Genomic DNA, 57,671 nt, shown 5'->3' with positions numbered 1-57,671 from the left:
TTCGGGTGCGGATAATACGTATATTTGATTACTACGCTGAGCAAGCCGCTGATATCGATGAGCTTCTTGACGGTAAAATCGCTCTCTTTGGAAGCTCGCAATGACAAGAGGCTGCTCCAAAGTAGCAGCCAACACCTGGTCTTCCATCGCGTGGGAAAGCGCCGTTAGTGAAGCTTTGAAATATATTTGAGGTCTCAGGTGGGGTAGAGCCTGTAGCAGTTCACTCAGCACAGAAGTCGAAATGCTCATCAATTTTATAAAGGAGCCACAATCTGGACAAAATCCAAGTCACAGCTGCATTGTACAAATTACAACGGACTCTCAGCTAAATTAGATAGTTGCGATATGTAAAGAATGGTGAAAGACACGTTCAAAGTTTTGGCAGACGCAGCAATTTGTTTGAGATACCGCAATACTCGGCTTGCGGTTTCCCACCAACCAACTAAAGGCTGTTTTCGGAGTATCATAAGCATTTGTTCATCTTCTGGATCACCATACAACAAGGTTGGTGAGGGATTTCCAAAATCACTTTTTTTAAATTTCTGCCTTTACAACTCTTAACTAGACTAAGGAGTCCTCGCCAGTTAAGCGTGCAGGCATTTTTATTTTACGACCACCAGGTGCCCTATGTACCATGCTCAATACACATTTGTTCCCAGGAATTTGTCCAAAACTCTGCCCCTGCTCTTTGCTCTGGTCTTTTTAAGTTTTGTGTACCTCGCCAGATCGCAAGAACTATTAGAGGTCAGTCGTTTGCTTCATTCAATATTTACGCCCCAGTTTTCAGTTCCAGTTGATGAATTTCAACAAAAAATTTCTTCAAATTTGAAAAATCAACTATTATTCTCTGAATATAAATAATTTTTAGCTCAAAAAGTTGCGTTTTGTAAAAAATTAATTTATTTTTTAATTTTATTTATAATAATTTTCTCGTAGCAGTTTAAATAAGAAATGTTAAGATTTTGTCTTTGTGCGGAAAAAGCGGCGATTTCGTTGTCCCTCTAAAGAGGTTTCTACATCTTGCCATTTTGAAGAAAAACGGCTAACAAGACAAATAGCAATCAGAATTTTCAACGCTTTTTCATAAAATTTCTATAAAGTAAAGATTTATAAAGATTTTATGTTCAAGGTTTGACACAATGTGATTACGATTTTTCCTCAATGGCTCAAATCTACATCTAAGTCTTTCTTTCCTGTTGACGCTGTTGCTTTGATGAAAAACTAGACCTGTACACGGAATTTTGGCTGATGACACCGGATACATTGATGACACCGGAAAAACTTTCTCTAGACGGAAAAACTTTTGTTCCTGCTGAGCAAATCCCGATCCCAGAGTGGCCTCGCACTATAAGCGAAAGACCACAACCGACGCTAACGGTTAAAGATGATGATTTATTTTTGGTAACAGACACTTTAGGCAATATCTCTGGCTGTTCACTTAACGATGGCAATCCCAGTATGGGATTGTTCTGCTGTGACACACGCTTTCTCAGCCGCCTTGAGTTGCAAATCGACGAACATTCGCCAGTGCTACTCAGCAGCACTGCTGATAAAGGATTTTCTCTATCGGTTTTATGTACCAATCCCAAAATTGGAGACCGTTTGAGAAACGACACAGTAGGCATTCGTCGCGAACTGGTACTGAATGGCGCATTATTTGAAGAATTAGAAGTATCAAATTATAGCACAAGTTCCGTTAGCTTTGAACTTAGCATTAGCTTTGATGCGGATTTTGTAGATTTATTTGAAGTTCGGGGCTATCACCGTGGTAAACGGGGTAGACTTTTACGCCTTGTGGAACCCACACCTGAAGAAGGAACATTAAATAGTGATGGTGTTTCTTTTGTGTCTGGGCAAGATGCAGAAAAAGAGCAATCTTTGAGTCTTGCCTATCAAGGTCTGGATGGGTTGGTGATGGAATCTCGCATTCAATTCCAGCATCGACAACCAGATTATTTTAAGGGTTACACAGCCGTTTGGCGGTTGGAGTTAGCTTCTCATGAAACCCAAAAGTTGGGCTACCGGGTGAATTTGTTGAGAAACAATAAACCTAGTTCCATTGTTAGCGCCGCTTTTACCCTGACACAGGCGAAAGCCGGTGAAATCATGGAAGAGCAACAGTGGGTGCAACAAATTACACAAATTCGTTCAGATAAAGGAACATTCAATCGAATTATTGAAAGGGCTGAGCAAGATATGTACTTATTGCGTCAGTCCTTTGGCAAGCATAAGACAGTTTCGGCAGGAGTACCGTGGTTTTCTTCGCTGTTTGGGCGGGATTCGCTCATTGCAGCGGCTCAAAGCCTCATGCTAAACCCTCAAATTGCCAAAGAAACTCTACAAATTCTCGCGTTTTATCAAGGCAAAACAGATGATGACTGGCGCGAGGAAGAACCAGGTAAGATGTTGCACGAGTTACGGTTTGGTGAGTTGGCTCGTTGTCAGGAAATTCCTCACACTCCTTACTACGGTACAGTCGATGCGACTCCCTTATGGCTGATGCTGTATGCAGATCATTATGCTTGGACTCATGATCTAGAAACCTTAGAGCAACTTTGGCCCAATGCTCTGTTGGCAATGGATTGGATTGACCGTAACATGAGAGAAACTGGCTACCTCAGCTACTACCGCAAATGCAAACAGGGTCTTGACAATCAGGGGTGGAAAGACTCTGGCGATTCTATTGTCAATCGTAAGGGAGAGTTAGCCACTGGAGCGATCGCCCTTTGTGAAGTCCAAGCTTATGTCTATGCTGTCAAATTACGCTTAGCAGAAATTGCCAGACTCAAAAAGCGGATTGACTTATCAGATCGCTGGACAGAAGAAGCAAGAAACCTCAAGCTTCGTTTCAATAGAGACTTTTGGATGGAAGACCAGGATTTTTGTGCCTTGGCTTTGGATGGAGAAGGTAAGCACGTAGATAGTATTACATCCAATCCCGGTCAGTGCTTGAGTTTGGGCATTTTCACACCAGAAAAAGCTTACAGTGTTGCTGAACGTCTGCGGGCACCAGATATGTTTAATGGGTGGGGTATTCGCACCCTAAATAGCTTGTCACCAGCTTACAATCCAATGGGTTATCACATTGGTTCTGTTTGGCCTCACGACAACGCACTCATTGCAATGGGGTTACGTTCCCTCGGTTTAATCGATCAAGCCTTGGAACTTTTTCAAGGTTTATTCGACATGACTGAACAGCAGCCTTATCAACGTCCTCCAGAGTTGTTGTGTGGCTACGAGCGCAATGGTGATAACGCGCCTGTACAGTATCCTGTTGCTTGTACACCTCAAGCATGGGCTACTGGCAGTATCTTCCAGTTACTGCAAATGCTGGTAAACTTGGTACCCGACGCTCCTAACAACTGCTTACGAATTATCGACCCCACTTTGCCAGAGACGATAAATAGTTTGTCACTGCATAATCTCAAAGTTGGTTCTACCATACTTGATTTGGAGTTTGAGCGTTCTGGTACCACAACTGCTTGTCGTGTTGCAAAAAAACGCGGTAACCTGAGAGTGGTTATTGAAGCGTAAACCAGAGTGTTAAGTTATAAGTTTTGTAGACGCCCTTAGGGCGTCTACAAAACTGTGAACTGGTGAACTTTTTAGCCTTCTTCTTGTTGATTATCATTTCTGTGTCCTGGAGAAGCTTCATAAAGCTCATCCAATTTTTGTCGCGCATCGTCAACGTTGATTGATCGCATGACTAAAAGTGGTTCTTTAATTAAATTGCCAGTCGCATCTAATAACTCTGGATGGGGTCTAAACTGCTTAGTTGATGGATCGTAAGGATATCTGCCTTGGTTTGCTGAAGCTCCAGATCTTGCTGGATAAATCCGCTCTGTATCAAAACTGAACATAATCAGGTTACGAATTAAGTTAGCGACAGCTATAAAAGCTAGAATGGTAAAAGCAAAAATGTAAAGCAGATGTAACATTGTTCTTTCCTCCAGAGTTCACAAATACTAAAGCTATATGTTGTAAAAAATTTTCCTTAGTTGATACCTGCTGATGCCGTTTATGATGGTGATGCTAAATGGTTAACGCAATTTTTGTGCGCTCAGTCTCTTTGATTAAGAGGGATATTTTTAACTTCAGGGGGAGTATCTTAGCATAAACCACATCATTGTTCTATCTCAGATGATGTTAAAAATTTTTTACTATCTCACCTATATATCGTCTTTGTGTTGCCAACTGTTCTGTTGCGAACGGAATCGCATTGCCACATTCCAACACTTTGTGACTAATTGATGCCAAGGCATCAATGTTGCCATATCAATACCAACTTGTCCACCGGTTGCTGTAAACAGCATTTTCGCTGTGTTCACTTCCTCTTGTGCTTTCTTGACTTGCGTTAGTAAGTCAGATTGTTCATGTTGACTCATGAATGATAGCTCTTCCGTTTCCAGAAAACTGCGCGATCGCGCAAACCAGTACTGAAAATCTTCTAACAGTGGTTGCAAAACTGTTTTCAGCAGTTCAGGTTCTGGTAAATTCGAGTCTCGCATAAATGAAAAGCATATTTCTAACTTTCTTACTAATATTAACTCTATTTAATATTCTTAACATTTTTTTCGTCTCTGCCATAAGTCTGAAAATCAAACTTGATTGTGCTATTGATTACACTTTCGTCTGGGATAGATTCGCTGTATTTCTTACATATACAAGCAGGGGATCTCAAAAAAAGGGTCTGTACTGGAGATAAAGACATTTTACTTGTACGTGTTTTATATACTTTAAGTAGTATATTTTACTGAAGCCAGATAGCTATGACTGAATATGTACAGATCCTCTGTCAAAAAACCTGCATAGTTTTCTCATAAAAGGTGTCCGAAAAGCGGATTAACAAATCTATATGATGTACTGTCTTGGCGCTGACGTATTGCAATTTTTCTTGCTCTAAAAACATATTCACTTTTCGGTTGAAACATACAACCTCCTCTAACACGATAGGAATCGCACCGACTGTCGGGAAAGCCCTGGGAGGCACGCAGTACTACCTCGACTCCCCAAGGATTAGAGATGTGTCGTAGACGGTGGAGTACATTTATATCACACCTTTTGTGAGATGATGTTTTTTCGCAACTAAGAAATTAGGGCACTTAAAACCCCGAGCCAGAACTTTCAAAGCTTAAATTCAGTGAACCTGAATTCCGATTTGAGTTTTGGGTTATTTCTTTGTTGGTTAGATTGAGTTAACATAATACTATCTTACAATTAAAGTTAAAATTCACTTCTCAAGCGTCACATTTAGATTGAAAGAGGGAACTCACATGGTCGGGTTTGAACCACAAACAAAATGTCCTAAGTATATAGAAATTGCTCTTAGCTAGAAATCAGAAGTTGGTTTTATTTTTTTAGTAGAAATTGGAGACCTGACAATGGCAACATATCAGCCAGACCAAAAGGAATTCAAGGTGTTCTAGTTAAAGGAAAGGCATATGCATAGAAATATATCGCACCCAAATAGTTGGAGGTTGATGTAAATGCTCACAAATAGAGTTTAGAGTTGACTGTCAGGTCTGCTACTAAGCGCTCATTGTCTTGTGACCAATAGCAACTAGCTATGAGTATTTTTTATATAAAGGTTATTTTTGACTTATAAGTAGATACTAAATGACATGATGGATTATCAACAATAGATTTTCTGAGGGTAAATCATTAGGAGATAATTATATCCTTAAATGAATCGGGATCATCTTGCTAAAGACAGAAATTCTCATAAAATCACAAGTCCGACAAAACTGTAAAATAGCCCAGGTTTATATTTGGGTATGATTTGTCATAACCTCAACTCAAGAAATCATCATTATTACAATCACTTCGCTAATGGTACAGCAGCAAATATCGCCAAAATCATCTAGTCAGCAAGAACAAGTGGAAAAAATATATTTACCACGGACTTCAGAATCAGAGATCTTAAAGAAAATTCGCCATACCGCTTCTCATGTGATGGCGATGGCAGTACAGAAGCTGTTTCCCAAGGCGCAAGTCACAATTGGTCCTTGGATTGAAAATGGTTTTTACTATGACTTTGATAATCCGGAACCGTTTACCGATAAGGATTTAAAAGCCATTTACAAAGAAATGGTGAAAATTATCAATCAGAAATTGCCAGTCGTAAGAGAAGAAGTTAGTCGCGAAGAAGCTGAACGCCGTATTCAAGAAATTAACGAAGCTTATAAGCTAGAAATCTTATCAGATATCAAAGAGGAACCAATCACAATTTACCACTTAGGAGATAAATGGTGGGATTTGTGCGCTGGACCTCATGTGGAAAATACGAGCGAACTCAACCCGAAAGCGATTGATTTAGAAAGCGTTGCTGGCGCTTATTGGCGTGGCGATGAAACCAAAGCGCAGTTGCAACGCATCTACGCTACTGCTTGGGAAACGCCAGAACAATTAGCTGAGTATAAGCGACGTAAAGAAGAAGCACTGCGACGGGACCACCGAAAACTAGGTAAGGAATTAGGATTATTTATATTTTCTGACTTAGTGGGACCAGGGTTGCCCTTGTGGACACCCAAAGGAACTTTATTGAGGAGTCTTTTAGAAGACTTTCTCAAACAAGAACAACTCAAACGGGGATATTTACCAGTTGTCACTCCCCACATTGCCAGAGTGGATTTATTTAAAGTTTCCGGACATTGGCAGAAATATAAAGAAGACATGTTCCCGATAATGGCAGAGAATGAGGAAGCCGCAGAACATGAACAAGGCTTCGTCCTCAAACCCATGAACTGTCCTTTCCACATCCAGATATATAAAAGTGAGCTGCGTTCTTATCGGGAATTACCAATGCGGCTAGCGGAATTTGGTACCGTTTACCGCTACGAACAATCTGGGGAACTAGGTGGATTAACGCGAGTGCGTGGTTTTACGGTTGATGATTCTCACTTGTTTGTCACCCCAGAGCAACTAGACAGCGAATTCCTCAACGTGGTAGATCTGATTTTGTCTGTGTTCGGTAAACTGCAACTAAAAAACTTTAAAGCTAGACTGAGTTTTCGTGATCCAGCTAGTGATAAGTACATAGGTTCTGATGAAGCCTGGGAAAAAGCCCAAGGTGCAATTCGCCGTGCTGTGGAACAGCTAGGAATGGAGCACTTTGAAGGCATTGGGGAAGCCGCATTTTACGGTCCCAAACTCGACTTTATCTTCCGTGATGCCCTTGAGCGTGAATGGCAACTAGGAACCGTGCAGGTCGATTACAATCTGCCAGAAAGGTTTGATTTGGAGTACGTCGCTGAAGATGGTTCTCGCAAACGCCCAGTGATGATTCACCGTGCGCCTTTCGGTTCCTTGGAACGACTCATCGGTATTTTAATTGAAGAATACGCAGGAGATTTTCCTTTATGGTTGGCACCAATACAAGCAAGATTGCTGCCAGTGGGTGACGCTCAACTGGATTACGCAAAAGACGTGGTGGCGCAAATGAGAGATCTTGGTATCCGTGCTGAAGTTGATGTCAGTGGCGATCGCCTAGGTAAACTCATTCGCAATGCCGAGAAAGAAAAAATTCCCGTAATGGGTGTGGTGGGAGCAAAGGAGGTGGAAACCAACTCCCTAAGTATTCGCACGCGAACCTCTGGAGAGTTAGGAACTGTGCCTGTATCAGAAGTCTTAGACAAAATGAAACAAGCCATTGCTAACTACGACAACCTTTAACACAAGGTAGAGATAAGGGTTTACCCTGAGCGGACTTGTGCTGAGCGCAGCCGAGGCAGCCGAAGGGTGAGCTGTGTGCTTGCCCTTAAAAATTACTTCATATAAATATTCTCAAAAAAATGCTATGACTACTACAAAAGAAAAAGTCCAATCTTTGTTGAGCAAATTACCAGACGATTGTTCTGTGGAAGATGTTCAATATCATCTGTACGTACTTGAAAAAGTCCGTCTGGGATTGGTAGTGGTTGACAATCGAGAAACTCTCATCTCTCAAGAAGAAGCCGAGGCGCTGTTAAGAAAATGGCTTATCGAGTAGTTTGGTCTCCCAAAGCCCTCGAAGATGTAGACGCGATCGCGGCATACATATTTCGTGACTCCGCGTCCTTTTCTGCCACAGTAGTCCGGAAGATACTTGACTCATCTGATAAGTTGAGCTCCAGTCCTTATTCAGGTTCTGTCGTTCCAGAATTTAATGAGGATACCATCAGGGAACTGTTTGCTTACACTTATCGAATCATTTATCAAATTCAAGAGGACACCGTAACTATTGGGGCAGTCATTCATGGTAAAAGGCTCTTGGCTCAACGTCTAGATATAGATAGATAAGCCAAGAAACCTTTCTCCAGACAAAAAGCAACAATCAACAAGGGTGGGCAATGCTCACCCTTCTACAATTTTTGATAGTACAAAACACAAAATCGATTTTTTAACTGAAGTTTATCGTTCCTTGCCTCTCAATACGGTTCGCTTAAGGGGTAAAGGGTAAGGGCCTAGTTTTGATCACACAAATCAAAAATGAGGATTAGTATAAGGAATGTAACTTCCTCACAATCCGCGCGACTTACTCATGAACTTCTCGACTTATGTCATGCACTTAGTTGGTTCTGGTGCGATGGCTTATTATTATGCTTTGCAAATCCGTGATCTCAAAACCCGCCCGAATGTGCTTGCAGGCTTTCAGTTAGCTGAGTCTGGTTCAGTTCCATATCTGACAAAGCTGGGCGATCGCGCAGCAGCAGAAGGCGACACATGGCTTGCCGAAAAGCTGGCAAAACACGCATCCGATGAAAATAGGCACGGTCAAATTTTTGCCCATGCCTTAAAACAACTTAACAAAAAAGTTATAGATTTCAAAAGTTTGCCTCAGAATACAGAGGAAAAGAAAACTCAACAACGGCGCAGCCCCTTCTTTGCTGCATACTATGAAGGTTACTCTCAAGAGCAGCTTAAACCTGAGACAATTGATTGGGATGTGTTCATGGCTAGCACCTACATCTTAGAATTGGATGCAAGCAAAGACTTTACCCGCATGGCGAACGTGTTACCTGAACATGATCCAATTGCTCGTAACCTCAAACTAGGGATGTTGAGCATTGCTAATGATGAAACAGGTCATGCGGCATATCTTTATGAAGCCATGACACGGCGGATGTCTGCAAGCAAAGTGCCGCAACTCGTGGATCAGTGGCGTACTCGTAAGGTCAACGCCTTGGTAGCATTTGCAGGTAATATGTTGCAAGGCAATGAAAATAGATCTTCTTTGGTGCAAGATGGTGCGCCATCGGAGAGTGAATCTGAGTTGATGGTTGCGTAAAGAAGAAGGGGTGTAAGGGGGTAAGGGGAGCCAGTGCGTTGGGGAGCCAGTACTGCCAAGAGTTGTGCCTTGCGGAGCCAGTACTGCAGGAGGGTTTCCCGACAGAGGTATCTGGCGTCGGGTTCCCCGCGTTGTGGCAACTAGCCCCGAAGGGGGCGCTACGCAAACGGAGAGGGTTTCCCGACAGAGGTATCTGGCGTTCGGGTTTCCCGACTTGTAGACGCCCTTGGCGGCTTCCCGCAGGGTAGCACCTGGCGTTGTAAGGGGGTAGGGAAAAGAAAGTAAAACACTCTTACCTCAGATCTTGCACCTCGACCTGAATACGCCTTGAACTGAAGTTCAAGGCTTATAACCAAAGTCCGTTAAAACGGACTCAAACGCATATCCAGTAAGCTTTAGCTTACTTGAGCTTTGAGCCAAGAAATTTATTTCTTGGCGGACAAGAATTATGGTGCAAGATCTGAGTTACCCAATCTTATTCCAAAGTTACACCCCTTTCTTGGTCATCAAAACCCTGGTACCGAACCACTATTAGACGAAGTGCTGGAAGCGCAATTATTCCAAGCAATTTCCTATCAATAAAAATGATATCTTAGCAAATGCTAATGTAAAAAAATCAGTGGTCCAAAAGTCAGTTAATAGGTAGAGGTTGTGAAAATTCTGCTGGTAGAGGACGATCTCCCAACCGCAGCAGTACTGTGTGAGGTTCTTACGGCTCAGTACTATACGGTTGATCTGGCAAGGCATGGTCAAGATGGGTTGGTATTAGCAACATCATCGAACTTTGACTTGATCTTGTTGGATCTGCTGATTCCCAAACTCGATGGTATTAGTCTTTGCCGTCAACTTCGCGCTCAAGGAGTTCAAAAGCCGATTCTCTTACTTACCGCCAAAGATCACAGTGCTGATGTGGTCAAGGGATTGGATGCGGGCGCAGACGATTATATCACAAAACCCTACGAGTTGTCTGAATTGCTAGCACGGATGCGGGCGTTGCTGCGTAGAGGACAAACCGAGCTAGCGCCAGCCGTCCTGACGTGGGAGAATCTTTGCATCAATCCTGTGTCGGCAGAAGTAACTTACAAAGGGCAACTTATATCTCTAACCCCCAAAGAATATAGCCTGCTGGGGCTGTTCCTGCGTAATCCGCAGCGTATCTTTAGCCGCAGTGACATCATTGATCGCCTTTGGTCAATGGATGCCATACCTAGCGAAGGAACTGTGACTAATCTGATTAAAGACTTGCGGCACAAGCTAAAGGCTCAGGGAATGTCCGCCGAGGTACTAGAAACCGTCTATGGCTTGGGCTATCGACTTAAGACTCCACCGAAGACTGGGGGAACAAAGGGTGTGTTCTCTGGTGAACAGGGCGGACAGATACACAGACTTCCAGAAGCAGGGAAAGGAAAACGTCAAACAAATCTTGCTTCAGTCAACAAAGTCATAAAACGTTACAAAGATACGTTTGTCCAACGGGTAACTTTGCTAGAACAAGTAGAACTTGCCTTACTGGCAGGGAAATTGCAGCCCGAACTCCAGCACCGTGCGAGCAACGAAGCACACAAACTGGCAGGGACACTGGGATCGTTTGGCTACCAGACGGGATCGAAGTTAGCGCAGGCGATTGAACATCTCCTCATAGACGACAAGCCTTTAGCGCCAACGCAAGCCCCTCAACTCTCAAGACTCCTGAGCGAACTCAAAGGGGCGCTCAGCAAACCTCCCACACCACTAACGGAAGAACAGCTTGAGCCAACTCAAATTCCTCTGGTGCTCGTTATTGATGATGCTGACTTTTCACGTCATGTGGAAAAACCAACGTCAAACCTAACCCCCCAGCCCCCTGACCCTAATCCCCAACGCCAGTCGCCTCAAGTCGGGAAACCCGCCCACGGCGCTGGCTCCTCCGTGGGGGCCCCGAGTTCCCTAAAAGGGAAGGGGGAGAATTCAAAGCCTCTCAAAAAGCAGGAGAGAGGAATGGAAGCGAGGTTGACCGATCCCGTGAAAAGTAAGATCGATGATCAATCCTTGAGCAATCAACTGAAAACCGAAGCTATGAGTTGGGGAGTGCGGATTGAAGTGGTTAGTAATTGGGCGATCGCTCTGGCAGTGATTTCTCAATCTCCCCAGGCTGTTTTGCTTAATCTCAATGGACAAGATCCGGTTGAAAACAGTTTAACCTTGCTGCAAAAACTCAAGGAGCAGCTTCCCACGACACCAATTTTGGTAATAACAGAGCAAGACAATCTTACACACAGAGTTGCTGTTTCTCGTTTGGGAGTACAACGATTTTTACACAAGCCAGTGGGCACAGCTGAAATATTTGAGGCGATACGCGAAGCGTCAAGCCTTCGGCTTATCGCCCAAGTTCTGCCCAAATCTCAAGCTTCCCAAGCCAAAGTGATGATTTTAGACGACGATCCAATAGCACTGGAGCTATTAAGCAATCTGCTGCAACCTTGGGGGCTGAGGGTGAAGACTTTGCAAGATCCCCAACAGTTTTGGGAGGTATTAACTACCGTAACACCTGACTTACTCCTGATCGACTTGGAAATGCCAACATACAGTGGCGTTGATTTGTGCCGCGTAGTGCGACAAGATCCTAAGTGGGGAAATTTGCCGATTTTGGTGGTTACTGCTCATACAGACTTAGAATCGATTCAGCAGGTATTTGCGGCGGGAGCCGATGATTTTATCGGTAAGCCTGTAGTAGGACCTGAATTAGTCACCCGTGTTATCAGTCGCATTGATCGCTCCCGCTTACAGCAAGAACTAAAAACCTTGAAGCGGCGAATAGGAACTTAAACCAAACAATTCGTCATTCCTAATTAATTCAAATATCAGAGCCACCTAACTTAAGTTGATGATTACCATCCGAGGCTACCAACTGCTTGCCCAAATCTACGAAAGTGTTAATTCCTTGGTGTATCGAGGTATCCGAGAGGAAGGTAATCAACCTGTTATTCTCAAAGTTCTCAAAGATGACTATCCCACACCATCTGAGTTGACTCGATATAAGCAGGAATATGAAATAACTCGAAATCTCAATTTAGATGGAGTGGTTAAGGCGTATGGCTTAGAACCGATAGAGAGAACTCTGGTCATTATCCTTGAGGATTTTGGCGCAACATCCTTAAGTCTATTAAAGGAAGCAGGAGGGAGTTTTTGCCTTTCCCCAATTTTTTCTTTACTAGAATTTCTCAAGCTTGCCATCAAGATAGCTGAGATTTTGGGTACGATTCACAACAGCAATGTCATCCACAAAGACATTAACCCTTCCAATATTGTTCTCAACCCAGTAACTGGACAACTCAAAATCATTGACTTTGGTATTTCCACTTTCATTAGTCGTTCTCATCCGACCTTGAAAAATCCCAATGTTTTAGAAGGCACTTTAGCTTATATCTCACCGGAACAGACGGGACGAATGAATCGGAGTCTTAATTACCGCACGGACTTTTACTCTCTCGGTGTTACCTTCTACGAACTGCTGACAGGAAAACTACCATTCCAAACGAATGATGCCCTAGAGTTAGTACATTGTCATATCGCCCAACACCCAATTCCACCCCATCAGCTTGTAGAGAGTAAGGGCGGTACAGTTATTCCCAAGATAGTTTCAGATATTGTGATGAAATTGATGAGGAAAACTGCAGAAGAACGATACCAAAGTGCTTGGGGGCTAAAAGCTGATTTAGAAAAATGCCTTCAGCAATTACAAACAACTGGCAACATTGAATCGTTTTCCCTTGGTTCTACTGATATTTCCGACAAGTTTCAAATACCCCAAAAACTCTATGGACGTGAGGCAGAAGTTGAAACTTTACTGTCAGCGTTTGTTCGCGTAGCGTCTCCGCAGGAGAAACGAGTCGCAGGCGGAAGAGGAGAGGAAAACCCCCAATCATCACTCACGACTCACCAATCCCTAATCCAAAATCAAAAATCAAAAATCGAAATGATGTTGGTGACAGGTTATTCTGGTGTTGGAAAATCAGCTTTAGTACGAGAAATTTATAAACCTATTACTGAAAAACACGGTTATTTCATAACTGGTAAATTTGACCAGTTTAAGCGAAATATCCCTTACTCTGCTATTGTAAGCGCGTTCAGCGGATTGGTATACCAACTGTTAGCTGAAACTGAAGCGCAGCTTGAGCAATGGCGAGAAAAACTTCGACTTGCTTTGGGTTCTAATGCTCAAGTCATTATTGATGTCCTTCCGGAAGTGGAACTGATTGTTGGCAAACAGCCATCTGTGCCACAATTAGGCGCTACTGAGTCGCAAAATCGCTTTAACCTTGTTTTCCAAAACTTCATCCGGACATTCTGTCTAAAAGAGCATCCCATAGTCATCTTTTTGGATGATTTGCAGTGGGCAGATTCCGCCAGTCTTAAGTTGATAGACCTCATGATGACAGATGCAGATACACAATATCTGTTTCTGATTGGAGCGTATCGAGATAATGAAGTCAACTGCACTCATCCATTGATGATGACTCTTGATAGGTTGCGTAATGTTGGAGCTATTATCAATTCTATTACCTTAGCTCCTTTACAAACTGAGTCTATCAGCAAGTTAATTGCTGATACATTGCATGCAGACATGCCATCAGTCAACCAGTTGGCATCCCTTATAGTGCGTAAAACTGATGGCAATCCTTTCTTCGTTAATCAATTTTTGAAAACACTGCACGCGGAGAATTTCCTGACTTTTGATTTTGAACGCAATGGTTGGCAATGGAACTTAGCTCAAATTCAGGCAATGAATATCACTGACAATGTGGTGGAGTTGATGATTGGTGAGTTAAATAAATTGCCAGAATCCACACAGCAGATTTTGCGTTTAGCAGCTTGTGTTGGTGCTGAATTTGACTTAAAAACCCTTTCTATTATTTGTGAAAAATCTCATGGCGAAGTTTTTTATGACTTAATGACAGCAGTTCAATCCGGATTAATCTTATGTATATCTGAGTTAGATACAAACCTATTCATTCAAGATTATAAATTTTTACATGACCGAGTACAACAAGCAGCTTATGCTTTGATAGATGATGAGCAAAAAACAACCCTTCACCTAGAAATAGGTCACCTACTATTACAGAATACCTCAGCAGATGCTTTATTAGATGGGTTATTTGAAATTGTCGATCATCTCAATCTTGGGCTTGAATTAGTAACCCATCAACAAGAGCGAAATGAAATTGCCAAACTCAATCTGATGGCTGGTCAAAAAGCCAAAGCAGCAACAGCTTATGGCGCAGCACTTGAGTATTTGAATACAGGGCTAAAACTTTTAAATGCAGATAGTTGGCAGCAAAAATATGACTTAACTCTAGCGTTGTACGAAGAAGCAGCAGAGGCGGCGTATCTGAATCGGGATTTTATCACAATGGAGCAATTGGCTCTAGTTGTGTTAAAAAATGCCAAAACAGTGCTAGATAAAATAAGAGTTTATGATGCAAAAATTCAAGCTTTTGTGTCAGAGGGCAACCTCAAAGAAGCTGTTCAAATCGGGCTGCAAGTACTAAATTTGTTAGGAGTGATATTACCAGAAGAACCAAGCCAGTTAGATATTAAAAAAGGATTGGAGGAAACAGCTTCACTTTTTGAGGGGCAAAAAATTGAGGACTTAATCGACCTACCAAAGATGACCGAACCCGACAAGCTAGCAGCAATGCTTGTCCTATCGAGTATAGCATCAGCTTCGTTTATAGCGGCTCCTAATCTTTTCTTGCTGATTGCACTATCAAAAATTAATTTATCTATCAAATATGGCAATGCAGAATTATCGGCATTTGCTTATGGTCAGTATACAGTTGTTCTGTGTGGAATACTCCAAGACTATGAGTCAGCTTATAACTTTGGCAAACTCTCTGTAATTTTGGGTGAACGCTTAAATGCTCAGAAAGAAAAAGCCAAAATCTGCTTGGGATTTGGTGCTCACTCAATGCACTGGAAGGAGCATATCAAGGAAACAATATCTATTTTGATTGACGGCTATCAAAGCGGAGTTGAAACGGGTGATTTTGAATATGCTGGTTATTGTGCTTGTTATGTTTGTGAACATTTATACTTTCTTGGTTCTGAACTGACACAGTTAGAACAAGAGATAGCGATTTATAGTAAAGCGATCGCTCGAATCAACCAAGAAGCATCTTTTAATTGGACAGCAATCTTTCGACAAGCAGTCCTCAATTTGTTAGGTAAAGCTGAAAATCCCATCCGCTTATTTGGTGATGCCTATAACGAGGAGCAAAGCCTACCACTTGCTATCAAAGCCAATAATAGAATAGAACTGTTATTTTTTTACTTAAATAAACTTATATTGTGTTATTTATTTGGTGACACTCAACAAGCCGTCCAAAATGCAGTACTCGCGAAACCATATCTAGAAGGATTAAGTACAATGCTAGTTACTGGTTTACTGCATTTTTATGACTCGCTTGCACATTTGGGTGCATTTGTCGAGGCTTCAAACTCCGACAAAGAAACTTACCTTAATCGAGTGAATGCAAACCAAAAGAAGATGCAGAAATGGGCATTTCATGCGCCGATGAATTATCTGCATAAATTTTATTTAGTCGAGGCAGAGAAAGCACGAGTTTTCGGTCAATTTTTTGAAGCTGAGGAGTTTTACGAAAAAGCAATTCAAGGAGCAAGGGAAAACGAATTCATTCAAGAAGAAGCTTTAGCTTATGAGTTAGCTGCCAAGTTTTATTTAGCGCGTGGTAGATTGAAGTTTGCCCAAACTTATATGCAAGAAGCTCATTACACCTACACACGCTGGGGAGCAACAGCAAAGGTAAAGGATTTAGAACAATGCTATCCCCAATTTTTTCCTAAAACAGCACAGAGGAACAAAGCTTACACCCCTAATGCAATTTTCAGTACCGATTCAAAAACATCTAGTGAACTCGATTTGAGCAGCGTTCTCAAAGCCTCACAAACCCTGTCGAGTGAAATTGTGTTAACTACGCTCTTAGAAAAGATGATGAAAATTGTCTTGGAGAATGCAGGGGCACAGAAAGGTTATCTCCTGAGTTTTAAATCTCAGCTTGAGCCTGGGAACAAGAATGGGCAATGGGTGATTGAGGCATCAGGAACTGTTGATAATAATGAGTTCAAAATATTACCATCTATTCCTATTGAAACAGTTGGTGGCAGCAGTCATAACCGTATGGTTTGTGATGCGATCATCAATTACGTTATCCGTACTCAAGAAAGTGTTGTTTTGAATGATGCTTCTGGTGAAGGCAATTTCATTCGTACTCCTTACATTGTTAAACAGCAACCGAAATCAATTTTGTGTGCGCCCCTGCTCAATCAAGGTAGTCTGGTAGGTATTTTATACCTGGAAAATAATTTGACAACTGGAGCTTTTACGCCAGACAGATTGGAAGTCTTGAAACTGTTATCTTCGCAGGCAGCAATTTCGATTGAAAATGCCAAGCTTTATGCCGAAGTGCGTGAAAGTGAGAGGAGGCTGACTCAATTTTTAGAGGCAATACCCATAGGTATCGGAGTGATAAATGCTCAAGGTATACCATGCTATACCAATCGCATGGCAGTGGAATTACTGGGTAAAGGAGTTGTGCCATCAGCTACAGCCGAACAATTGGGAGAAGTTTATCAACTTTATGTTACGGGGACATCTGAGCAATACCCGAGTGAACAATTACCAATTGTGCGGGCGTTGAGGGGGGATCAGGCGATCGCAGATGATATAGAAATCCACCAAGGAGGTAAGATTATTCCCATCGAAGGTCAAGGAACACCCATTTTTGATGAAAAGGGTAACATTGCGTATGCGATTACCACGTTTCAAGATATCACAGAACGCAAACAAGCTCAGCAGATTTTAACTGACTATAATCGTACTTTAGAAAAGCAAGTTACTCAAAGGACAGCCGCTTTACAAGAGAGTGAAGCGACTTTAAAAGCTGCTCAACGAGTTGCTCATGTGGGAAACTGGGAATTTAATCTCATTACACGGAAATTTAGATGGTCAGAAGAACAATTTCGCATTTTTGGTCTTGATCCAACTCAAGGCGAACCAACGTACGAACAATACATCCAGCAGATTCATGTAGATGACCGAGCACCAGTGCAAGAGGGCTACGCGCGAACGATGAAGACTGGCAGAGGCGAGGAATTAGATTTTCGTATTATACGCCCTAATGGTGAAGTTCGACACGTTTATCGAAGATATGAGGCTGTCATCAACGAGCAAGGGCAGGTGATAAAATTTTTCGGAACGATACTTGATATTACGGAGCGCAAACAGGCAGAATTAGAACTGCAACAGCAAAAAGACTTGCGCGAGGCGATTTACAACGAATCTGCCGATGCTCTGTTTCTGGTCGATTCTAAAACATTACTGATTTCTGACTGCAATTATCGAGCAGTAGAACTATTTGAAGTGGACAGTAAAGCCGAACTGCTTGGCATCCAAGGGCACACACTTCAGCTTCGTCCATTTTCCTCAAACGAATTAAAGGAAATCGTCACAGAAATTGACCAAAAAGGCTTCTGGAATCGGGAAATTGAATATGTAACCCGAAAAGGAAATCTATTCTGGGGCAACCTGGCTACTAAGCGCGTTTCAATAGCTAATCAAGTTCTCAATCTAGTGCGGATAACAGATATTACCGAGATAAAACAAGCCGAAAGAGCTTTGCGTGAAAGTGAAGAGCGGTTCCGCTATGCGTTTCATGATGCCCCCATTGGTATGGCGCTGTTGGGATTAAATCATCGCTGGCTACAAATCAATCCGATGCTAGGTGAAATGCTTGGCTGTTCTGAATCAGAGTTACTAAACGTGAACGCATTTGAGCGAATTCACCCAGAAGATGTTAATCAACTTCAGGATTGCATTAAGCAAGTCCTCACTAACGAAAATCGCAATGCTCAAGTGGAGTTGCGCTACTTGTGCAGCGGAGGACGCATCGCTTGGGGACTAACGAGCTTGTCGTTGGTACGAGATTCCCACAACGGGTCTTTGTATTATGTCACACAGATCCAAGATATCAGCGAACAGCGGGCTATTGAGCAGATGAAAAATGAATTTATTTCCGTTGTGAGTCATGAACTTCGCACCCCGCTTACGGCGATTCGAGGATTTTTAGGCTTGCTCAATACTGGTATGTACGACAACAAACCCGAAAAAGCCAAACGAATGCTCCAGCAAGCTTTGACAAACAGCGATCGCCTCGTACGTCTAGTTAATGACATCCTTGATTTGGAACGCTTATCTTCAGGGCGAGTGCAGCTTGTGAAGGAGGTAAGTCAAGCAGAAGATTTAATGCAACGAGCGGTTGAAGGGGTACAGTCAATCGCTCTTGGAGCCTCCATTACACTCTCGATTACTCCCACCACTGCTTGCGTCTGGGCTTCCCCCGAGTCTATTATTCAAACACTAACCAATCTGTTGAGCAACGCCATCAAGTTCTCCCCCCCTAACTCGGTTATTACCTTATCAGCCCAACCTCAGTTTGACTCAGTTCTGTTTCAAGTCAAAGATCAAGGTAGAGGGATTCCCGCCGACAAGCTAGAAACAATTTTTGAACGCTTCCAACAGGTTGACGTTTCCGATTCTCGTGCTAAAGGAGGAACCGGCTTAGGTTTAGCGATTTGCCAAAGTATTGTTCAACAACATCAGGGCAGTATTTGGGCACAGAGCAAGCTGGGTGAAGGCAGCACTTTTTATTTTACATTGCCAATATCATCAAGAGAAAATCATGACTAAACGCATCCTTGTTATTGATGATGAAGAATCGCTGCAAGACCTTATCTGCACTTGCTTGGAGGATTTGGGAGGGTGGGAGACACAATCTGCCCAATCGGGTCATGAAGGACTTCTTAAAGTCCAAGAGTATATTTTTGATGTTATTCTCCTTGATGTATCAATGCCCGAAATGGATGGCTTTCAATTCTACGAGCAACTCAGAGCCAATCCAACAACTCAAACGATTCCGGTGATTTTGCTAACGGCTAAGGTATTACCCGACGAGCGTAGGCGCTTTACTCAAATGGATATCGCTGGAATTATCACCAAGCCCTTCAATCCAACGCTGATTTGCGAACAAGTAGCCCAACTGATGGATTGGAGTGAGTAGATCTCGGCGTTAAATTTTATAGCAGGGAACAGGGAACAGGGAACAGGGAACAGGGAACAGGGAACAGGGAACAGGGAACAGGGAACGGGGAACAGGGAACTACTAAGACGAAGCTAATTCACAAGTTAATAAGGGCGATCGCTCGCGCGATCTGATGGAATTTGTCGGCTGAGAATGAATCTACTATTTGAGCCAGAGTCGTTTGAGAAAAAATTTAGCATCCCTATAAGTTCCTTATTTTTTATTGATATGTTTAGCGCATAAGGTTGGGAAAAGGAAGTTTTAAAAAATCCCTAGCATTCTGACTGGAATAAAATGCAGCAACCTTGGTGTCCGCCCGGAGGGCGGACACCGCCTCAAAGAGCTGCTATTGGATATAACTAGTCGATAAAGGCTGAAATATGCACACAGCAGGGTTTATAAAAAACTTTTTTGTTTACTGACCTTATGTATGAATTTAATCACACCGATTCCCCGTAAGTATTTGAAACAGAGGTTCGAGTGTCCTAGCTTGTTGTTACTGCTGATTCAATCTCTTTGTTTTCAATCTCTTTGTTTTCTAATAACAACTTAATATGCCGTATCAAGTTGCTGGTAGCCTTCGTAATGACGATCTTTCATATGTTGTTCGTCAGGCAGACGATCAACTTTATGCTAGCTTGAAAGCTGGCGATTTCTGTTATGTCTTAAACTCTCGCCAGATGGGTAAGTCATCTTTACTACAGCGGACAATTTCGCGTCTAAGCGAAGAAGGCTATGAATGCCTTTATTTGGACATGAACAGATTGGCTACCAATAATATTACACAAGAACAATGGTATAAAAGCGTTATTTTTAGCTTGTTCCACAGCTTAAATCTTAGACAACAAGTCGATTTCCAAAAATGGTGGGATATACAAGCAGGTACTTCTTCGGTGCAAAAATTACACCAGTTTGTGGAAGAAGTCTTGTTGATACATATTCAAAGCAAATCTCGCAAAGACGGCAAAGCCGAAGGCATTTTTATCTTCATTGATGAGATTGATAGTCTGTTGAGTTTGAATTTTCCTGTCGATGACTTTTTTGCTTGGATTTCTCATTGCTACAATCAGCAGGCAGACAACCCGAATTTTCAACGTTTGGGATTTGCACTATTTGGGGTAGCCAATCCATCTGATCTAATTTCTGACAAATACCCCACACTTTTTAATATGGGTATTCCAATAGAGTTACATGACTTTGAATTGCATGAAGTCACTCCTCTGGTTCAAAGGTTAGAGGAAGCGATTAGCCAAAGCAAAACTGTTATGCGAGAGATTATCTACTGGACAGGAGGACAGCCATTTCTTACCCAAAAACTTTGTCAGTTAATAGTTCAAACTGCCTTAAAAACATCTAAAAAAACAATTGATTTACCAAGAAACACAGAAGCGTTATGGGTAGAACAATTGGTGAAAACGCATATTATCCAACACTGGGAAGTAAAAGACGATCTAGAACACCTCCACACGATTCGCGATCGCCTACTTTTTAACAAACAGCGTGCAGTCCGATTGTTGAGTGTTATAAAGCAAGTGTTGCAAGCAGAAGAAAGTCAAACATCTGGTGTACGTACCGACGACAGTCGAGAACAGACAGAACTTTTACTATCCGGATTGGTTGAAAAGCGCGACGGCTATCTTAAAATGAAAAATCCCATCTACCGTAGTGTCTTCAATTCTGAATGGGTGAGTAGACAATTAACCCAAGTCAGCTTTACCAAAAAGTTTTCCAGAAGCCTTACTAGCCTTTCATTGAACTAGGAATGCAATCCACCGAAATCAGCTTATGGACAGCCCTGCTACTATACCATCACTCTGCGATAGTTATGTTAACTATAGTTAAAGACGTGATTAATTTTGAATACTTGCTTACGAAACACAGGGGTGTAAGGGTGTAGGGGTGTAAGGGAAAAAGGTGTTTCTTTCATATTTTGCTGACTACGAAGCCGCTAGTTGCAGGCTCAGATCTTGCACCATAGTATTCGTCCGCCAAGAAATAAATTTCTTGGCTCAAAACCAAAGTCCGTTAAAACGGACTGGGTAAGTCTTTGAGTCCGTTTTAACGGACTTGATCTATTAGCCTTGAACTTTAGTTCAAGGCGTACTCACCGATAAAGTGCAAGATTTGAGTTACGCCCTTTGGAAAAAACTTTCAACGCCGCAGTAATTGAGATTTTCCCACGCGCCACAACATCACCGACACAATGAAAACTAGGGCAAAGGGGAAAGCGAATAACCCCGCCAGAAAACATAAACCCAACTGTAATTTACCACGTAGAGCAAATTTAGCAATTGACTTTTGCCATTTTGGTATAGCCCAAGCTTCAATAGGAAGTTCTAGTTCTTGTTGAATTTGAGTAGCTTGAATACCAGCTGCGTAACCTTCCTTAATTCTGCCTGTTAAATGATAAAGCTGAGCAAGATTTTGAAGTGATTTGGCTTCACCATTGCGATCGCCCATCTCACGTTGGATCGTTAATAATTGCTGATAACAGTCAATTACTTGTTGATATTCTCTCAAACAAATGTAAGTATTGCCCAAATTACCTAGAGAAATAGCTTCACCTTTGCGATCGCCTATCTCACGTTCAATAGCAAGTGACTGCTGATGGTAATCAATCGCCTTTTGGTATTGTCCCAAAGATTGGTAAGCACAGCCCAAATTAGTCAAAGAAGCAGCTTCACCATTGCGATCGCCTATCTCTCGTTTAATAGCCAGTGACTGCTGATAGAAATTAATCGCTTTTTGGTATTGTCCCAAAGATTGGTAAGCACAGCCCAAATTATTTAGAGAAGCAGCTTCACCTTTGCGATCGCCTATCTCAAGAGAAATAGCAAGTGACTGCTGATAGTAATCAATCGCCTGTTGGTATTGTCCTAACGAATAGTAAGTACTACCCAAACCAGTTAGAGAATTGGCTCGAAAATCATGATGATTAGTTTCTCGTAAAACTATCAATGCTTGTTGATAGTAATCAATAGCCTGTTGGTATTGTCCCAAGGAACGGTAAGCATTGCCCAAATTATTTAGAGAAGTAGCTTCACCTTTACGATCGCCTATCTCAAGAGAAATAGCCAGTGACTGCTGATGGTAATCAATCGCCTTTTGGTATTGTCCCAAGGAATTGTAAGCTTTGCCAAAATCATTTAGAGAAGCAGTTTCACTTCTACGAGCGCTTATCTCAATAAAGATAGCCAGTGACTGCTGAGAGTAATCAATCGCAATTTGGTACTGTCCCAAGGAATTGTAAGCATTGCCCAAACCAGCTAGAGAATTGGCTCGAAATTCACGCTGACCAGTTTCTCCTAAAACTATTAATGCTTGCTGATAGTAATCAATTGCCTGTTGGTATTGTCCCAAGGAACGGTAAGCATTTCCTAGATTGCATAGTGAGCCACCTTCACGTGTGCGATCGCCTATCTCAAGTTTAATAGCCAGTGACTGATGATGGTAATCAATCGCAATTTGGTATTGTCCCAAGAAATTGTAAGCATTGCCCAAATTATTTAGAGAAATAGCTTCACCTTTGCGATCGCCTATCTCAAGAAAAATAGCCAGTGACTGATGATGGTAATCAATCGCAATTTGGTATTGTCCCAAAAATTGGTAAGCATTACCCAAAGATGTGAGAACATATGCAAATTCACTATTTTCATCTTGGTTACTTGGTTGCCATTCCTTTTCTAGTCGGCTAGATAATTCAATAATGGTAGTGTAATATCCTCTCAAATCCAAAAAATTGTGGCAGAAATAAAGAATGTTATTAGCTTGTCGATATTGCTTAAGTTCACACAGGTGATAAAAAATTTCTAGTTGTGGTGTGATATCTTCTATCGTGTGCCAAGATTCTGTAGCGATAGATTGATAGTAGGCGATCGCTCTTTCATGTACTTCGGTTAAATCACCCGCTTGCTGTTTCAGATAAGCCAAAATTAACGGCTGAAACTCAAATACCCAACCGCTTTCTAGTTTGTTTTCTTGCAAAAGCGATCTTTTAGCCAATCCCCGCAAATCCGCTTGTGTGACTTCTTGTTCTGGTAAAAGTGCGGCTGCGGCTGTGGCGTTAAAAGCGGGGCGATATACGCTTAAATTAAATAATAGTTGTTGTAACTTTGGCGTTAACCGGGCAATACTGGCATCAAGAATCTTACCAATACTCGCTTCTGAGTCGTATCGATGTAACCCCAAAATCTCAAAGATATTTTGTCTCAAAGCGCTGATATCAACCACATCTCCTTCATCAGCGTGCAATACTCCAGCCACCAGCTTGATTAATAAAGGATGTCCATCCGCTCGCTTGACAAATTCTCTGATTTCTGCATCAGCACCTTGAATATCTAAATCTTCTAGCAGTGCTACCCCAGCATCGGTTGAAAGTCCTTTCAATGGCAACCAACGGCAGTAATTCAGGGTATTAGGCGGTAGTTGAGGTTGTTCGCGGCTAGTTACTAAAATAACAGTCTCAGTGTGGCTACTCAACCACCGCAGCAAGAAGTCATAGTAAGTTTTATCATGCCATTCTCCGTTTGCCTCTAGCAGAGTTTCTAAGTTATCCAATACCAGCAAATAGCGCCCTGTTCGCAAATTATTACAAACTGCAGTTAATAAATCTGCTTCTTTTTCAGGTGTTGCTTTGCCTAACTTTTCCAATAACCAGCGTCCCCAAACCGCAAAGGGGTAATTTTGGCTAAAAGTTGCCCAAACTTGCTTTTCAAAGCTTTGTGCAGTTGCAAAGATTTTTGCAACCAGGGAAGATTTGCCATAACCACCAGTCCCGGTAATGCCAATTAAACGCACGTTATCCGCTTGCAACCATTCTTGCATTTGGGCAAGTTCCTCTATCCGCCCGTGCCAATTCTGGGTTTCAGGGGGTAATTCGTTGATAATAGAACTAACAGGATTTATCTTTGTCCGTTCCCCTCCGGACGACTCTAGTCAAGGTTGCTGGTAATGATTGTTGATGGTATTGTTACCTATGTAATTTGTGCCACCTTCATTAGTCACTTCATTTTTGCTTTGGTTACCAGTATTGTTTTGCCCGTCAATGTTCATCACCATGTGGCTGTTATCTTGAATTTTACCGGCTTTGATTTCTTGAGCTAAAGTGCTTACCTGTGCGGCAAAATCGGGGTTATCCTTCATTTCATCTTCTAAATAAACCGCCAGTTTATTCAAATGGTCTTTTGAGCCTTTTTCTACTTCCTGCAAGGCTTTTTCGGCTCTAGGGTTCCCGCGTAACTTATCCCGAATCTTCTGGTGCAGTTCATCCATCTTGGTAAGCGCTGTTTGGGTGAACTTTTCCCCCAGCTTACCGACACTGGACTCGAAAAACTTTTTGAAGGCAAATTCAGCGATCGCAAAAGCTGTTAAGGTTGTTACGGGGTCAGTCATACCTGTAAATCCCTCAGACACGGGTTGATTTTTATATAGCTTACACATTTTTATACAGAGGAACGTTCCGACTTTCCGCATTTTTGCTAATAAATTTTTAGCCCGACGACTCAATACGGTTCAGTTAAGATCAGAACGCCTGCGGCGATCGCCTTAAAAAGGGGTTCGTTCCAACGCTGTTGTGCATAACTCATTTGTTCCAATACTAGCAACGTCGTATTCTTGTCTATTGCAGGAGTTTAGATTACAAAAAGCAGTGTTGGCTAATACAGCACTATACAGTTTCCAATAAAAAACCCCCAGCGACGATCTGGAGGCTTATATTAGCGCTATTCATAACTCTTTTATTCCAATACTAGCGACGTGGTATTTGTCAAACCCTGTCTAAAGCAGGAGTTTAGATTACAAAAAGCAGTGTTGGCTAATACAGCACTATATAGTTTCCAATAAAAAGCCCCCAGCGACGATCTAGAGGCTTATATTAGCGCTATTCATAACTCATTTGTTCCAATACTAGCAACGTCGTATTTGTAAAACCCTTTCTAAAGTTGGAATTCAAGTTACAAAAAGCTGTGCTGACTAATACAGCACTATACAATTTCCAATTAAAAGCCCCCAGACCTGCTACTGGGGGCTTATGCCAAATTGCATCTTAGTTAATACCATTAGTTCCAATACTATCGTCGTCGTATTTTGTAAAACCCTTTCTAAAGTAAGAATTCAAGTTACAAAAAGCTGTGCTGGTCAATACAGTATTATACAATTTCCAATTAAAATCCCCCAGTGATGGTCTGAGGGCTTAAGCTAATGAAACATCTTTTCCAATATTAGCAAAGTCGTATTTTGTGAGACTTGTTATAAAGTAAGAATTCAAGTTACAAAAAGCTGTGCTGCTCAATACAGTACTATACAATTTCCAATAAAAAACCCCCAGTGACGATCTGAGGGCTTATGCCGAATGAACATTTCAATTAAACACTCCATTTGTTTCAATACTAACGATGAAAGGATTTTTAAGACCCTTTCTAAAGCAGGAATTCAAGTTACAAAAAGCTGTGTTGCTCAATACAGTACTATACAGTTTCCAATAAAAAGCCCCCAGCGACGGTCTGAGGGCTTATGCCGAATTATTAATACCCATTTGTTCCAACACTAACAATGAAAGGATTTGTAAAACACTTTCTAAAGCAGGAATTAAAGTTACAAAAAGCTGTGTTGCTCAATACAGTACTATACAGTTTCCAATAAAAAACCCCCAGTGACGGTCTGAGGGCTTGTGCCGAATTAATCTTTCAATTAAACACCCCATTTGTTTCAATACTAACGATGAAAGGATTTGTAAGACCCTTTCTAAAGCAGGAATTAAAGTTACAAAAAGCTGTATTGACGAATACCCTCCCCCTGATGGCAGTGCACAAAACAGGTAGAATTTTTTACGTATACAATAAATAAATCCCCCGCAATCACATTGGATTACAGGGGATAGGAGCTTGTATTCAGAAAGCTGTTAGAGGGTGCGAGGGGTATCCGAAACAAACCGGGCGATAAGTCGTTCGCGCAGCGTGCGCTTTGCGCTTACGCTGATCGCATGTCCGTATCGCGCCTCAACATAATCCACAGTTTCCAATTAAAAGCTTCCAGACCTGCCACTGAGAGCTTATGCTGAATTAGCAACATATCTGTTCCAATACTAAGGCTGCGGTATTTTATAAAACCCTTTCTAAAGTTGGAATTCAAGTTACAAAAAATTGTGCTGGTCAATACATCACCATACAGTTTCCAATAAAAAACCCCCAGACCTGTTACAAAAGGCTTACACGAGACTACTGGGGGTTTATGCTTCTTTATCAGTTAATTTCCAACAACCCATCTGGTGGCGTAATTTCAATTCGACCAGCTTCCAAATCCACCACTGGTACTATAGGTTTGACAAACGGAATCAAAAGATTCTTTTGACTTTTCTCCCCTTGTTTTTCTTGATGCAACTGTACTTCTAATAAATCATGACCAGCAGGCAGAATATCCACCACTGCACCAAGCAGTTCACCAGATTCCTGAATAAAAACTGGCAAGCCAATCAAATCCATAACGTGATATTCACCTTCTTGTAGTTGGGGGCGATCGCTCTGTTGAACCATCAACTTACACCCGCGCAACTCCTCTGCTTGGTTGCGATCTTCCACTCCCTCCAATTCAATTACGTACAAATTTTTACCTGGTATATAACGTCCTGATAGTAATTCTACGGTTTTTGGTTCAGTCTGATCAGGACGTAACAACCAACGTATTCCAGGCACCTCAAAGCGTTCCGGGAAATCCGTATCAGGATAAACCCGCATCTGTCCATCCAACCCTTGAGGTGCCACAATTGTGCCAATTTCCAGCCAGCCTTCAGGAGTGAGGAATGCGGAAGATGAGGAAGATGTTGCTTTCGCATCTCCCTTATCTGCCTTCTTCCTTATCTTTTTCTCTACGTTCTTGCGGTTTGTCATTCAACACTCAACTAAGCACTCACTGCAGCACGTTGATAAACCTGTTGTACCACTTTTGCCAAACGCTGCATACCCGTGGCAATTTCGTCATCACTTCCGGTAAGGCTAATACGGACACACTGGTGCTTGTGTTCCCACTCTTCCTCTAAGCCAGGGAAGAAAGTACTACCAGGAACAACTATAACACCTACTTGCTTGAGTTCTTGATATAACTCCCAGTCTGTTACTGGCAAATCCTGCAACCACAACCAAGCAAAAATTGCCCCCTCACCACGATGGAGGAACCAAGGTAAATCATTGGGCATCGCTTCGTTTAACGTGTTTTCCAAAACCGTAAACTTATTCTGATAAAACGGGCGAATCACCTGGACAGAAATATCTGCCAGCGCACCAGAGTTAATAGCACGCGCTGCGATCGCTTGTCCGTAGCGTGAAGCGTGGATACAAGCATTTGTTTGGAAACCCTCTAGAACTTGAATCACCCGTTCATCCCCAATCGCAATTCCAATGCGTTCTCCTGGCAATCCAGCTTTTGATAAACTCATGCAGTGCAAGATGTTATTGCCAAAGATTGGTGTCATTTCAGTAAAGTTCATCGCTGGGAATGGGGGGGCATATGCCGAGTCAACGAACACTGGTACATCGTAAGGCGCTGCAAGGGCGGCGATTTTTTTCACTTCATCATCGCTAAGGACATTACCAGTGGGGTTGCAGGGACGAGAGAAGATCACGCAACCAGTTTTCTCTGTAATCGATACTTTGCTAAAGTCGGGGCGATATTTAAACTTATGTGCGGCGGCGTCGATATCCAATGCAGGTTTATAAGCAATTAAAGCTTCTGGCACTAGGCAAACACCACCGTATCCTGTGTAGTCTGGGCTGAGTGGCAGAACGATTTGCTTAAGTTCACCGCTGGTGGTGTATCCCCCAAAAGAATTCGCAGCGTAAAAGTAGAGAGTTTGACTTCCTGGGCTGATAAGGATGTTGCGTTCAGTCAAATTCAACTTATATCGCCGATTAAAATCCTCAACAATTGCTTCAATCAGTGGTACATAGCCCTGACTTGGTCCATAGCGACAAACGACTTCACCATATTCTGGGCTAGCCAGCAATTGTGCTGTGCAATCCCGCCATAACTGTTCAACCTCAGGCAAAATCAAGGGATTACCAGCACTCAAATTTATCAACTGCTGCCCTGTATGAGCTCGTAAAGTTTCAACAATGTCCTTCATAATGGCTCTAACGCCAGTCAGGTTGGACATCTGGACGCCGAATTGAGTCAGGGCAGGGTTCATAGGCGATGAAAAAATAAACGTAATCTAATGGTGAGCAAAAAAGCTGCTAGCGCTTATATCCAATGTAACTACACAATGGCACTATCGTGTACAGCAATACTATTCAGATATAAATGTTTTAGTTATTGATGGTTTATTTTCATGACATCTTTAACAAAAGAACTCAGTTACACTAACCTGTAGCGTCCCTGTAGGGCATCTTTTGAATTCCTGATGAGGAGAACTAACCTTGAAAGTAAAAGCAGCAGTAGCTTACGAGTCTGGTAAGCCTTTAAGTATTGAAACAGTTGAATTAGAAGGACCATCAGCTGGGGAAGTGATGGTTGAAATTAAAGCCAGCGGAGTTTGCCACACCGATGCTTATACTCTTTCTGGTAAAGATCCTGAAGGTTTATTCCCAGCAATTTTAGGACACGAAGGCGCAGGTATTGTTGTAGAGGTGGGCGAAGGGGTTACTAGCGTCAAGCCAGGAGATCATGTTATTCCTCTATATACCCCAGAATGCCGTAGTTGTGAATATTGTCTGAGTCTGAAAACCAATCTTTGTCAGGCAATTCGCACGACTCAAGGGCGCGGTGTTATGCCTGATGGTACCAGTCGATTCTCCATTGATAACCAGATGCTTCATCACTACATGGGGACATCCACCTTTTCCAACTATACGGTACTGCCGGAAATCGCCGTAGCAAAAATTCGGGAGGATGCGCCGTTTGATAAAGTTTGTTACATTGGCTGCGGCGTGACAACAGGAGTTGGTGCAGTCATCAATACAGCAAAAGTCGAACCGGGAGCAAATGTGGTGGTTTTCGGTTTGGGTGGTATTGGTTTGAATGTCATCCAAGCGGCGCGGATGGTAGGAGCAAATATGATTGTGGGGGTAGATCTCAATCCCAACAAAAAAGCTCTGGCAGAAAAATTTGGCATGACTCACTTCGTCAACCCCAAGGAAGTTGAAGGAGATTTAGTTCCTTACCTGGTTGACTTAACTAAAGGCGGCGCAGATTACAGTTTTGAATGCATTGGTAATGTGAATATTATGCGCCAAGCCTTGGAATGTTGTCACAAAGGTTGGGGAGTCAGCGTAATTATCGGCGTTGCTGGTGCTGGGCAGGAAATTAGCACCCGTCCTTTTCAACTAGTGACTGGGCGTGTGTGGAAAGGTTCAGCTTTCGGTGGTGCAAGAGGACGCACTGATGTACCAAAAATTGTTGATTGGTATATGCAGGGCAAGATAAATATTGATGATTTGATTACCCATGTGATGCCAATTGAGCAAATAAATGATGCTTTTGAATTAATGCACAAGGGTGAGTCAATTCGCAGTGTAGTGACGTTTAATTAGGTGAACTACCCCACCCTGCCTTTGGCGGAGGGTGGGGCTTCTGTACTCACAGGGGAGTGCCGCAACTTAGACTTTCGCCCAAGTTTTGGTCTTACCTCCCCTCCTACAGCACCAGACGGCTGAACCATCCGCCCTTACGGGTTCGCCAGTTGCTCCACTTGGGGAGACCCCAAGACCGCACTGGCTCACCTTTAGCACTTCGACACCGCTCAGTGCAAGCATTCTGATACCCTCTGCTCTAATATTGATGGCTGCATTTCCATCGCGATCATGGTGAGTGAACGACACGTAGGGTGGGCAGTGCTTAGCAAAACCCGGATGTGGTCAGCAAAATACGGTAAGCACTGCCCACCCTACAATACTTAAGATTTTTCATAAATCATTTAGGATTGCTATAACTGCCAGAGTTGGATGGAATAACACAAATGGCGTTCAAAAATTGTGCGTGCTGCTAACCCCTCGACAATTGGTTTGTCCAGCCAGCGCTTAAATGCCCAACGTCCTAATGCGTGTAATGGTGGGACGGCGATCGCCACAACATCACTAATATATTTCATGGTAGTCAGCCCAAAACTACGAAAATAATCAAGAGATAAGTCAATCGTTGGTGCAACCGAGTTTGAGATGTCCTCAGCTTTGATTAAAGTGAACCCAGCCCGTTCCAAAGCTTCCTGAAGATCACTTGTTACATGACAATTGGAAAAAATACCTTCCTGGTATTCAGGATCAGAGCGCATCATATCGGCAATCAGCAAGTAGCCGCCACTACTCAATAAACGAGCCGCACCCTGAGCCAAATCGTCAACAGCAATATATTGGCTGCTTTCGCTGAACAGGATCAGATCGTAGGAGTGGGTTTGTTGAAAATCTTCAAATCTCGTTAAGTAGAAAGGTACTTGACCATTGGTATTCTTAAGAAACTTCTCTTGTTGAAGTGCGTCGGGTGCTAATCCCTCAACATTGAAACCGCGTTCCAAAAGGTATTTCGCATTACCACCAATACCACAGCCTACGTCAAGCACGGTGCTTATTCCCTGTGGGATAAAACTGAACAGTTTGTCTGTATAAGCTTGTTGAGCTGCACGCAGAGAAGTTAGAGTTAATTCCTCACCACTGTGAGGTAATGTTTCCCAATACCCATAATGGAGATAGGAAGAACCTGTGACTCCCATATAGTAATCTATCGCTGCATTTTGGTAGCGAGTTGCTTTCGGAATTGGAATTGATTTTGGTTTCTGCATTTAGGGTTAGAGTTGGTGGATAGGCTTGCACATTTCTTTTTAATAATACGAGCGATCGCGCAAGCGTGTTCCGTATCAGTTCCCCAAACTTTACTTTATCATTAAGTGCTCTTTTACACTTGAAAAATCTAAAACTAAATGCGTTTCACCATAACGAAATTACCTTCTATCTTCGTTGCGTAAGTCGAGAGTGGTTTTGTGGCTGGACCAGTTTGTGCCTTACCGTCAAGTTTAAATTCTGAAGCGTGACAAGGACATAAAAATATTCCTTCCTTATTCAGCCATTCTACTGTACAACCCATATGAGTGCAGGTAGGATTTACAGCTATCAATTTTTTACTTTTAGAAGTACCAACTACTAAGACTGAACCAATTGGTGACTTTTCATTTAATAACTGACCAGCTTTATCCAACTCTGCTACCGTCCCCACCTTTTGCCAATCTCCAGATGCTGATGATATTGTTGTAGTTTTTGGCCCAGAAGCCCTAACTTTCATAAGTAGGCTACTTACTAAAGAACTTACACCAATCAAAGTAAAAAAATAACGACGTTTCATTGTATATAAATTCTACAGAACAACATCTAAACCATTTTTGGAACATGTAACATTTTATAACATGCTATTAAAGAGTAAGGAAAAATAAAAAACTTTTTTCTTACTCTTTTGCTTTTCAAAATCTTAAAAAAAGGAAAATTAATTCTAAGGAAGGCTATTGCGCAGGCGACGCAAACAATTTACCGATGCAACACAATCACAGCCAAACATAGCTACAGCAGCATCGCTTTCTGCATCTGTCACTCCAAGCAGAGCCTTTTCGTTATTCACGTCGGTAGCGTTAATCTCTGGTGCGCCTTTCTTCAAATGAGACAATTGTTTAGCATTAGCGCAAAAATATTTACCGAGTTTTGGATGTTTTACACAAGCTTTTTGACCTTCTGCTGATACTGGTGTAGTAGCAGCGTCTGTACGTTTTACAGGTTGTGGATTGACTGGTTGACCGGCTGTGGTAACTTTACTAGTCATTACCAATGAAGCGAGAGAAAGCAAAGCTGTGGATTTGGTAGTCAAAGCTATAAACAGTTTTTTCATGCAATTTTCCAAGATGTGGGTTGACAATTAAACGTTGATGTTCTCTACTCAGGCTTGGCAGAAAAACAATATTTTCAAAGAACCAGGATCCTCAAAACAATTTACCTATCATATACGCTATGAGATAAATTGCTATTTTAGACTCACAGATTCTTGACAAACTAGTAAAAAAAATCAAAGTCAAATTTTTGATTTTTTACTTTGTATCTCTTACATTTCTTTCTGGCCCAAACAGGATATTTTTCATGTTTCTACATCCTTAAGAGTGACTTAGTAGAGAAATAGCAATCGATTATACTTGTACTTTCTTGTTTGCAATTATTCTTTGACCAGATGCTAAGTAGCCATCATGAACTGCGTACACCAGAACACATGAAAACATTTCTCCCTCACTCCCTCACTCCTTATTTTCAAGTCAGGTAGCCGTAATTAAATATAAAATAAAACCTCACCCTCAATTCCTCTCCGAAATCGCGGAGAGGGAAGCCGGAGGCAGGGTGAGGTTTTATGTTTAATTTGACCTACTTACTTATTTTCCAGCCACACTTAGTTCCTCCCCTGACACCAGGGACTCAACAAGAACCTGATCAAGTTCCCGACCAATCAATACTAATTTCGTTTGACGGGGTTCGTGGGGTTGCCAAGCACGATCATAAAAGTAGTCAAATCGATTACCGACACCCTGTAATACCAGACGCATGGCTTTTTTTGGAACTGCTACAAATCCCTTAATTCGATAAATTTCTTGCTGTTGTACCAATGTTTGTAAACGTTTAACCAATACAGACGGCTCAAATGTTTGGTCTAGTAGTAGTTGCACTGCATTAATTCCGTCATCATGTTCGTGTTCGGCTTCGTTATCGTGGTGACTGCGGCGACTATCCAAGTTGTCTTCTACTGCAGCGTTAAAACCGAGTAACAGATCGCAATCAATTTTACCGTCCTGGCACTGAATGAGTTTTACACCACCAGACAAGTTCTGCTTTAACCACTGCTGCACTTTAACTTGGGTTTGGTCATCAACGCGATCGCTCTTAGTCAACAACACCAAGTCCGCACAAGCAAGCTGATCTTCAAACAGTTCTTCAATTGGTGTTTCGTGTTCTAAACTATCATCGGCTTGCCGCTGTATTTCAAAAGCTTCTAAATCACCCACAAATTGATTCGTTGCTAAAGCCTCACAGTCCACGACGGTGATTACGCTATCCACTGTAGCGCCCGTGCGAATTTCCGGCCAGCGGAAGGCTTGCACCAATGGTTTTGGTAGTGCTAGTCCAGAGGTTTCAATTAACATGCAGTCAATGCGATCGCGTCGCTTCAGCAATTCTTGCATCGCTGGTAAGAATTCCTCTTGCACCGTGCAGCACAAGCAACCGTTGGTGAGTTCAACAATGTTGCTGTTGGGGTCTTCTTCATCGTCACAGACTTGACAGTCACGCAAAAGTTCGCCATCAATTCCGACTTCTCCAAATTCATTCACCAAAACAGCAATGCGTCGTCCCTCATTGTTTTGCAGTAAATGGCGAATTAATGTCGTTTTGCCTGCGCCAAGAAATCCTGTAATGACTGTGACGGGAATTTTATGCATATAAAGTGTGTTGTTTGTTGATCGTTAATTTTGGAATCAGTAGAAAAAAGTTCAAACCGCAGATATCATGCACTGTTGCCAGCGTTAAAATCCAATTCGTTCTGAGTTAAAGTTGTGTCGGGTTGGGTGCAAGCACTAATTCATATTTACATTCTGCAATGCCGCCGAGGATGAAGGAGTTTGGTTGGCAAAGTTTTGGTCTTTCAATTCTGTGCGTGAGTTTGCCCGCACAGCGCGGAACATTCCAAATCGACATAACCCTACACCAAACGCCAAACGCATCAACAACAACGTCGGCACCTCGCGCACAGACTTGATAAAACCAGACAGTCCAAAACGCAGAAATCCGCTTGGTCGAATCACCCCTTGCCAAATCGAATCCAACCAAGAAGGAAGCGTTTCTTTTGTCCAGTCTGCCGTAATCACTTCCCCCTCGACAAATCCCGTCGCTGCCAAAAGCTCGGCAAAGCCTTCAATACTGGAAAAAGCTGGATGAGACCACTGATCAAGGAGTTGTTGCATGACTGGTTTTTCCCAGAAATTTAGAGGTTTTTGGCGGTCATCCCTCTGATTCCAGTCAGCTACAACCAATATTCCACCAGGCTTTAGCACCCGCATTAATTCAAGCGCAAAAACGGCTTTATCGGGCATGTGAGGACCTGCTTCAATCGACCACACCACATCAAAACTGGCATCTGGAAACGACAACGCCATCGCATCATCGACTGCAAACTGGGCGTTTAGCCCTTGGGGCGTTAACTCCTGAGCACGCTTCACTTGCTGTGGACTGATCGTAATCCCTGTGACGGCAAACCCATAATCTCGTGCTAAAATCCGGCTGCTGCCCCCGATACCACACCCAACATCTAACACGGTAGTACAAGGGGGTAATTTATCTAAACCACCCCATTTAACCATTTCATGTACAAAGTCAGATTTAGCAGCTAGAAAATCCTTCCGTCGTGGCGGCGAACCGTAGTGACCAAGGTGAATGTGTTCCCCCCAATAAAACTCTAGGATGCCGTCATTCGTCCATTGATCGTAGGAATTGGCGACTGTGTTTGAGGATTGATACTTACGGGCACTCAGGAGATAACCGCCAATTCCAATCACCAAAACCACAAGAAAACCAATTACAAAATATAATAAAGTTGACATTGTTTTGAACGATCCTGTACGCCTACCCTAGATAAAATTTTGGCACGAATCCCGTAGCCATGAATTTTATAGCATGAACTCTTGACCTATTTAATTCCAACTGCCTGTGCAGTTCAACTCATCGGTCGTCTGGAGATGAACCGAATCAGACGAGCGCTCGCAATGGAAATCGTCCTAGACATCGACATTGCTATGTTTTGAACACCTCGAATAATTTTCCCTTGAAGTACCCAGGGCTTCTGTTTGACTTCGGGGAGAGCTGTTTGTTTGACAAAGGGATGAACAGCAGTGGGAATCTTCCCAGTTCGGTGAAGATAGAATTTCGGCATGATGAAAAACCCGAGTAAAAATCTAGTAAAGATGTGATTTGAACATTAAGGAACTCTATGTATCAGTAGGTAAAACGATTGGCATTTGTATCTTCTGAAAAATTGGGCTGGGGCTGAAATTCTGTCCATCTTTTGCAGACCTGTTCATAGCATTGGGGTGGGGTGATGGGTAGGTTTTTCAGGTAAAAGAACGTCGCTTGGTTAAAAGATTCCAGCAATAACAAGACTTCGGTAGTAGGATTGTAAGTATCCACGGCTTCCAAAATATGAGCATTCATAAAGTGATTGCGCAAAATTACGGTGTCGGGAGCAGCTAACCAAGCATTTAAGAAGGCAGCTATACGAATACGTGGTATAAAATAAACTTTGAAAGTTTCCCCTGCTACTCCAATTGCAGGGGAATTGGTGCTGCAAACGATGACACCGCGTTCGCCTCCCAAATACCCCACCCAGGCGTTGTAACCAATCACCAACAAATTTGTGGCAATCAAGCCTTGCTGCCAGTCCAAAGCATCGGAAGTATGACTCATTGATGCCTCCTTAAGGGGGTTAAACAGAGTAGATGGCGTTGCAGATTAAGAATATGAATTTAGTCTCCCTTGGTAATATTTACTTTGGTAAAATTTTGGCTGCATCAACCATATTTTTAATTGATGGAATCACCCACAATCAGGATTTACCCAAATTTGTTGGACGGGTAAATTAGCAATTCTCGTGCGTAATTGGGAAAGCATTTGTTCGGTAGTGGAACAGGAGTGCGTACGTCACTCGCTAGCCCCTAAGGGGCAAAGCTCGCCGGGGGGAGTATCCCCCCGGCAGACTTTGGCGCTGCGCAAACGCTCAAATTCAAAATTCGTCTTGAAAAGTTTGCTACGGAGGGAAACCAACGCCAGATACCTACGGAGGGAGACCCTCCTGCAGTACTGGCTCCTCCTGGCAACTTTCCGCAAAATTAAAGAGAATTAGTGGGAGCGCGTGTACCGCCACTAATTGAAGACCACCAAATCAAAGATTATGGTGAACCAGTGCTTGATGAGGGTTTCCCGACCTAGGCATCTGGTGAGACAGCGCTGCAGGAGGGTCTCCCTCCGTAGGCGACTGCGAACCCGAAGGGAGAACCCGATAGCCGTAAGGCGTGGCGTTAGCCATAGGGTGGAGCCTTGTACCCAGAATTAATGAATTCAAAATTATTCTTCATTTTGTTCGCGCAGCGTGCCCGCAGGGCATACTTTGAACTTTGAACTTTGAACTTTGAATTCAAAAAAGGTCACAATTGGTGCATCCAAAAACGCAATTTATACTTCAAATTAATCGCCTACCGTCTTATAAAAAGCTGCAATTTGTAGCGTCTTGATATGTGAGCCTCGGAGAATGTAAAGCGTAGTCGTTGTAGAAAAGTTCATAAAAATACTTATCTGTGCCTCGCAGATCTACAAAATTTACAAGTGACCCTGAGCGTTTGCGTAGCGCCCCCTTAGGGGCTAGCCGAAGGGTCAACTGCGGCGGGCGTTCTGACTCACAAGGCAAGCCTTGATTACAGCTGCGGGACAGCGCCGGATTCACACCGGACTTTCCCCGTTACCTCTAGTGGCTGTTCCCCACTAGAACCGAGATTCTTTTGAATATTAACACAACTTTGACACTCTGCAGTCTAAAGACGAAGCTCCCCCGCTCTCGGCTTCTTTTAGGTGGTTTGCTTGCCTAAAAATCAATAGTCGATCTATACTGGCATTCGTTATTCATCGGAGCAAGTTTCATTCTTTACCAAAACTTGCTCTGTTGTTGCTATTGGACAATTATTGTAAATTTTAATGAAGTGTGAATTTTTTAGAGTTACCAGCGTTCAATCACATTGACATGACAATTTATCCACATTGCCTATTCTAATTGACAATTTTTTCCACTTTTTGCAATTATTTTTTCTACAATTCATCTACCCCTTCTCCTATGCAAGCTCCATCCACACTCTCAGAGGACTCCACAACGGATATCCATGTTGTTCGTCGCGATGGTTCGACGACACCGTTAGAAATTAATAAAATTCGCACAGTGGTTAATTGGGCTTGTCGCCGAATCCAAGTAAATTCGATTGCCCTAGAAGCACATCTTACAACTCGATTACGTCCTGGCATTACGACGCGAGAAATTCAAGATAATTTAATTCGCTGTGCCTTGGATTTGTGTAGTCCACAAGAACCTGATTGGCGCTATGTGGCAGGACGTTTACATATTTGGAGTTTGTGGAAAGATACTAAAGTTAGTCGTGGCTATCAGTATGGACAGTATGCTCGGACTGTACAAGCAAAAGTTTTAGAAGGGCAGTATGATCGCCGGATCTTGATCTACACTCCAGAAGAGTTAGAGATTGCTAACACTTGGATCAATCCCGACTGGGATACCGATTATGATTATGCAGGAGCGGTATTACTGACGAAGCGATATCTCCTGGCGAATGAGTTACCCCAAGAAGCATTTTTAACTTGTGCACTCTTGATAGCCTCCGTAGAAGCACCAGAAAATCGACTAACCTGGGCGCATAGATTTTATGAGGCGATCGCCCGTCGTCAAATATCTTTAGCAACGCCCATTCTGGCGAACTTGCGGATTCCCAATGGTTCTCTTGCCAGTTGTTTCATTACGGCGATGGATGATAATTTGGAAAGCATTTTTGGCAGTATTCATGATGCGGCTCGGATTTCCAAAAATGGTGGCGGTGTGGGCGTGAATCTGTCTCGTATTCGGGCAACAGGCAGTTGGGTGATGGGCAAAGCCAATGCATCAGGTGGTGTGATTCCTTGGATTAAATTGTTGAATGATACGGCGATCGCAGTTAATCAAGGTGGACGCAGAGCAGGTGCTGTCACTGTGAGTCTGGATGTTTGGCATTTGGACTTACCCGAATTTTTGGAAATGCAAGCAGAGAATGGTGACGCGCGACGCAAAGCTTATGACGTGTTTCCCCAACTGGTTGTCAGTGACGAATTTATGCGGCGAGTAGCAGCAGATGAGGAATGGACATTGGTTGATCCCTACGAGGTGCGAACTCGTTTAGGTCTTGAACTGGCAGAATTATGGGGTGAAGCATTTGAGAATACATATCATAAAATTGAAGCTAGTTTAGAAAGTGAAATTACACTTTACAAACGGGTGAATGCTCGTCTTTTATTCAAACAGGTGATGCGAACCCAATTAGAAACTGGGATGCCTTATTTGTGGTTCAAAGATACCGTGAACCGAGCGAATCCCAATCAACATGAGGGCTATATTCCTGGTGGAAACCTGTGCCAGGAATCCTGGTCAAACGTGAAACCTGGTGAAGAGAGTCATACATGCAATCTTGTGAGTATTAATCTAGCAAATCTAGAGAATGAACAGCGAGAAGAGATTTGTCAGATTGCAGTACGTATATTAGACAATACGATTGAACTCACCTCACCACCCTTTGCTGCTAGTGCCACCCACAACGCCAAATATCGCACAATTGGGGTAGGCTGTATGGGATTAGCCGACTGGCTCAGCATACGTCATCTCACCTATACCCGTCTTCAGGAAATCAGTGATTTATTTGAAGATATCGGTTATTATTGCACAGCAGCATCAATGGAACTGGCGAAGGAAAGGGGGGCGTATCCTGCTTTTGCGGGTAGTGAATGGAGTAAGGGACATTTAATAGGAGCAAAGCCTGTGGATTGGTTTTTGCAACACGCAAGTCAACCAGAACGCTTCTCAAAACTGAGTCAGGATATCAAACAACATGGTATTCGCAATTCACACATTACCGCCATTGCACCCAACACTTCTTCATCTTTAGTTCAAGGTTGTACAGCCAGTGTATTGCCCGTTTACAGCAAATTCTTCTATGAACAATGGGCAAAAGGTACTGTCCCTATCGCACCACCTTATATTCGGGACAATTTATGGTTCTATGTCGAAAATAAGACAATGGATCAGAAAAAAGTGGTGAGAGCGATCGCCACAATTCAACAATGGATCGACACTGGAATTTCAATGGAACTGCTGTTTAACCTGAATGCTGGAGTCTATTTCCCTGATGAACCTGAGCGCTGTCTGGTGGCTGTTGATATTTTTGAAACCCTAATGCTGGCTTGGGAATTGGGTTGTAAAGCAATCTACTACATTCGCACTGTGCAGAAAGATAGTTTCAAAGAATCGAACGAGCAATGTGTTGCTTGTGCAAACTGAACAGCAGTCATCAGTAAACACTTAACAGTTATCAGTTATCAAGCATAGGCAATGGGCATTGCCCCTTGCCCAATCCCCATTGCCCAAATTAAAAGTGAAAACTAATCAAAACAGAATTAAAATGTACCAACCAAGACAATCATTAATGCCGATTAATCCCGTTTTTAATCCGAACGGGAGTGATGATACAGGAAACCGTTTGATATGGTTTGGGGAGACTACTAACTTAATGCAATTAAACGACGTTCGCTACTCGTGGGCTGTGTCTCTCTACCGTCAAATGCGTGAGAACTTCTGGGTTCCCGAAAAAATTGATATTACTCAAGACGTAACAGATTACGTCAATCTCACCCCTAAAGAACGACGTGCATTTGATGGCATCCTCAGCTACCTGACGTTTCTCGATTCGGTGCAAACCTGTAATGTACCTCACATCAAAAATAGCGTCACCGCACCCGAAATTGCACTGTGTATGGCGGAACAAATTTCCCAAGAGGCAATGCACAATCAGTCCTATCAATACATTATTGAAACGGTGATTCCGAGCGATCGCCGAACACACGTCTATGATTTTTGGCGGAGCGATCGCGTTCTCAAACAACGATGCGAATTTATTGCTAGACTATACCAAAAGTATGTTGATTACCCGACACCAGAGAATTATTTCGTCTCACTGTTAGCAGATTACTTGTTGGAAGGATTGTATTTCTACAACGGGTTTATATTTTTCTACAATCTGTCCTCACGGATGCTCATGTCTGGGAGTGCCGATATTTTTAGAATGATTAACCGAGATGAACTTTCCCATGTTCGGCTGTATCAAAAATTGATTCCAGAAGCGATGCAAATTTTCCCCCACAGCCGTGAACAAATCTATGAAATGTTTGCGAACGCCGTTGAGCATGAATGCAAGTGGACAGGACATATTGTCGGAGATGATATTCTTGGCATTACGGCAAACAGTACAGAACAGTACACAAAATATCTGGCAAATACTCGCTTGAAGGCGATCGGTTTAGAACCATTATTTCCAGAAGCTATCTACAAGAAAAGTCCCTATGCTCACTTGGAACGTTTCTCAGATACCAAGAAAGAAGGCAACACGAAAGCAAACTTCTTTGAAGCAAGTGTGACTAGTTACGTCATGTCCTCAAGTGTTGAAGGTTGGGATGATTTCTAAGAGGGGTTTATAAAATACTGGTTTAGATGTAGAGACGCGAGATATCGCGTCTTTAAAAATGCGTCGGCTGCTTGTTGTTAATAGTCAAGTTTACTTTGCGTGTATCCTACTTTTACTTTGTTGACACGTTCTTTGGTTCTACTCTCCTGCTGCTTGCAAGGTATCAGCATAAAGTTTATTACTAACACGGAAACCTACCTGTAGGATCAAGTCATCAAGTACAGGTTTCACAGTTGGGATCAGCCCTTTGTGTTTAGCTTCAATTAGAATTCCTAACAGCCCAGTAATATTGAGTCCATATCTGGACGCGACTTTTCTGCCACGTCGTTCGTCTAGTAGCAGCAAATCTGCCCCTAACTCAATAGCCAAAACAATAGCTTCTGCCTCGCCTTGATCTAACTCTGCTAAGAGTGATGTTACCAAGGTACGGTTAATTACCTGTTGGTGTTGAATCCAGGATAAGGTTTGTACTTCACTAGCACCAGGCACTGCATAGTCTAGATTTACCATCTCATCGTAAACTGCTTGGGGAATGATGATGTTGCTGTAAAGTTGTTGCAACAGATTTAGTTGTCCAACAGCAGCAAGGTTAGTGATTGGTGAAGTGTCACAAACAACAATCACAGTCTGCCCATTTCCCGTAAAGTTTTTAGGTCAGCTTCAAACTCTTCAACATCATAATGAATACAAATTCCGCGACTAGCAATTTCGCGTTGAAACTCAATTAAATTCATTTCTGCTAAACGACGCGCTTTCCCAATGCTGATTTTTTCTTGTTGGAACAACATAATCGCAATTTCTAGCTTTAATTCAGCTTCTGAAATTCCAGCTGCAGTAAGAATGTCATCGGGAATAACTACACTCATTGTGTTTTCTTTAAATAAGGTTTACCATTTTCAGCTTAGACGATTCCTGTGGTTAGCCTTTGGGTGTTCACTGAAAGTTGTGCAACCATCTGTGCACGCGACGAAACCTCAAGCTTACGGAACATTCGCTTTAAGGCTTGCTTAACAGAATTTTCCGTAATCCAAAGTTCAGTCCCAATTTCTGCGTTAGTTCGCCCCAAAGCAACCAACTCTGCTATTTCTAATTCACGAGGCGTTAAGCGATTGGTTCTAAAGGAGGGGGGAAGCGATTTTCCTGCACAAACACTTTGTGAACGCACTGTCGCAGTCCAAACAGATAAGTGCAAGCAGATGGCACTCAAATCGACTAGATTTTGGGTATCAAAGGCAGGCATTGACTTTTCACGTGTGCAGCCTACTACACCCACTAATTGACCGCGATTTATGATTGGTCCTGCCATCACATGCCAATGATCCGGACGAGGACAGATTAATTTCCAAGCCTTGGGTGATGTCACTAATGCTTCGTGGACAGGAGCATGACGCTCCACCAAATAACGCGCCACAGGATTATGTTCGATTGAGAGTGCAATTTTCAATATTTTCTGAAGATTGCGATCTATTAAGGGCAGTTGGTCGAAGAAAAAAATCCCCCATCGTTTCGCTGCAAAATACTCACCAATTTTTGGCACGACTTGCGATCGCAGATCATGTTCGCTATGAGTTTGGTTGATGGCTTCAAACAGAAATCCCAAAGAACTAGTCATAAGTGAAGTGGTCTCAAGTGTACCCGATCGAGGTCTAGAAGCATCATCTGTACTCAGTCTATATTAGCTTTAATCTTAACAATCACTTGATATGACCATCAATTCGGAAATTGATCGTGATCGCGCTCCCATCCGTTCGATGCAAATCGGCTTTTATGCGACTTCAGTCATCTTTAACCTCTGCTTGATTGCTCAATTATTAACGGTTGGAGTCGCTTACTTTGTTAATCCTGCATGGTGGGATATTCATGTTTGGCTAGTCCGAGCATATAGTGGACTGTCATTACTATTACTGGGATGGTCGTTCATCACCCCATTCTCACCCCAAATACGACGTCTCACCGCAACTCTACCAGTGCTGCTTGGACTACAATTTTGCAGCATTCATCTCAAAAGTCCTTTACACCTAGAGGTACTACATCCTTTAATTGGATTTGCGTTACTCTACGTTTCTTCAAGTGTTGTACATCGTGTATGGCGCAGTCTATCGCCCACCCATCAGCAAAATGAGCAAGTTTAAGAGGTAGAAATGACGCAAGATGCAATCTTTGGTCCCTTCTTCGCAACAGTGTTTCTGACACTCCTAGTCTGGGTGTATATGTACATCCGCCGGATCAGTTTCATCACAAGCCTAAAGACTCGCCCGCAAGACCTTGATCCTGGCACACTGGCGCAGATCTCGCCACCAAACGTATCCAATCCATCAGATAACCTAAAAAACCTGTTCGAGATTCCGGTACTTTTTTATGCACTCGTGCTATACCTGTTCATCACAAAGCAAGTGGATGCAGTGTATGTGAACGCCGCATGGCTATTTGTTATATTTCGCACATTGCATAGCGCCGTGCATTGCACATTCAATCTGATCATGCTTCGGTTCTACCTCTACCTATTTGCCACACTCGCGGTGTGGTTCATCGCGATTCGCGCAGCCCTTGTCCACTTCAGCTGAGGTTACTAGCCGCCGCTTATCTTGGTCGTTAGGTGACTTGAATCCTTGGTGAAGGCAGTGACCTAAATCCTATCTGTCAGTATTTTGCGCGGTTAAAATATCGGGTATATTCCTCACTTTTTAGCCATTTGTGAAACAAGATCATGACTTAACAAGGCAAGAAAAAAGAAAAATCTCAGGATAATTTAGATGAGAAATTACCAACTTGGGCAGCCATTATTAAACTGATTATAGAAACGATCGATAAACTAATTTGGTTGGTAGTACTTGGTATTATTGCTGCAATCGTTGGAACTCTTGTTGTCTCGCAACACCCAAAAGTTCCCGCGATTCTTCCTACCGATATACCCGTGATCAATCCTGTGCGTTGGGACAAGGTTGATCAAGCAATTCGCTCTGACTTAGAGACTGCACACAATAAAGTTGAGCTCGCATCTAAGAAATTAGATGTATGGACAGATGAGTTGATGGTGAAAGTAGACAACAGTTTTCTTCCTTGGTATTTCGGGTACTGGAATCAGCAAGTTTTTGGTGTACAATCTCTATTCCAAACAGCTTATCGATGGGTTAATGGCAATGCACTCACCGCTGAGGAAAAGCTCAATCAAGTTGTTGAGGCGGAGTTTACTAATCGAGTTTTGCAACCACAAATTGCTCAACTTCAAATCCAGAAGTTAACTGATGAGTCTCTCAATCTTTATATCAATACTCTTCAAAGTGAGCTTGATATTACTCAACATCGCTTCAAAATTCCTCAAATAAGGTGGCAGCGATATCTTCAAGACATCGCACTGGTGACACGCGCAACTGAAAGTAATCGAGGTACTTCACTCGCCTTTAAATCAGCAGGTGGTACAGCTATTGTTGGAGGAGTAGCTGTGGAAAGAGGTTTGGCAAAAGTGGCAGGTAAAACTCTCACTAAGACTATAGGCAAGTCCGTTGGTAAGTTCACTGGAAAAACTGTTGCCAAAGTCATTGCTAAAGCAGGGGGAACTGCTGGTGAAGCCGTGGGCCAAGCGATTGCTGTTGCTACTGCACCAATTGTAGGTCCGATACTTGGAACAGTGATTGTTGCTTGGGACTTGATAGATCACTACCAAACACGCAAAGTAAACGAACCAATCTTGAGAACGCAAATAAAACAATACCTGACGAGTATGAAAGCTATCATTCTTAATGACAGCAGTACTGGGTTCATGTCTGCAATCCATGACTTTGAAGTGCAAGTTTCAAAATCATTTTCTGCTTCTCAAAACACATAAGTTCTAATTAACTGCGCTCAATAGTTAATGTGACAGCGTGTCTAGGCAAACTTATAGCTAAATAATGAGTGCCTGGACGCGCTTACAGGTTGTGACAGAATTTATGAGAACATGATTTGTGTGCAATTAGCCTTCTTGCTTTCATGCCAACGAACGATTCTGAACTGCAAATCCAAGCGCGGAGAATTCTAGACGAGATCGCCTTTATTCCCTTTGAGCAATGCCAGCCCTTAAGCCGTGGGTTTGAGAATATTCCTCCTCGTCCTGGCATTTACGCAATCAGGCACAGGACTGACGGATTACTCTACATCGGTAAAACTAAAAGCTTGCGGGGTTGTTTCAGTGGCGGGCATAAAGCTTTTCTGTGGGCATGGCTCGACAAATATGACGATGAGGATGTGCGGATTGCAATGCAGTTGATTTCGCACTGGGAAAGCCCTGCGTTATTATTGGAGCTAGAAGCGATTATTTTAAGAGCCACTGAACCACCTTACAACGTCCAAATTCCGACGGAGATGTAAAGTTATGCAAGCCAAACTTCAAGAACAGCTTTCTCCTGCTGATGCCGAAGCCATCTTAGGACGCTTGCCTGAACGAATTCGCGCCGCTCTAGTTGCTCGTGCGGCTGAAATCGAATATCCTATCGAAGCAGTGGTTGAGATGGCGATCGCTAGCTTTCTTGATACAGAGGCGTTAGGTTTTGCAGATTGTAAACCAGGACGTGGACAGTAAGGTTGTGTGTGAGCAGATCGGTAAATGAGAGGGCGATCGTGGCGGTCTAACAATCCAAATGCAGCGGACGGAATAAAGATGGTTGGTTGAGATGACAAAGAAAGATTATCGGTGTTGTCGCAAAAGCGATCGGCAACCCATCAACCGCACCGTTAAATCATCACAAGCCTATTTAATCTTGTACATAGTCTTGTCCAGTCACCAATGCCAATTCTGCTCGCATAAACTCACGTCCTAAGTAAGCCGCATGATCCAATCGCCTGACTGGGCAGGGTTTTGTTGACTCAAATAGTTGAATACAAATTTCTTTGGCAGTTCTTCCTGTAAACAGGGTAGTTGCTTGTCTTTGCACTTTGACAGTTGCAGGAATGGGCTTTCCGGTTTCTGGATCGATCGCTAATCCTTGCTCATTAATTTCATTGGTAAAATGTTTCGCGCAGATTACAGCGATTTTCATCTATTTGAACCACTATTTTTTATAGGGGTACAAGGCATTGCGCCCCGGAGAGTGTGGTTTATTTACCCGAAAACTGCTGTAAGCCTGCTCCCGGATCTAAATAGATGATAAAGTAACCTGCTGGATCGAGTTCTAAAAATCGCTTGGATAGTTTGTCGTCAATTGCTGTAATTGTTTCTACTGTTGTGATCATCATTTTTTAACTCCAAAACAAAAAGCACCGCACAAATGCGGAGAACGCACAGAATAGTGTAGATAATGAGGCTTTATTGTTAGGTTCCACAATAAGCCTCTTGCAAAAGTCTTAAAGCACTCTTGGACCTTAGTCTGAGGCTATTACTGCTATCTCGGAGTTGCGTTAACTTCCTCCCGCAAGACTTTGGCGGCTTCTACCATGTTTTTCATTGAGGGAATCACCTCTTCCCAACGCCGAGTTTTCAAACCGCAATCTGGGTTCACCCAAATTTGTTTTACGGGTAAATTAGCAACTCCAGTCCGCAATTGCTCTAAAATCTGTTCAGTTGTTGGGACTACGGGACTATGGATGTCATAAACTCCATTACCAACTTGATGTGAGTAGCCACCTGATGTTATTTCTCGCAAAGTTTGATTATTGCTGCGACTATTTTCAATCGAAATAACATCAGCATCTAACCGTTCAATATCCTTGATAATGTCACCAAATTCGCAGTAGCACATGTGGGTATGAATTTGAGTTTGGGGTTGGGCTACTGCTGTCGCCAAACGAAATGCATCCACAGCCCAAGAAAGATATTCACTCCACCGTTGAGGCTTTAGAGGTAAACCTTCACGTAGCGCTGGTTCATCTACTTGAATGACTTTTGCACGAGCAGCTTCCAAATCCGCTACCTCATCCCGCAACGCCAAAGCAATTTGAAAAGCTTGTTCTTGACGAGAAATATCCGTCCTGGTGTAAGACCAATTTAAGATAGTTACAGGACCTGTCAACATCCCTTTGACAGGTTTTTCAGTCAATGATTGAGCTACTTTAAACTCACGCACTGTCATAGGCGCAGTACGAATCACATCACCGTAAATAATTGGTGGACGAACATAACGGCTACCGTAACTTTGCACCCAACCATTTTCAGTGAAAGCGAAGCCTGATAACTGCTGTCCAAAAAATTCCACCATGTCGGTGCGTTCAAATTCACCATGAACTAGAACATCTAACCCTAATTCCTCCTGTAGTTTAATACTCTTGGCAATTTCAACATCAATTGCAGCTTGGTACGCTTCCTGACTCAACTCGCCCCGTTTGTAGCGCACCCGGAGTTGACGTACTTCAGAAGTTTGGGGAAAGGAACCAATTGTGGTTGTCGGGAACAGAGGAAGAGGAATTTGGGAATCAAGACGCAATCCATAGGATAAGGAGCGCTGAAAATCATCAATCTTCAGAGTTTTTCTTCTTTCTTGAATTGAGTGATTTACTGGACTAAACTGCTCGAATTGACTCCAGCTTGACTCAAGAAATTCTTGCTCTGTTTTGGTATTGTCTCCTATGATTGTTCGAGCCAATAACACCACTTCTTGAAGTTTCTGTTCTGCAAAACTTAAAACATTTCTTAATGCTGATGGCAGTTGTTTTTCTCCTTTAGCATCGTAGGGAACAAACTGCAAAGAAGCTGATGGCTGAATATCTAGAGACTTTACATGTAAATTGTCTACAATCTCTTGCAATACGGAGAGAACTTGTTCTGGACGAATTTGCCAAATGTTTCTGGCATCTATAATTCCTAATCCCAGTCGCTTATCTTCAGGGAAACCGTAAGTTTTGATTAACTCTAAGTTTCGTCCGCGAGTGAAGTCCAAACTAATTGCGCTGACTGGTAATTCTATGACCCAAGGATAGGTTTCCCCTAAGTCATCAAAGTAAGTAACTAGGTGTAGGGGTAGTTCTACAGACTCAAGTGAGTTATAAACTGTTTGAAAGTGTTTTTTCCAGGAATTGGCATCACCCAAAACTAAGGCAGGTTCGTGCATTTGCACTTCGTCTACTCCCAGATTTTTCAGTTCTGTAAGTAGGTTGATGTAAAGTGGTATTAGCTTTGATACCGCCTCGTCAATATTTGATTCTAGTTTGCTTAAGCGCAGGAGTGTACAGGGACTAAGTATAATGGGGATTGCCCTTTTACCTAATATCTTTTGGGCGCGCTGCACTGTTTGTAAAAAGTCGCTGAAATCTGCTGACAGGATTTCTGAGGCGATTTCAGGGACAAGATAGTGATAGTTAGTATCGAACCACTTTGTCATTTCAAGAGCGGGAATTCCTTCTTTCCCTCGTGCCATTGCAAAGTAGCGTTCTAAGCCGGAAAACTGTTGGAAGGGTTCGGGAATTAAACCAAAACGAAACGCCCAGTCAAGTACATGATCGTAGAGTGTGGTATCTCCAATCCCAATTTTTTCAATTCCTGCATCTAACTGGGTTTTCCAGTTAGCTTCTTCAACTTCTGTTACTGTTTGTAACAACGATTCTGCTGCTATCTTTCCACTCCAAAAGGCTTCTAGTGATTTCTTGACTTCCCTATTTTTACCAATACGGGGATAGCCTAATGTTGCACTTTTAATCTGCATAAGTTTATCTTATTAATGAAAACTAATGATTTGGGTACTACAGCGCCGCTACAGTAGTCAAAAAGGAGGCAAAAAACCCGGTTTCTCTCTGTCGAAAAACTTGAGATCTCGTATACTCAACTCAAATAAACCGGGTTTTTGGGATTAATGTACCGGCGCTCTAGGGATTGGGAACTGAGAACTTTTAGTCATACCGAAATCCGCTTTTCTAACCCCCTTTTAACCCAGGCGATTAGAAATCGCGCGCCAGGTGCTAACTCCTGCGGAGACGCTGCGCGTTCGCGTAGCGTGCGCCTTGCGCTTACAAGTCGGCAAAGCTGCCCAACGCACTGGCTTGACTACACAAACAAAGTCCGCCTACGCGGACTAAATAACAAAGGGGGTATTAGATCCGGATTTGGTATCAGTCCTCAATGAACAACAAGTTAGGTTTAATTTCGCCCACTTAATTAAGTGGTGGAATCTTTGCCAAAATCCCCTTTTTCAGTGCTTGGGGTCGTTCTGACCAAGGCAGTGAACCATCGGGTTTAGCGTAGTATTGACTGGCACATTGCAGAATGGCTTCGGCGCTACTGTCAACTGGCAAATCGCCAAACAAATAGGTTAATTTATCTTGGGCAGCAAAGGCAATGACACAAGAGCGATTACAAGCACTCATGCATTCAACTCCCTGAATTGGGAAATTATTTCGCAATTCCCAGTTTTGCGCAAGTTCCTGAAGCTGCTGTAGTAGTTGTTGACCACCACTTTCACCAACTCGCTTGCCGTCTTGCCAGGTGCTAGCACAAGTCGTGCAAACAAATAAAGTATGTTGTTTGTTGCTCATTGATTTTGAAGTGTATGGGAGGAAGTTCAAACCGCAAATCTCACACAGTGTTGCCAACACCAAAGTCCAGCCCTGCTGACTGTGTGAAAACTATTGCAAAAAATTCTTAACTATCAAGAACAACTCTAAACATTTACACCTAGAAAAAACTAGTACGAATGAGAGCTATACCTAGAGTCGTAATTTTTACCGTCAACTAATCGTATATCCGTGCCTATTGTAGCAAGACATCATCTTGAATGCATCTGTGCCACTATGAGAACGTGAAGCTGGCAAATTGTATAAATTTGTAAAAACATTCATGGGATTGTTCATCTGTACCTCGCAGACGTGCAGAACTAACAAGTTAACTTCGGCGGGCATCCTGGCTGAGAGATACTTATCTCCTTTACAGTTGCGGGACAGCGCCGGATTTACACCGGACTTTCCCCCTTACCTCTAATGGCTGACCCCCATTAGAACCGACTTTATAACAATACCTTACCATACTTCTATCCCACAAATGTCGTCAATCACAATCTTGGGAAAGTCATCGTTTTTCCACGAGTCCTGCGTGGTTTTTTGACCAAATTTGACTTTTGCAAGAGGCTGATTGTGAGCGATCGCGCCTTGCGCGGCTCCCTGCTGGAGCATCGCCTTCCTTATAATTGCTTTGTTTTGCAACTGATCTGTCACGCCAAAACAAGTGGATACAGTTGAAACATAGCGCTTCTCGGTTGCGTGCAATACACAACTGTAGAGACGTTACATTTACGTGCTCTACATTATTCGTAGTGGTGTATGTGATTCAAATGAGAACCGCTATATAAGCCAGTGGATAAATTCCTTAAGCGTGACATTAATCAAGAAAAACTATGAAACAGAACAATGTGTCCTTGCCAACTGAGTGTACGCTTCGCAGTGCAACATCTGAGGATATCTGGTCTATTCGGTTGTTGGTACTGCGCGCAAAACTTGACCCTACCCAAATACGATGGCAGCAATTCTGGGTAATAGAATGTAACAAGCAATTAATCGCTTGCGGACAATTACGCAACTTCTCTGGTGCCCAAGAACTCGGTAGTTTGGTTGTCTTACCAGCTTGGAGAAGTCGAGGTTTGGGGAGTTTTCTGACACAGCATTTGATTACCCAGGCGACTCAACCACTTTATTTAGAGTGTCTGGGTGAGAAACTGGCGCAGTTTTACAGTCGCTTTGGTTTTGTGGCAATTTCCTTTGAGGAGTTACCACCATCTCTCAAACGCAAGTTTGGATTATCTCAATTAGCAAAGAAGTTGATAAAAGTTCCTGTTGTGTTTATGAAGTATCAAGAATAGCTTTTTTTATTTATTTACCTCCATTTACGTACCTCTTCTGGCGGCTAAACTCCACCTTTGGACTCAAGTCACTGTTGTATGCAAGCGCTAACACTATAAGAGAGCTTTAGTGTGCCTAGAATTGACTTGCAGTAAAGTGCTCATATTCAAACTAGATAGTACAGACAAGAGTAGAAAAAATGACAGATTCCGAAAACCGTAACGAACAAATTAAGAAGCTACGTGAACTGATCAAAGATATTGACATTGGGATGCTGACTACAGTAGATGAAGACGGGACTTTGCGCAGTCGTCCGATGTCAATTAACTCAGAGGTCGAACCTGATGGCGATCTTTGGTTCTTTACCTACGCCAGTTCTCATAAGGTAAGAGAAATTGAGCAGCAAGAGCGAGTCAACGTCAGTTTTTCTGATCCACAAAAGCAGAGCTACGTTTCAGTGTCGGGTTCAGCTCAATTGGTACGCGATCGCGACAAACTACAGCAGCTGTGGAAACCACAACTAAAAGCTTGGTTTCCCAAGGAACTAGATGAACCTGATATTGCTTTGCTCAAAGTTAGTGTAGAAAAGGCTGAGTATTGGGATGCTCCTTCGAGTTTTGTCGCGCACACAATTGCACTGGTGAAGGCGATGACAACAGGAGAAAAACCCAATGTTGGCGAAAATGAAAAAGTTACTTTGAAATAATCAAAAAGTAAGATAATCGCAACACAAAAACTCGGGTTCTTTGAGAAACCGAGTTTCTAGTATTCTGTTAAAGATATTATCTAGATAATTGTATGGTGAACAACATACCTCAACAGGGGCAAAAACCTCCTGATTTCTCTGCGATAGATCAAGACGGTAACCAACTTAGTCTAGGTGATTTCTCTGGTCAATGGGTGGTCCTTTATTTCTACCCCAAAGATGACACTCCTGGTTGTACCACTGAAGCTAAAGATTTTAGCGAGTTATCTCAAGACTTTAGTAAATTAGGAGCGAAAATCTTGGGTGTCAGTCCAGATTCACAAAAATCTCATTGCAAATTTATTAATAAGCATAACTTATCAATAACTTTGTTAAGTGATCCAGAGCATCAAGTTGCTGAAGCTTACGGTGCGTGGCGATTGAAAAAGTTTATGGGTAAAGAGTACATGGGTGTAGAGCGTTCAACTTTTATCATCGCACCTGACCAAACAATCGCTTACACTTGGGCAAAGGTGAAAGCCAAAGGTCATGCAACTGCTGTGCTGGCTCAATTGCGAGAATTGATAGGCTCAGATCTTGCACCAGGGCAAACGCATGTAAATAGAGCTGATATATGAATAATGGGTTTGTTGCTTGCCCTTGATCGTTTACCCTGTTCGACGCCGACTCAAAATAGTCAACCTCAAACAGATTCTTGAAATTAATCGCTGCCCGGAACCCGTTTCGTTTATGGTCAAAACTCCCAGCGAATCGTGCCCTGCACTGTGAATGGATCGCCATAGAAAAGACCTATGCTACTATTCCTGCTAGATTCAAAATAGTCTACATCAAACAGATTCTTGAAATTAATCGCTGCCCGGAATCTATCTCGTTTATAGAAGATAGCAGCATCGGTGCGGAGATAACTCGGTAATTCAAACGTATTGTTTAGATCTCCTTGTCTATCGCCGACGAAAAACAATCCTCCACCAACGCCAAATCCCTTGAGACCACCCGATTGAATTTCATAGCTTGTCCAAATGTTAAAGCTATGTTTGGGAATATTACTCAGCAAGTTGCCTACTGGAAAGTCGTTGTCCTTGGTAATTGTTGCATCCGTGTAAGCATAACCTGCAATAATGTTCCATCCTGGTAAAATTTCCCCAGCAATGCTGAGTTCAACCCCCTTGCTGCGTTGCTCTCCTGTTTGGATTGAGAAGTCAGGATTGACTGGATGGGTGGTCAAGACATTGGATCGGGTCAAGTCGTAGTAGGCAAGAGTCGCAGAAAGTCTATTGCTGATATCTCCTTTGATGCCTACTTCATAGGAAGTGCCGCGTTGTGGCTCAAATGAACCGCCACCAAATGCGGTTCCAGTGTTTGGGATAAATGCACGACTATAGTTAGCATACAGCGAAATCGCCGGAATCGGCTGGTAGACAATCCCAACACGGGGGCTAAAGGCATCGCTAGAGAAATTTTCTTCGGTATTGTTCTGCAGATCTCGTGAGGTCTGATTGATCGTTTGTACTATACGGTTCTGATGTGTAGCGATTGCGCGGGATTTTCCCATTCGGATTGGGTAAGACAGTCCCAATAGCCGGAACCCCATTTTGACCATACTTTTTGGGTAGTTGCAAGCTAGCAGCAAGTGATGTTTGTAAAACCAGTTCCAAACCTCTGTTTGTAGGATTTGCCTTCACCAAGCTGATTTGTACAATTCGTTCAGCAGGTGTCGTTTGTGGGGTTGGCGCTGTTTGTGGGGTTGGCGATTGCACCAACATTCTGGCACTACGAAGTGGAGGCTCTATCTCACTGACTCGTGGAATTCTGCCAGAGGTTTACTTCCCCGATCCTGCTTTGTCTTGGGTAGCTTTATTCTGATTCATATCATGTCCGGCTAATTAGTTGTGATTACAAAATCTGTGCAAAAACCGGGAAATTCTCTTTCTCCCTGCTAAGAGCCCCCTGCTAAGAGCCGTCTTAATGATAAGTCTTTCACCGGACATGATATCACCCCTTTTTTCAGGGGTTCACCATTGGCTGGAGCAGCTACCCTTTGAGCCAGATTTGGAGCTAAATTTTCCCGATCTTGTGCATATCCAGGCCCAATGGTAAAAGCACTACCGCATCCCAATAAACATATTGCTAGCCAATGAACACTACCAGCAAACTGCCAACGCTTCATAACAACTCCCTACACACACACCATTTCACAAAACTTTGAAATTTTAGATTGACAAGGCAGCTTATCTCCTCCGGAGACGCTACGCGAACGGGTAAGAAGCAACAACCCGAAACGTGCCGCCCCATATCTGTAAGACAGGCGCTTGAGTATAGTTCTAGAATTTATTTTTCTGCACGACTCAAGTCGGGGGCTTTAAACCCTTTTTTAGATTCTAGATTTTAATCCAAAATCCAAAATCTAAAATCTAAAATTGTCTCGGTAATGGATAATGCCACATTTCATAAAGGTGGTCGTATTCAAGAATTGATTCAAAATGCAGGTTGTGAGCTATTGTACTTACCCCCTTATTCTCCAGATCTAAACTTAATTGAAAAATGTTGGTCTTGGTTAAAGAGTCGAATCCGTAAAAAATTGGGGCAGTTTGATTGTTTACGAGATGCCATTGAGGATGTCTTGCGCTTTGCGTCCTAACCGCATTGGCGGTTGCTATATATAGAGAGAAATAAATTATCACTACCTAAAAATAATTAATGATCGCTTCTATTGATAACGAAAAATAGTTAATTAACAATCATCCGACTAGTCCTGTAGGATGGCTGATTTGTACGGGAATAGCTCAACTATCGAGCGAATGTAGAGAGTGTAAACGTGAGAATCCCTCGTCGGGGCCGATCATCTGGGATTAACGAAGTAACGCACCATCTAATTCCGCTCTGAATGACTTAATAATGGTGGGTTAGCGTTAGCGTAACCCACCTACAAAATTCTACTCACTCCAAATTCCCTGCGGCAATTCTGGACTATTACTAATGGAGAAATAACGATGAAACTTCCAACTCAAGCTCAACCTGTTGTCAGAAAAGTTAGCAGAGCAACGATACTAGGCGGTGGTATGGTTCTGAGTCAAGATTGTGAGATGGAGTGCTTCCGTAAGTGTCTCCCAATAGCATTAAATTGTGCAGTGCGCGAAGGAGATTGCGGCTTTTCAGAATGTTTGACAAACTGCAAGAGGAGTAAATGCCCGTAACTGCTCGCCGCAACACAGAAGTGCGATTAGAACTCGACATCAAACAATCATTTATAAATACCAAGGAGAAACAATCATGACTACTACAAAGATTCAACAATTTCAAGGAACCTCAAAAGAAGGGGATTTTCAATCTGCTCTTGAGGAAGCCATTAGTGTAGCGTTCGAGGCTTTGCAAGGGAACATATCAGATTTTCGCATTGCATGGAAACTCGTTGAAACATCAGGTAGCAAAGGTGGATTGTTAGGAGAGCAAACGATTACCGTGACGATAGAAGCCCAACCAAGTTAGTGCGATCGCTGCTTTTGTAGTGCGTGAAAATAATGGAGGAAAAAAAGATGGAAACTTTACATGGGCTTGTTCTCACCGACATTAGTGCAACCATCACAGTCACTAGCAACGGTTGCACTAAAAAAGATGACTTTAAAATCGAACTCACAAAGTCATTGCCTCCCATCGCGACCTTCATCCGAGTGAAGCCTGATAATTGTGATGCGGTTGCACACAGCATTGACCTCGTCTTCTCTCTCAAGGAAGTTGGGGCTGCTGAGTTCAAAGTGGCTAACCCATTCGTACCTGGTCCGGCAAAGTAAGGCACTCGCTCATGTAGGACGATTGATAAGGGAGCGATCGTTCATGGATGAAGAATGAGGTTCAAACGAGCTGAAAAGTTAGAATTAACAAACGCATTGCTATTTGAGAGTGAAATTATCTCAATTATCGAGTGCTAAAAAAAGTAGATTTACCAACTTATAAATTATTACAGCAGTAAGTAATTGTTTCGGCAGTTGCTCACTGCTGCTTTTTTATAAGATTTTTCACATTCATCTATTTCTCCTGATTGAATAAACTACAAATTATATAGATAGAAACAAATTATCAACGCCTAAAAATAATTAATTATCGCTTCTATGAGTCAATACGGTTCAGTTAAGGCTGAAAGTCATGTAAATTAAATATTGTTGCAAAGAATGGAGATAGAGTGTGGTACATCTCAAAGATTTTTGCTTGATGTCTCCTAGGATACAAAGTAATGATGTACTCAAAGCGATAGAAACAGCCATCCCAGCAACGGCAATCGAGCAGGCGATTCCTAGCCCCTAAGAGGGGCGGCACTCTCGGACGGAGAGCTACGCTTAACGCCAATACAGAAACTGATGATCAACGAAGGCGTTCGTTACCAGCGGGCTTGGTGGTTTGTCTGATAATTGCAATGAGCCTATGGTCGTCAGATTCGATGCGAGATGTACTAAAGAATTTAATAGACGGTCTTTGTGAGGCATGGGTGAAGGTGGGCAAATATTGGCGTATGCCGTGCAAATCAGCAATTACTCAAGCACGACAGCGACTAGGAGCAAATGAGAAAATACGGTCACCAAGAGACTTTCAAGTCTGTTAAGCGTTCGGGTGTTCCTTGTTCCCTGCTATAGGAGCAAAACTTGACTCCACTAGCTCTCCTTCTATTAAACAAGCTACCCAAAGTTTAACGGTTTTATCCCAACTACCACTCGCTAGTAGCTCACCATCTGGGGTGAAAGCCATTGATTGTACTGCATGAGTGTGTCCAAAAAGAGTGCAAATTTCTTTACCTGTATTAAGGCAAAGACATCAGATGCGATACGCGCCCCTTGCGTCTGTTGATCTGCGCGATCATGTGTTTCAGTTACTGAGAACATTAATCGTGAAAAGACTTAACACAAAAAACGTCTTCCTCTATTAGACTTATCTTTTTATTCTAATATCCATTTCAATAGGAAGACGTTTCCATTATCTTGCGACTTTAAACTATGTATAGTTTTCATATGTTTGACAAGGATGCGGTGCATTTACTAGCTTTTTTGAGTATTTATTTCATACGTTTTTTTGGTTCATCATCGTAAGGGATGCATCTATTATCTTTTTCCTGACTTTAGCAAAAGTTCTACATAGGTAATAAACTCTAGGATATTGAGGCACTAGCAGTGGATAACTACTAGTGCTTTTTTGTGATTATTTTTGTTGAATCAGTTGTGACAATTCGTCTTACTTAGCGATATTTCCATCTAATGGAAAATCAATAACAACAGGCTGATGATCGTTTGACGATGGAGTTGGTTCTGATGTGGTTGTTGGTTGTGATTTCGCCTGCAAAGGTATTGTCTTTTCATCAAGTTTCGCAGTTTGATTCCATAAAATCATGGAGAGTAGCCCATCAACTAAGCTATTAGTGCTGCCATTGTTACCACCAACTAGAACATCTGGAATGAGGCGGACATTGCGATCGCCTATAATCTGCATCATCTAGGAGTCATAAATCATTTGTGAACAACAAGATTCCTGACTTCTAAAACAAGTCGTAGGTTGGGTTGAACGGAGTCAAACCCAATAATATCAAACGTCTGTTGGGTTTCGCTTACGCTCTACCCAACCTACCATTCTACTTCTTCCCTACAACGCCAGGTGCCTCAAGTCGGGGAACCCGGACGCCCTTCGGGTATCTCCTGCGGAGACGCTACGCGTAAGTCCCAAAGGGACACGCTTACGCGTTCGCTCTTAGCGTGCGCTTGCGCTTACGCCCAAGCCGCGTGCGCTTTGCGCTTACGCAGTCGCCTAGGTCGGGAGACCCCTTCGGGTTCGCCAGATGCCTGGCTGTCGGGAGACCCTCCCGCAGCACTGGTCTCACCTCCTGCAGCGCTGTCTCACCAGATACCTAGGTCGGGAGACCCTCTGGGTTTGCGTAGCGCCCCCTATGCCTGCGGCACGGCTACGCCTATCGGGGCTAGTTGCCACAACGCGCTTAACCCGACGCCCTTCGGGTTCGCCAGTCGCCTACGGAGGGAGACCCTCCTGCAGCGCTGGTCTCACCAGATACCAAGTGAGGGAAACCCTCATCAAGTACTGGCTCCGCAAGGCACAACTCTTGGCAGTACTGGCTCCCCACAGCACTGGCTCCTCCTACACCCCTACACCCTTTCAAACTAAAGGTAAAGTATGACGCTCAAAGAAGTCCCAAATCGTCTGAGTTGAGTCTAAACCGAGGTCTTTATTGAAGTCATTTACATCTTTATCAGTAGAACTACCACCGTACCAGAGATGTCCGCCGTTGACTACAGCTAATTCTACAACCTCGGAACCAGCGCTACAACCGGAGTAGGAATAGGTTTTAAGTTTTGAGCGATCGCGGCTTGCGCGGCTCCCTGCTGGAGCATCGCTCTGATTCCCAGCCAAAAATGTATCATTTTTGGCAGTATATTCCGGACATTGGTTGTGAGTACGCCAAAACTCTATTGCTTCTGGAATAGAAACGAGCGATCCTTTTTGAGTTTTCTTATCACCCTGATAACTGTC

50 protein-coding genes, 7 pseudogenes and 2 riboswitches (1 of these 59 only partly in view) are annotated in these 57,671 nt (G+C 42.8%); of the genes and pseudogenes, 28 read left to right on the top strand and 29 right to left on the bottom strand.

Annotation, left to right across the window (positions count from 1 at the left end; translation table 11 throughout):
* Both DP114_RS20115 and DP114_RS20110 read right to left on the bottom strand, forming a co-directional pair.
* Positions 1-249, bottom strand: partial view of a DICT sensory domain-containing protein gene (locus DP114_RS20115; RefSeq protein ID WP_169268243.1) — the 5' portion only. It extends 1,788 nt beyond the left edge of the window; the window shows 249 of its 2,037 coding nt (coding positions 1-249); it begins with the start codon at positions 247-249; its stop codon lies beyond the left edge, outside the window.
* A 59-nt stretch (positions 250-308) separates the two neighbouring features.
* On the bottom strand, positions 309-473 hold the full coding sequence (locus DP114_RS20110) for a hypothetical protein (RefSeq protein WP_171976955.1): 165 nt from the start codon (positions 471-473) through the stop codon (positions 309-311).
* Positions 474-1,248: 775 nt separating this feature from the next.
* Here DP114_RS20110 and DP114_RS20105 point away from each other — a divergent pair.
* Positions 1,249-3,534 carry an amylo-alpha-1,6-glucosidase gene (locus tag DP114_RS20105; protein WP_169268241.1) on the top strand — a complete coding sequence of 762 codons (2,286 nt, stop codon included), beginning with the start codon at positions 1,249-1,251 and terminating at the stop codon, positions 3,532-3,534.
* A gap of 71 nt (positions 3,535-3,605) precedes the next feature.
* Here the strand turns inward: DP114_RS20105 and DP114_RS20100 are convergent, their stop codons facing one another.
* Entirely contained in the window at positions 3,606-3,938 is a 333-nt protein-coding gene (locus tag DP114_RS20100; protein ID WP_169268240.1) for a DUF2973 domain-containing protein, read from the bottom strand.
* Between the two features lie 231 nt (positions 3,939-4,169).
* Positions 4,170-4,508, bottom strand: a complete 339-nt coding sequence (locus DP114_RS20095) for a DUF2605 domain-containing protein (protein ID WP_169268239.1) — start codon at positions 4,506-4,508, stop codon at positions 4,170-4,172.
* Between the two features lie 1,321 nt (positions 4,509-5,829).
* Between DP114_RS20095 and thrS the strand changes: the two genes are divergently transcribed.
* The 9 genes from thrS (at position 5,830) to DP114_RS20045 (ending at position 21,161) form a co-directional block, all read left to right on the top strand.
* The gene (thrS, locus tag DP114_RS20090; protein ID WP_169268238.1) at positions 5,830-7,671 is read left to right on the top strand and encodes a threonine--tRNA ligase; all 1,842 of its coding nucleotides are present in this window, start codon (positions 5,830-5,832) and stop codon (positions 7,669-7,671) included.
* A 124-nt stretch (positions 7,672-7,795) separates the two neighbouring features.
* On the top strand, positions 7,796-7,987 hold the full coding sequence (locus tag DP114_RS20085; RefSeq protein WP_169268237.1) for a hypothetical protein: 192 nt from the start codon (positions 7,796-7,798) through the stop codon (positions 7,985-7,987).
* The gene (locus DP114_RS20080; RefSeq protein ID WP_169268236.1) at positions 7,972-8,277 is read left to right on the top strand and encodes a type II toxin-antitoxin system RelE/ParE family toxin; all 306 of its coding nucleotides are present in this window, start codon (positions 7,972-7,974) and stop codon (positions 8,275-8,277) included. Before DP114_RS20085 ends, DP114_RS20080 begins: the two co-directional genes overlap by 16 nt.
* Before the next feature lie 241 nt (positions 8,278-8,518).
* Positions 8,519-9,265, top strand: a complete 747-nt coding sequence (locus tag DP114_RS20075) for a ferritin-like domain-containing protein (RefSeq protein WP_169268235.1) — start codon at positions 8,519-8,521, stop codon at positions 9,263-9,265.
* Between the two features lie 411 nt (positions 9,266-9,676).
* Positions 9,677-9,847 carry a hypothetical protein gene (locus DP114_RS20070; protein WP_171976954.1) on the top strand — a complete coding sequence of 57 codons (171 nt, stop codon included), beginning with the start codon at positions 9,677-9,679 and terminating at the stop codon, positions 9,845-9,847.
* A gap of 69 nt (positions 9,848-9,916) precedes the next feature.
* A complete protein-coding gene (locus DP114_RS35180) occupies positions 9,917-12,070 on the top strand; it encodes a response regulator (protein ID WP_246162598.1) in 2,154 nt (717 codons plus the stop codon).
* A 58-nt stretch (positions 12,071-12,128) separates the two neighbouring features.
* Entirely contained in the window at positions 12,129-19,010 is a 6,882-nt protein-coding gene (locus DP114_RS20055; RefSeq protein WP_171976953.1) for a PAS domain S-box protein, read from the top strand.
* Complete coding sequence (locus DP114_RS20050; protein WP_169267586.1) at positions 19,003-19,380, top strand: response regulator; 378 nt, start codon at positions 19,003-19,005, stop codon at positions 19,378-19,380. Before DP114_RS20055 ends, DP114_RS20050 begins: the two co-directional genes overlap by 8 nt.
* A 575-nt stretch (positions 19,381-19,955) precedes the next feature.
* Entirely contained in the window at positions 19,956-21,161 is a 1,206-nt protein-coding gene (locus DP114_RS20045; RefSeq protein ID WP_171976952.1) for an AAA-like domain-containing protein, read from the top strand.
* A gap of 391 nt (positions 21,162-21,552) precedes the next feature.
* Here DP114_RS20045 and DP114_RS20040 read toward each other — a convergent pair whose 3' ends face one another.
* The 4 genes from DP114_RS20040 to DP114_RS20025 form a co-directional block, all read right to left on the bottom strand.
* Positions 21,553-24,285: a tetratricopeptide repeat protein gene (locus DP114_RS20040; protein WP_339379359.1), complete on the bottom strand. Its 2,733-nt coding sequence runs from the start codon at positions 24,283-24,285 to the stop codon at positions 21,553-21,555.
* A gap of 51 nt (positions 24,286-24,336) precedes the next feature.
* Positions 24,337-24,792, bottom strand: a complete 456-nt coding sequence (locus tag DP114_RS20035; protein WP_216669926.1) for a hypothetical protein — start codon at positions 24,790-24,792, stop codon at positions 24,337-24,339.
* Positions 24,793-26,639: 1,847 nt separating this feature from the next.
* Positions 26,640-27,284 (bottom strand): ribosome maturation factor RimM, encoded by a 645-nt coding sequence (rimM, locus tag DP114_RS20030; RefSeq protein ID WP_169268531.1) that lies wholly within the window; start codon positions 27,282-27,284, stop codon positions 26,640-26,642.
* Positions 27,285-27,295: 11 nt separating this feature from the next.
* Complete coding sequence (locus DP114_RS20025) at positions 27,296-28,579, bottom strand: valine--pyruvate transaminase (protein ID WP_169268530.1); 1,284 nt, start codon at positions 28,577-28,579, stop codon at positions 27,296-27,298.
* Between the two features lie 229 nt (positions 28,580-28,808).
* Here DP114_RS20025 and DP114_RS20020 point away from each other — a divergent pair, with 229 nt between their 5' ends.
* Positions 28,809-29,921, top strand: coding sequence for an S-(hydroxymethyl)glutathione dehydrogenase/class III alcohol dehydrogenase (locus tag DP114_RS20020; RefSeq protein WP_171976950.1), 1,113 nt, complete (start codon positions 28,809-28,811; stop codon positions 29,919-29,921).
* Positions 29,922-29,926: 5 nt separating this feature from the next.
* On the opposite strand, the pseudogene DP114_RS35175 reads toward DP114_RS20020, so the two are convergent.
* The 8 genes and pseudogenes from DP114_RS35175 to DP114_RS19985 all read right to left on the bottom strand — a co-directional run.
* Positions 29,927-30,200, bottom strand: a pseudogene (locus DP114_RS35175) (hypothetical protein); the annotation flags it as partial.
* Positions 30,201-30,313: 113 nt separating this feature from the next.
* Positions 30,314-31,162, bottom strand: coding sequence for a class I SAM-dependent methyltransferase (locus tag DP114_RS20015; RefSeq protein ID WP_171976949.1), 849 nt, complete (start codon positions 31,160-31,162; stop codon positions 30,314-30,316).
* Positions 31,163-31,296: 134 nt separating this feature from the next.
* Positions 31,297-31,719: a QcrA and Rieske domain-containing protein gene (locus DP114_RS20010; protein ID WP_171976948.1), complete on the bottom strand. Its 423-nt coding sequence runs from the start codon at positions 31,717-31,719 to the stop codon at positions 31,297-31,299.
* Between the two features lie 144 nt (positions 31,720-31,863).
* Entirely contained in the window at positions 31,864-32,253 is a 390-nt protein-coding gene (locus DP114_RS20005) for a hypothetical protein (protein ID WP_169268799.1), read from the bottom strand.
* Positions 32,254-32,782: 529 nt separating this feature from the next.
* Complete coding sequence (cobW, locus tag DP114_RS20000) at positions 32,783-33,841, bottom strand: cobalamin biosynthesis protein CobW (RefSeq protein ID WP_169268798.1); 1,059 nt, start codon at positions 33,839-33,841, stop codon at positions 32,783-32,785.
* Positions 33,842-33,976: 135 nt separating this feature from the next.
* Positions 33,977-34,999: a methyltransferase domain-containing protein gene (locus DP114_RS19995; protein ID WP_171976947.1), complete on the bottom strand. Its 1,023-nt coding sequence runs from the start codon at positions 34,997-34,999 to the stop codon at positions 33,977-33,979.
* Positions 35,000-35,112: 113 nt separating this feature from the next.
* Positions 35,113-35,328 carry a hypothetical protein gene (locus tag DP114_RS19990; RefSeq protein WP_171976946.1) on the bottom strand — a complete coding sequence of 72 codons (216 nt, stop codon included), beginning with the start codon at positions 35,326-35,328 and terminating at the stop codon, positions 35,113-35,115.
* A gap of 62 nt (positions 35,329-35,390) precedes the next feature.
* Positions 35,391-35,858: a hypothetical protein gene (locus DP114_RS19985; protein WP_171976945.1), complete on the bottom strand. Its 468-nt coding sequence runs from the start codon at positions 35,856-35,858 to the stop codon at positions 35,391-35,393.
* 53 nt (positions 35,859-35,911) lie between these two features.
* Between DP114_RS19985 and DP114_RS35805 the strand changes: the two genes are divergently transcribed.
* Positions 35,912-36,034, top strand: coding sequence for a hypothetical protein (locus DP114_RS35805; RefSeq protein WP_256379273.1), 123 nt, complete (start codon positions 35,912-35,914; stop codon positions 36,032-36,034).
* 299 nt (positions 36,035-36,333) lie between these two features.
* Here the strand turns inward: DP114_RS35805 and DP114_RS19980 are convergent, their stop codons facing one another.
* Complete coding sequence (locus DP114_RS19980) at positions 36,334-36,477, bottom strand: hypothetical protein (RefSeq protein WP_171976944.1); 144 nt, start codon at positions 36,475-36,477, stop codon at positions 36,334-36,336.
* Between the two features lie 335 nt (positions 36,478-36,812).
* Positions 36,813-36,955, bottom strand: a riboswitch (cobalamin riboswitch).
* A gap of 320 nt (positions 36,956-37,275) precedes the next feature.
* On the opposite strand from DP114_RS19980, the gene DP114_RS19975 reads away from it, so the two are divergent.
* Both DP114_RS19975 and DP114_RS19970 read left to right on the top strand, forming a co-directional pair.
* A complete protein-coding gene (locus tag DP114_RS19975; RefSeq protein ID WP_171976943.1) occupies positions 37,276-39,531 on the top strand; it encodes a ribonucleoside-diphosphate reductase subunit alpha in 2,256 nt (751 codons plus the stop codon).
* A gap of 121 nt (positions 39,532-39,652) precedes the next feature.
* Positions 39,653-40,711 (top strand): ribonucleotide-diphosphate reductase subunit beta, encoded by a 1,059-nt coding sequence (locus tag DP114_RS19970; RefSeq protein WP_211178714.1) that lies wholly within the window; start codon positions 39,653-39,655, stop codon positions 40,709-40,711.
* Between the two features lie 138 nt (positions 40,712-40,849).
* Here the strand turns inward: DP114_RS19970 and DP114_RS19965 are convergent, their stop codons facing one another.
* Genes DP114_RS19965 through DP114_RS19955 form a run of 3 tightly spaced genes read right to left on the bottom strand, consistent with a single transcriptional unit; the run spans position 40,850 to position 42,323 of the window.
* A complete protein-coding gene (locus DP114_RS19965) occupies positions 40,850-41,335 on the bottom strand; it encodes a PIN domain-containing protein (RefSeq protein WP_169268171.1) in 486 nt (161 codons plus the stop codon).
* A complete protein-coding gene (locus tag DP114_RS19960) occupies positions 41,332-41,577 on the bottom strand; it encodes a UPF0175 family protein (RefSeq protein ID WP_169268170.1) in 246 nt (81 codons plus the stop codon). Before DP114_RS19960 ends, DP114_RS19965 begins: the two co-directional genes overlap by 4 nt.
* A gap of 35 nt (positions 41,578-41,612) precedes the next feature.
* A complete protein-coding gene (locus tag DP114_RS19955; RefSeq protein ID WP_171976942.1) occupies positions 41,613-42,323 on the bottom strand; it encodes a LuxR C-terminal-related transcriptional regulator in 711 nt (236 codons plus the stop codon).
* Positions 42,324-42,414: 91 nt separating this feature from the next.
* Here DP114_RS19955 and DP114_RS19950 point away from each other — a divergent pair, with 91 nt between their 5' ends.
* From DP114_RS19950 to DP114_RS19930, 5 genes are all read left to right on the top strand, one after another.
* Positions 42,415-42,843, top strand: coding sequence for a DUF6220 domain-containing protein (locus DP114_RS19950; RefSeq protein WP_171976941.1), 429 nt, complete (start codon positions 42,415-42,417; stop codon positions 42,841-42,843).
* Between the two features lie 9 nt (positions 42,844-42,852).
* A complete protein-coding gene (locus DP114_RS19945; protein ID WP_171976940.1) occupies positions 42,853-43,275 on the top strand; it encodes an MAPEG family protein in 423 nt (140 codons plus the stop codon).
* Positions 43,276-43,532: 257 nt separating this feature from the next.
* On the top strand, positions 43,533-44,537 hold the full coding sequence (locus DP114_RS19940; RefSeq protein ID WP_169268166.1) for a hypothetical protein: 1,005 nt from the start codon (positions 43,533-43,535) through the stop codon (positions 44,535-44,537).
* Positions 44,538-44,680: 143 nt separating this feature from the next.
* Positions 44,681-45,058 carry a GIY-YIG nuclease family protein gene (locus tag DP114_RS19935; RefSeq protein ID WP_171976939.1) on the top strand — a complete coding sequence of 126 codons (378 nt, stop codon included), beginning with the start codon at positions 44,681-44,683 and terminating at the stop codon, positions 45,056-45,058.
* A 4-nt stretch (positions 45,059-45,062) separates the two neighbouring features.
* Positions 45,063-45,269 carry a hypothetical protein gene (locus DP114_RS19930; protein WP_169268164.1) on the top strand — a complete coding sequence of 69 codons (207 nt, stop codon included), beginning with the start codon at positions 45,063-45,065 and terminating at the stop codon, positions 45,267-45,269.
* Positions 45,270-45,441: 172 nt separating this feature from the next.
* Here the strand turns inward: DP114_RS19930 and DP114_RS35170 are convergent.
* The 4 genes and pseudogenes from DP114_RS35170 to DP114_RS19905 all read right to left on the bottom strand — a co-directional run bounded on the left by DP114_RS35170 (position 45,442) and on the right by DP114_RS19905 (position 49,780).
* Positions 45,442-45,919, bottom strand: a pseudogene (locus DP114_RS35170) (DUF4346 domain-containing protein).
* A gap of 149 nt (positions 45,920-46,068) precedes the next feature.
* A complete protein-coding gene (metE, locus tag DP114_RS19915) occupies positions 46,069-48,321 on the bottom strand; it encodes a 5-methyltetrahydropteroyltriglutamate--homocysteine S-methyltransferase (RefSeq protein WP_171976938.1) in 2,253 nt (750 codons plus the stop codon).
* A 445-nt stretch (positions 48,322-48,766) separates the two neighbouring features.
* Entirely contained in the window at positions 48,767-49,147 is a 381-nt protein-coding gene (locus DP114_RS19910; protein WP_171976937.1) for a DUF1636 domain-containing protein, read from the bottom strand.
* A gap of 337 nt (positions 49,148-49,484) precedes the next feature.
* A riboswitch (cobalamin riboswitch) is annotated at positions 49,485-49,628 on the bottom strand.
* Positions 49,628-49,780: a hypothetical protein gene (locus DP114_RS19905; RefSeq protein ID WP_172195251.1), complete on the bottom strand. Its 153-nt coding sequence runs from the start codon at positions 49,778-49,780 to the stop codon at positions 49,628-49,630. (Overlaps the previous riboswitch by 1 nt.)
* A 221-nt stretch (positions 49,781-50,001) precedes the next feature.
* On the opposite strand from DP114_RS19905, the gene DP114_RS19900 reads away from it, so the two are divergent.
* The 3 genes from DP114_RS19900 to bcp all read left to right on the top strand — a co-directional run bounded on the left by DP114_RS19900 (position 50,002) and on the right by bcp (position 51,766).
* Complete coding sequence (locus tag DP114_RS19900) at positions 50,002-50,463, top strand: GNAT family N-acetyltransferase (protein WP_169268159.1); 462 nt, start codon at positions 50,002-50,004, stop codon at positions 50,461-50,463.
* 179 nt (positions 50,464-50,642) lie between these two features.
* Positions 50,643-51,149 (top strand): pyridoxamine 5'-phosphate oxidase family protein, encoded by a 507-nt coding sequence (locus tag DP114_RS19895; RefSeq protein ID WP_171976936.1) that lies wholly within the window; start codon positions 50,643-50,645, stop codon positions 51,147-51,149.
* Between the two features lie 95 nt (positions 51,150-51,244).
* On the top strand, positions 51,245-51,766 hold the full coding sequence (gene bcp, locus DP114_RS19890; protein ID WP_171978241.1) for a thioredoxin-dependent thiol peroxidase: 522 nt from the start codon (positions 51,245-51,247) through the stop codon (positions 51,764-51,766).
* Between the two features lie 116 nt (positions 51,767-51,882).
* Here bcp and DP114_RS19885 read toward each other — a convergent pair.
* Positions 51,883-52,644 (bottom strand): annotated as a pseudogene (locus tag DP114_RS19885) (TonB-dependent siderophore receptor); the annotation flags it as partial.
* Positions 52,645-52,754: 110 nt separating this feature from the next.
* On the opposite strand from DP114_RS19885, the gene DP114_RS19880 reads away from it, so the two are divergent.
* Positions 52,755-53,012: a hypothetical protein gene (locus DP114_RS19880; RefSeq protein ID WP_171976935.1), complete on the top strand. Its 258-nt coding sequence runs from the start codon at positions 52,755-52,757 to the stop codon at positions 53,010-53,012.
* A gap of 73 nt (positions 53,013-53,085) precedes the next feature.
* Here DP114_RS19880 and DP114_RS19875 read toward each other — a convergent pair whose 3' ends face one another.
* A complete protein-coding gene (locus DP114_RS19875) occupies positions 53,086-53,316 on the bottom strand; it encodes a hypothetical protein (protein ID WP_171976934.1) in 231 nt (76 codons plus the stop codon).
* 228 nt (positions 53,317-53,544) lie between these two features.
* On the opposite strand from DP114_RS19875, the pseudogene DP114_RS19870 reads away from it, so the two are divergent.
* From DP114_RS19870 to DP114_RS19855, 4 genes and pseudogenes are all read left to right on the top strand, one after another.
* A pseudogene (locus tag DP114_RS19870) lies at positions 53,545-53,787 on the top strand (transposase); the annotation flags it as partial.
* Positions 53,788-54,419: 632 nt separating this feature from the next.
* Positions 54,420-54,635, top strand: coding sequence for a hypothetical protein (locus DP114_RS19865; protein ID WP_171976933.1), 216 nt, complete (start codon positions 54,420-54,422; stop codon positions 54,633-54,635).
* 47 nt (positions 54,636-54,682) lie between these two features.
* Positions 54,683-54,937: a hypothetical protein gene (locus DP114_RS19860; RefSeq protein WP_169265349.1), complete on the top strand. Its 255-nt coding sequence runs from the start codon at positions 54,683-54,685 to the stop codon at positions 54,935-54,937.
* Positions 54,938-55,473: 536 nt separating this feature from the next.
* Positions 55,474-55,701: pseudogene (locus DP114_RS19855) on the top strand (transposase domain-containing protein); the annotation flags it as partial.
* Positions 55,702-55,820: 119 nt separating this feature from the next.
* Here DP114_RS19855 and DP114_RS36375 read toward each other — a convergent pair.
* Both DP114_RS36375 and DP114_RS19845 read right to left on the bottom strand, forming a co-directional pair.
* Positions 55,821-55,943: pseudogene (locus tag DP114_RS36375) on the bottom strand (WD40 repeat domain-containing protein); the annotation flags it as partial.
* Between the two features lie 423 nt (positions 55,944-56,366).
* Positions 56,367-56,624: pseudogene (locus DP114_RS19845) on the bottom strand (flotillin family protein); the annotation flags it as partial.
* A gap of 159 nt (positions 56,625-56,783) precedes the next feature.
* On the opposite strand from DP114_RS19845, the gene DP114_RS19840 reads away from it, so the two are divergent.
* Positions 56,784-57,305 carry a hypothetical protein gene (locus DP114_RS19840; protein WP_172195122.1) on the top strand — a complete coding sequence of 174 codons (522 nt, stop codon included), beginning with the start codon at positions 56,784-56,786 and terminating at the stop codon, positions 57,303-57,305.
* On the opposite strand, the gene DP114_RS19835 is transcribed toward DP114_RS19840, so the two are convergent.
* Positions 57,297-57,671, bottom strand: a 375-nt coding sequence (locus tag DP114_RS19835; protein ID WP_216669925.1) for an alpha/beta hydrolase family protein, incomplete at its 5' end; no start/stop codon positions are given. The two genes, DP114_RS19840 and DP114_RS19835, sit on opposite strands and share 9 nt — an antisense overlap.

Origin of the sequence: Brasilonema sennae CENA114 (assembly GCF_006968745.1) — a bacterium.
Taxonomy (GTDB): domain Bacteria; phylum Cyanobacteriota; class Cyanobacteriia; order Cyanobacteriales; family Nostocaceae; genus Brasilonema; species Brasilonema sennae.
This window is presented reverse-complemented; position numbering and strand designations above follow the sequence as displayed.

What these genes read in the sequence shown, in the direction of transcription:
- DP114_RS19860 (WP_169265349.1), top strand. Translation starts at nt 54,683, where the DNA reads ATGGAAACTTTACATGGGCTTGTTCTCACCGACATTAGTGCAACCATC.
- metE (WP_171976938.1), bottom strand. Translation starts at nt 48,321, where the DNA reads ATGCAGATTAAAAGTGCAACATTAGGCTATCCCCGTATTGGTAAAAAT.
- DP114_RS19985 (WP_171976945.1), bottom strand. Translation starts at nt 35,858, where the DNA reads ATGAGTCATACTTCCGATGCTTTGGACTGGCAGCAAGGCTTGATTGCC.
- DP114_RS20105 (WP_169268241.1), top strand. Translation starts at nt 1,249, where the DNA reads ATGACACCGGATACATTGATGACACCGGAAAAACTTTCTCTAGACGGA.
- DP114_RS20110 (WP_171976955.1), bottom strand. Translation starts at nt 473, where the DNA reads ATGCTTATGATACTCCGAAAACAGCCTTTAGTTGGTTGGTGGGAAACC.
- DP114_RS19930 (WP_169268164.1), top strand. Translation starts at nt 45,063, where the DNA reads ATGCAAGCCAAACTTCAAGAACAGCTTTCTCCTGCTGATGCCGAAGCC.
- rimM (WP_169268531.1), bottom strand. Translation starts at nt 27,284, where the DNA reads ATGACAAACCGCAAGAACGTAGAGAAAAAGATAAGGAAGAAGGCAGAT.
- DP114_RS20055 (WP_171976953.1), top strand. Translation starts at nt 12,129, where the DNA reads ATGATTACCATCCGAGGCTACCAACTGCTTGCCCAAATCTACGAAAGT.
- DP114_RS20085 (WP_169268237.1), top strand. Translation starts at nt 7,796, where the DNA reads ATGACTACTACAAAAGAAAAAGTCCAATCTTTGTTGAGCAAATTACCA.
- DP114_RS19875 (WP_171976934.1), bottom strand. Translation starts at nt 53,316, where the DNA reads ATGAAGCGTTGGCAGTTTGCTGGTAGTGTTCATTGGCTAGCAATATGT.
- DP114_RS19995 (WP_171976947.1), bottom strand. Translation starts at nt 34,999, where the DNA reads ATGTCAACTTTATTATATTTTGTAATTGGTTTTCTTGTGGTTTTGGTG.
- DP114_RS20095 (WP_169268239.1), bottom strand. Translation starts at nt 4,508, where the DNA reads ATGCGAGACTCGAATTTACCAGAACCTGAACTGCTGAAAACAGTTTTG.
- DP114_RS19970 (WP_211178714.1), top strand. Translation starts at nt 39,653, where the DNA reads ATGTACCAACCAAGACAATCATTAATGCCGATTAATCCCGTTTTTAAT.
- DP114_RS19975 (WP_171976943.1), top strand. Translation starts at nt 37,276, where the DNA reads ATGCAAGCTCCATCCACACTCTCAGAGGACTCCACAACGGATATCCAT.
- DP114_RS19960 (WP_169268170.1), bottom strand. Translation starts at nt 41,577, where the DNA reads ATGAGTGTAGTTATTCCCGATGACATTCTTACTGCAGCTGGAATTTCA.
- DP114_RS35805 (WP_256379273.1), top strand. Translation starts at nt 35,912, where the DNA reads ATGAATTTAGTCTCCCTTGGTAATATTTACTTTGGTAAAATTTTGGCT.
- DP114_RS19935 (WP_171976939.1), top strand. Translation starts at nt 44,681, where the DNA reads ATGCCAACGAACGATTCTGAACTGCAAATCCAAGCGCGGAGAATTCTA.
- cobW (WP_169268798.1), bottom strand. Translation starts at nt 33,841, where the DNA reads ATGCATAAAATTCCCGTCACAGTCATTACAGGATTTCTTGGCGCAGGC.
- DP114_RS19945 (WP_171976940.1), top strand. Translation starts at nt 42,853, where the DNA reads ATGACGCAAGATGCAATCTTTGGTCCCTTCTTCGCAACAGTGTTTCTG.
- DP114_RS19900 (WP_169268159.1), top strand. Translation starts at nt 50,002, where the DNA reads ATGAAACAGAACAATGTGTCCTTGCCAACTGAGTGTACGCTTCGCAGT.
- DP114_RS19865 (WP_171976933.1), top strand. Translation starts at nt 54,420, where the DNA reads ATGACTACTACAAAGATTCAACAATTTCAAGGAACCTCAAAAGAAGGG.
- DP114_RS20100 (WP_169268240.1), bottom strand. Translation starts at nt 3,938, where the DNA reads ATGTTACATCTGCTTTACATTTTTGCTTTTACCATTCTAGCTTTTATA.
- DP114_RS19905 (WP_172195251.1), bottom strand. Translation starts at nt 49,780, where the DNA reads ATGCTCCAGCAGGGAGCCGCGCAAGGCGCGATCGCTCACAATCAGCCT.
- DP114_RS20075 (WP_169268235.1), top strand. Translation starts at nt 8,519, where the DNA reads ATGAACTTCTCGACTTATGTCATGCACTTAGTTGGTTCTGGTGCGATG.
- DP114_RS20015 (WP_171976949.1), bottom strand. Translation starts at nt 31,162, where the DNA reads ATGCAGAAACCAAAATCAATTCCAATTCCGAAAGCAACTCGCTACCAA.
- DP114_RS20050 (WP_169267586.1), top strand. Translation starts at nt 19,003, where the DNA reads ATGACTAAACGCATCCTTGTTATTGATGATGAAGAATCGCTGCAAGAC.
- DP114_RS19980 (WP_171976944.1), bottom strand. Translation starts at nt 36,477, where the DNA reads ATGGCTAACGCCACGCCTTACGGCTATCGGGTTCTCCCTTCGGGTTCG.
- DP114_RS20035 (WP_216669926.1), bottom strand. Translation starts at nt 24,792, where the DNA reads ATGACTGACCCCGTAACAACCTTAACAGCTTTTGCGATCGCTGAATTT.
- thrS (WP_169268238.1), top strand. Translation starts at nt 5,830, where the DNA reads ATGGTACAGCAGCAAATATCGCCAAAATCATCTAGTCAGCAAGAACAA.
- DP114_RS20010 (WP_171976948.1), bottom strand. Translation starts at nt 31,719, where the DNA reads ATGAAACGTCGTTATTTTTTTACTTTGATTGGTGTAAGTTCTTTAGTA.
- DP114_RS19895 (WP_171976936.1), top strand. Translation starts at nt 50,643, where the DNA reads ATGACAGATTCCGAAAACCGTAACGAACAAATTAAGAAGCTACGTGAA.
- DP114_RS20005 (WP_169268799.1), bottom strand. Translation starts at nt 32,253, where the DNA reads ATGAAAAAACTGTTTATAGCTTTGACTACCAAATCCACAGCTTTGCTT.
- DP114_RS19955 (WP_171976942.1), bottom strand. Translation starts at nt 42,323, where the DNA reads ATGACTAGTTCTTTGGGATTTCTGTTTGAAGCCATCAACCAAACTCAT.
- DP114_RS19950 (WP_171976941.1), top strand. Translation starts at nt 42,415, where the DNA reads ATGACCATCAATTCGGAAATTGATCGTGATCGCGCTCCCATCCGTTCG.
- DP114_RS19910 (WP_171976937.1), bottom strand. Translation starts at nt 49,147, where the DNA reads ATGAGCAACAAACAACATACTTTATTTGTTTGCACGACTTGTGCTAGC.
- DP114_RS20080 (WP_169268236.1), top strand. Translation starts at nt 7,972, where the DNA reads ATGGCTTATCGAGTAGTTTGGTCTCCCAAAGCCCTCGAAGATGTAGAC.
- DP114_RS20025 (WP_169268530.1), bottom strand. Translation starts at nt 28,579, where the DNA reads ATGAACCCTGCCCTGACTCAATTCGGCGTCCAGATGTCCAACCTGACT.
- DP114_RS20045 (WP_171976952.1), top strand. Translation starts at nt 19,956, where the DNA reads ATGCCGTATCAAGTTGCTGGTAGCCTTCGTAATGACGATCTTTCATAT.
- DP114_RS19990 (WP_171976946.1), bottom strand. Translation starts at nt 35,328, where the DNA reads ATGCCGAAATTCTATCTTCACCGAACTGGGAAGATTCCCACTGCTGTT.